The sequence below is a fragment of the Curtobacterium sp. MCPF17_001 genome (assembly GCF_003234615.1).
GTDB lineage: Bacteria > Actinomycetota > Actinomycetes > Actinomycetales > Microbacteriaceae > Curtobacterium.
This window is the reverse complement of record NZ_QKSL01000021.1, coordinates 1-42,417: the sequence shown is the minus strand read 5'-3', so window position 1 is coordinate 42,417 and position 42,417 is coordinate 1. Positions and strand designations below refer to the sequence as shown.

Sequence of the window (42,417 nt, the reverse complement as noted above, 5' to 3'; positions counted from 1 at the left end):
TCGCACGACGTGCCGTCCGCGCGACGCCGAGGTCGCACGATGTGCCGCCTCGGGACCGCCGGCGCGGCAGTTCGTGCGACCTCGGCCCCGCCCGGCGCCGCCGGTTCCTGACCCTGCGCCGAGCATCCGGGGCTGACCCTGGCCGCACTGTCCACACGCGATGTATCGTGTCGCAGAAGACGCGACACATCGCGTCTGGACAGGGAGACGTCATGGCGCAGGAGAAGTGGCTCATCGACGAGCCGAAGGTCATCGACACCGGGATCGTCCGCGCATTGCGGATCGGTCTGGTCGGCGGACAGGTGGACGTCGTCACGCACGACGAACCCACCGCCCGCGTGGAGATCCACCAGGTCTCCGGCAAGCCCATCAAGGTCGAGATCGAGGGCGACACCCTCACCGTCGACCACCCGCAGATGCGCTGGGACGACGTCCTCGGGTTCCTCAAGTCCTTCCGTGGCGGTGGCGCCCGTGCCGACGTCAGCATCCTGGTCCCCCGGGACGTGACGGTGAACATCGGCGTGGTCTCGGCCGGCGTCCTGCTCTCCGGTACCGAGCGCGGTGCCACCCTGAACAGCGTCTCCGGGGACGTCGTCGTCGACGGCGTGATCGGTGACGTCGTCGTCAACGCCGTCTCCGGCACGACCACGCTCCGCGACCAGGTCGGCGCCGTCGCGCTCCGCACCGTGTCGGGCGACGTCGTCGCCACCGGCGAGATCCGCCGCTTCACCGCGGACGGGGTGTCCTCGGCGGTCGTCCTCGACCTGCACGGCTCCCCCGACCAGGTGAAGGTGAACACGGTGTCCGGGTCGGTCGACGTCCGTCTCGAGCACGGCACGCCGTACACGAGCACGATCAACACCGCGACCGGCCGGCTGCAGTTCGACGACGCCGAGATCCGCGGCACCCGCGGCTCGTACACGCGGACCGACGGCGAGCTCGCCGGCTCCTACGTCGACATCCGCATCAACTCGGTCTCCGGTGACGTGGCGATCGTGCACGGCCAGGCACCTGCCGCGTCGGACGCGCCGACCGCCCCCGACGGGCCGCCCGAGTCGACGACTCCGACGGCTCCGGCAGCTCCGTCCTTCGACGAGCAGGGCGGGCCCGTCGCATGAGCCCCGTCTTCGCGCACGGCCACCTGCGCCTCTACCTGCTGGTCCTGCTGGCCGACCACCCGATGCACGGGTACGAGGTCATCACCGCGCTCGGCGACCGCTTCGGCGGCACCTACGTGCCGAGCGCCGGAACCGTCTACCCACGCCTGGCGAAGCTGGAGGAGGACGGTCTGATCACCGGCACCTCCGACGGTCGCAAGACCGTCTACGCCATCACCGACGCCGGCCGCGCAGAGCTCGACGCCCGCGCGGACGAGGTCGCGCAGCTCGAGAACGGCGTCACCGACAGCGTCAAGTCCCTCGCCGACGGCGTCCGCGCATCGGTCGGCGCCGCGATGAAGTCGCTCCGTGCGGACCTGGCGGCCGCCGCGGAACCCGCTGGCTCCGGTGGCGCAGCCGGTCCTGAGCCGACCGCCGTGCCGGCAGCGGGTGTCCGGTCGCTCCGGGACGCCGAGATGGCCGTCGCCGTGTTCCGGCAGCAGCTCCGCGCCGACCTCCGTCGTCGCGCCGCACGCGGCACCCTCGACGACGCTGCCGTGCAGAAGCTGCGCGACGGCCTGGAGGCGCTGCGCAAGTCCCTCTGACCGGTGCGGGACGAGGCGGGCGCGATCCGGGCCTCCCGGTCGGCTCGCGCCCAGCGGACGCCCATCCTGTCCGTTCCTTCAGGCTCGGCCCCTGGAACCCCTCGGATCCGCGCAACGTCGCGGATCGGAGGGGTTCGCGGCGTCGCGTTCGATCAGGGCGGAATACCGTTCGGCCCTCCGGTGTTGCGTTCGCCCACCGATTGAGTAAGTTCGTCGCTCGTGACCAACGAGACCCGGTCGTTGAAAGCCCGACTGATCGGCGACCCCCTCCCCTCCGAGAAACTCGAGGGGCAGCTGCTGCCGAAGCACCTGGCGCTCCCGATCTTCGCCAGCGACCCGCTCTCCTCCGTGGCGTACGCTCCCCAGGAACTCCTGATGATCCTGCTGCTCGGCGGCATGGCGTTCCTGACGTTCGCTCCGTGGGTGGCGGCGCTCGTCGTCCTGCTGCTCGTGGTGGTCGTCGCGTCCTACCGGCAGCTCATCAAGGCCTACCCCTCCGGCGGCGGCGACTACGAGGTCGCACACCGGAACCTCGGCGAGCGCGCCGGCCTCGTCGTCGCGAGCGCGCTGCTCGTCGACTACGTGATGACCGTCGCGGTGTCGGTGGCCTCGGGTGTGGACAACATCATCTCCGCGCTGCCGATGCTCAACGAGTTCCGCGTCGAACTCGCGATCCTGTTCGTCGTGCTGCTGGCGGCCGCGAACCTCCGCGGCGTCCGGGAGTCGAGCAAGGCCTTCGCCGTCCCCACCTACCTGTTCGTGGCGAGCGTCTTCGTGATGGTCGTCACCGGGCTGATCCGGGTCGCCGCCGGGAACGCCCCCGTCGCCGAGTCCGCCGCGTACACGGTGCAGAACGTCGAGCACACCACGCAGGCCGCGTTCATCCTGCTGCTCCTCCGCGCCTTCGCGTCCGGCTGTTCGGCGCTGACAGGGGTCGAGGCGATCGCGAACGGCGTGCAGGCGTTCCGCCGCCCGAAGATCAAGAACGCCCAGCAGACCCTCGTGCTCATGGGCGGCATCGCGATCGTCCTGTTCATCGGACTCATCACGCTCGCGCTGGTCTCGCGCGTGCACTACGCCGAGAGCGCCTGCGACCTGCAGGGCTTCGCGGACTGTGCGACCACCCCGCAGCGCTCCCTGATCGCGCAGATCGCGGCCGCGACGTTCGGCAACAACTCGGTGCTGTTCTTCGTCATCCAGGCGACGACCGCGGCGGTGCTGCTGCTCGCGGCGAACACGGCGTTCAACGGCTTCCCGCTGCTCGGCTCGATCCTGGCCCGCGACTCGTACGCCCCGAAGGCCCTGTCGACCCGCGGTGACCGCCTGATCTACTCGAACGGCGTCATCGTCCTCGCGCTCGTCGCCGCCGCGCTGCTCATCGTCTACCGGGCGAACGTCACGAGCCTGATCCAGCTCTACATCATCGGCGTCTTCGTGTCGTTCACGCTCGGGCAGAGCGGCATGGTGAAGCACTGGGTGACCCTGCTCCGCGCCGACCGTGCCGGGACCGCCGACGAGCCGGTGAACCGCGGGCAGGTGCTCCGGAGCCTGACCATCAACTCGATCGGTGCGACCTTCACCTTCGTGGTGCTCGTCATCGTCACGATCACGAAGTTCACCCACGGCGCCTGGCTGGTCTTCGTGATCATGCCCGTGCTGTTCGTGCTGATGCTCGGCGTGAACCGCTACTACCGGGACGTCTCACACGAGATCGAGGCCGACGTCGAGACCGAGTTCGGCGCCACGGGCGACCACGCGATCGTGCTCGTCAACAAGCTGCAGAAGCCGGTCCTCAAGGCCCTCGACTACGCCATCGCCGCGAAGCACGCCGGACTCGAAGCGGTGCACGTCGCGATCGACGACGCCGACGCCGCCCGGCTCCGCGAACAGTGGGCCGAGCACGGCATCGAGGTCCCGCTGGTCATGGTGCCGAGTCCGTACCGCGACATCTCGATGCCGCTGATCAAGTACATCAAGGCGCACCGGCTCGAGCACGGCTCAGAGGTCGTCACCGTCTACACGCCGCTGTTCATCGTCGGCCACTGGTGGGAAGGGATGCTGCACAACCACCGCGGTCGTCGCATCCGCCGCAAGCTGCTGCTCATGCATGGCGTCACCGTCGCGCTGGTCCCGTGGCTGCTGGACTCGTCGGAGCTGCTGTACGGCAAGCGCTCCCGGCCCTTCCCCGGTCAGGACCGACGCGGCGAGCCCGTCCGGCCGCCACTGCGGCGATCCCCGCACGGCGTCTTCCGCTCGGAGGCCGAGGAGGACCGCCTGGTCCGCTCCGCCCAGCGCAACAGCCTGGAGCCGCAGCGGCTCGCGCACCAGCCGTCACCGGCCTCCCGCCGCGCCACCCGCCCGGCCGGCCCCGCCGACGGCGTCGACCCCGCGCTGTGCACCGGCGAGGTCCGGTCCCTGGTCGCCGCCGCGCCGCCGGTCCCCCGTCCGCACGATGACGATGCGTGACGGTGCCCGGTCGTACGATGTGACCCCATGACGACCGCTCCCGAGGCCCTGCGCACCTTCGCGACCTTCGACGGACACGGCGGCAAGGTCTCGAAGCGCGTCGAGGTGCTCGACCACGAGCCTCCCGTGTCGCCGGACGGCCGCTACGACGGACTCGTCGCCGTGCGCGGTGAGCACCCCCTCGGCGCCCTCGACGAGCGTGCCGCAGACGACTCCGCTGAGCTCGCCCGCGGGGTCGCGAGCATCGGCTGGGTCGACCCGGCCACGCTCCGCGACTGGTACCGACCCGACCGGGTCGTGGTGAGCCTCCTGGAAGCCCGACGGTCCGGGCTCGAGCCGGGCGTCTACGCCGACTCACGGGGACGCGGTCGCGTCCGCATCGACGGCCGGGAGGCGCACCTCGCCGCCGATGGTCGGCCCGCGTTCCGCGCACTGGCCGGTCCTGCTGACGCACTGAAGGCCGACGTGCCGCTGCCGATGGACCAGGTGGTCCGGCTCGTCGTCGTGTCGTCCGGCGTGACCGACACGTCGACCGGAGCGTCCGGGGTGGAGATCGTGACGACGCCCGTCACCCCCGTGCTGTCCCCGGGCGAGTACCCGGTGTACGCCGACGACGTCCCCGGCCTGCCGCCGCGTCCGGCGTCCGGACGGGTGCGGGTCACGGCGTCGGTCCTGCTCACCGGGTCGCTGCACCGTGTCGACCGCCTCGACGAGCCCGCGAACACGCTCTGGATCGAGCGGGACGGGCGGGTCGTCCCGGTCGCGGCGAGCGACGTCGGCGGCGATCTGGTCCGGTACACGGCGACGCCCGTCTGAGTCGTCCGGTGCCCGTTGTCCGCTCACGGCCTGCGGGGGACGTGGTGCTGCGCCGTTGGTCGGGGGTGCGGCGTACGGTCCGGGGCATGAGTGATGCAGACCAGAACCAGCCGGAGACCCTCGGCGGAGAACGCCCGGACCCCTCGACCACCGCGAGCAAGGACCCCGAGCAGTGGGTCACCGGCGACGAGCCGATGACCGGCCCGCAGCGCAGCTACCTCGACACCCTCGCCCGTGAAGCCGGCGAGGAGCTGTCGGCCGACCTCACCAAGGCCGAGGCGTCGGAGCACATCGAGCGCCTACAGGAGAAGACCGGACGCGGCGCTTCTTCCTGACAACAGTCGTTGCTGTACGGCGGTCCGCAGTTCTGCGGACCGCCGTCGTGCATCCCACGGACGGACGGCTGGCAGTCGCCGCGGGCCGCGGGGGCCGGTCGAGGCCTGGTCGTCGGGGCCGAGTGTGGTGAACCGACCAGCGGAGGTCAGCCTCCGACGCGTCGCCGCGCCGGACCAGCGTCGTCCTCGGCCAGGACCGCAAGGACCTGGCGGGCGATACGACGGCCGGCGCGGTTCGCCCCGATCGTCGACGCCTGTGGCCCGTACCCGGCGAGGAACAGCCGCGGCTCGGCGTCGGACCGACCGTCCTCGACGACGACCCCGCCCGCCTCGGTCCGGAGGTGCAGCGGCGCGAGGTGCCGCAGGTCGGCGCGGAACCCGGTCGCCCAGATCACCGCGTCGGCGTGGACGTGCTCGCCGGAGGCCGTCCGGACGCCGTCCGCGTCGAGCCTCGTGAACATCGGCTCAGCTTCGAGCAACCCCCTGGTGATCCCGCGCCGGATCCGCGGTGACACCGGCAACCCGGTCCCGCTGACGATGCTCGGCAGTGTCCGGCCGGCCCGGGCAGCGCGGCCCTGGTCCTCGACCGCCGCCACGGCCGCGCCGACCGCCAGGGCCGGGTCCTCCGACCAGACGACCGGCCGGCGCGTGAACCACCGCGCCGACCGGGCGACGCCGTCGAGCTCGAGCAGGAACCCGATCGCACTGGTCCCGCCGCCGACGACCACGACGTCCTGCCCGGCGAAGTCCGACGCGTCGCGGTAGCCCGTCGTGTCGAGCTGTCGGCCGCGGAACCGGTCGCGGCCGGGGACCCACGGCACGAACGGGGTGCCCCACGTCCCGGAGGCGTTGACGACCACCTCGGCCCGGATCACCCCCGCAACGCCCTGTTCGTCACGGGTCTCGACCACCAGGGCGGCGCCTCCGTCGTCGTGGCGGACCGCCGTGACGGCGAGCGGCCGGCGCACCCGGAGGTCGTGGTGCTCCTCGAAGCGGCGGTAGTACTCGGCGACGACCTCCCGGGCCGGCCGCGTCTGGTCCGCGTCTTCGAAGCGGAGACCCATCTCGTGCATGCCGGGCAGGTCGTGCACCCGGTGGGCGAAGCCGAGCCGCAGGGCGTCCCACCGGAACTGCCACGCGCCTCCCGTCCCCGGAGCGCGGTCCACGACCACCAGGTCGCGGCCCGCGACCAGTCCCGCACGCTGCAGGTACCAGGCGACCGAGAGTCCGGCCTGACCAGCACCGATCACGACGACGCGGACTCGTTCTGCTGCGCGGATCATCACCCTCGATTCTGCTGTGCTCGGGACGCGCCGGGCGAAGTCGGCAACGGGGTACATGGTAAAGTGGCCGACAGATTTCAAACCACGAACCGTCCGTTCTTCCCGGGTGCGCACTCGACGCCCGCCGAGACCGGACACGAGCCGACACAGAGGGGGTCACGCATGGGGCGCGGCCGTCAGAAGGCGAAGCACACCAAGGTCGCCCGGGAGCTGAAGTACTTCAGCCCGGACACCAACTACGGTGCTCTCGAACGCGAACTCTCCGTCGCACAGCAGTCGGACGAGCCCGACTACGTCGACCGGTGGGCCGACGAGTTCGGCGACGAAGGTGACCTCGAGAACCAGACGGACACGAACAAGTCCGCCTGACCTCTCGGTCGACGACGCCGCGCGCCTCCGGGCAGCGCGGCGTTCCTCGTTGTCGGCGCGCCGCCGAGGGCGGGGCGGCGCCGGGCGGGGCCGAGGTCGCACGAACTGCCGCGCCGGCGGTCCCGAGGCGGCACATCGTGCGACCTCGGCGTCGCGCGGACGGCACGTCGTGCGACCTCGAGTGCGGACGGACCTCGGCCGAACCGCGGCCGGTGCGACCGACCGCAGGGCGCCGGACAGCCGGGCAGGGTCGGACCGCAGGGCGCCGGACAGCCGGGCAGTGTCGGACCGCAGGGCGCCGGACAGCCGGGCGCCGCTCGGCGACCCGCAGGCCTCAGCTGGCGTAGGACCCGACGAGCCGCACGGCCCCGCCATCGACGCCCTTCGCACCCTGCTCGAACCCGGTCAGGTCGCGCGTGCCGATCGACACCGTGCCGACCGCCCACGCGGGCAGCCCGGCAGACCGGAGCGTCGCGGTGATCCCGTCGACCGACGCCGCCGAGACGACCGCGAACATGCCGATGCCCAGGTTCCAGGTGCCCTCGGTGTCCTCGATCGCCGTGCCGGCCAGGTCCGCGAGCACACGGAACACCGGGAGCGGCTGCCAGGTGGAACGCTCGACCTCGACCCACGAACCGACGGGCAGCACGCGCGCCAGGTTGGCCGCGATGCCGCCACCGGTGACGTGCGACAGCGAGTGCACGTCGCCCGGGTGCCCGTCGATCAGCTCGAGGAGCGGGGTCGTGTAGAGGCGGGTGGGCTCGAGCAGGGCCTCGCCGACCAGGCCGCCGAGCTCCGGCAGCGTGTCTGTGTAGCCGATGCCCCGCTGGCCCAGGATGTGCCGCACGAGTGAGTAGCCGTTGGAGTGCAGCCCCGAGGACTCGATGGCGATGACCACGTCGCCGTCCTGCACCAGGTGCGCGCCGAGCTGCGAGCCGGCTTCGACCGCGCCGACTGCGGCACCGGCGACGTCGTAGTCGTCCGGTCCGAGCAGACCCGGGTGTTCCGCGGTCTCGCCGCCGACGAGGGCGGTGCCGGTGGCCGCGCAGCCGCGGGCGATGCCGGCGACGATGTCGGCGATGCGGTTCGGGACGACCCGGCCGCAGGCGATGTAGTCCGTCATGAACAGCGGCGTCGCGCCGACCACGACGATGTCGTCGACGACCATGCCGACGAGGTCGAGCCCGATCGTGTCGTGCTTGTCGATCGCCTGCGCGATCGCGACCTTCGTGCCGACGCCGTCGGTGGAGGTGGCCAGGAGCGGCCGCTCGTAGTCCTTCAGGAACGAGACGTCGTACAGACCGGCGAAGCCGCCGACCCCGCCCAGGACGGACGCGTTGTGCGTCGCCGACACGGCGGACTTCATGAGCTCGACGGCCAGGTCACCGGCAGCGGTGTCGACGCCGGCCTCGGCGTAGGGGTTGGGCATACGTCGTCCTCCGCGGGGCATGGCAGACTTGTTCGGTACCACCCGATCCTACGGTCTGGAGCACTCCGCGCATGTGCGGCATCGTCGGCCTCGTCAATCAGGGGCCAGCAAACCAATCCATCTACGACGCACTGCTCCTGCTGCAACACCGGGGACAGGACTCCACGGGCATCGCCACGGTCGACGGTCACGTGCACCACATGCACAAGACCCGCGGTCACGTGCGCGAGGGGTTCCGCACCCGTGACATGCGTGCACTCCTCGGGACGATGGGCCTCGGCCACGTCCGGTACGCCACACGCGGAGCCGCCGCGAACGAGGAAGAGGCCCAGCCGTTCTACGTGAACGCGCCGTACGGCATCGTCCTCGTGCACAACGGCAACCTGACGAACACGCGGGAACTCACCCGCGAGCTGTTCGACATCGACCGTCGGCACCTCAACACGACCTCGGACACCGAACTGCTCGTGAACGTGCTGGCGCACGAGCTGCAGGGCCAGGTCCGTGGCACCCACCTGGACCCCGGGCAGGTGTTCGACGCGGTCGAGCGCGTGCACGAGCGGGTCGAGGGGTCGTACGCCACGATCGCGACGATCGCGGGTCACGGCCTGCTGGCGTTCCGCGACCCGTACGGCATCCGGCCGCTCATCCTCGGCCACAGGTTCGACGACGCCGGCAAGAGCGAGTGGGTCGTCGCGTCCGAGTCCCTGGTGCTGGAGTCCGGCGGCTACGACATCGTCCGCGACGTCGCCCCAGGCGAGGCCGTCTTCATCGAGATGGACGGCACGATGCACGCCCGGCAGTGTGCGAAGGACCCGCGCCTGGTCCCGTGCTCGTTCGAGTACGTCTACCTGGCCCGTCCGGACTCCGTGATGAACGGCATCTCCGTCTACGACGCCCGTCTGCGCCTGGGCAACCGCCTGGCGGACACGATCGAGCAGTACGCCCCGACCGGTGACATCGACGTCGTGATGCCGATCCCGGACTCCAGTCGGCCCGCAGCGATGCAGGTCGCGCAGAAGCTCGGCATCGAGTACCGCGAGGGCTTCTACAAGAACCGCTACGTCGGCCGGACGTTCATCATGCCGGGGCAGGCGGAGCGCAAGCGATCGGTCCGCCAGAAGCTCAACGCGATGTCGTCCGAGTTCAAGGGCAAGAACATCCTGATCGTCGACGACTCCATCGTGCGCGGCACGACGAGCCGCGAGATCGTCGAGATGGCGCGGGCCGCCGGCGCGAACGAGGTCACCTTCACGAGCGCCGCGCCGCCTGTCCGGTTCCCGCACGTGTACGGCATCAACATGCCGACCCGCGCCGAGCTGATCGCCCACGACCGGAAGATCCCCGAGATCAACCGCGTCCTGGGCAGCGATCACCTGATCTACCAGGAGATCGGCGACATGCGCGACGCGATCATCGAGGGCTCCGACGTCACGGACCTCGAGATGAGCTGCTTCACCGGCGAGTACGTGACCGGCTCGGTGTCGCCGGAGTACCTCGCCTGGGTCGAGGCGAACCAGCTCAGCTGACGCCGCTGCGGACGTCCGCACGGAACGGACTGGAGGCCCGTCACCACCTGGTGACGGGCCTCCAGTCCGTTCTCGGGTCGCGTCTGCGACCGCAGCCTCAGCGCTCCGGCTGTGCCTGGTCGTCGGGGGCCGGATCGGTCGCGGTCGGGACGTCCGGGGCGTCGTGCTCCTCGAGCTCGCCGTCGACGGGCTCGGGTGCCGGGTCGACCGCCACGCGCTCGGCCGTCAGCCGGGCTGCACGGCGGGACGAGACCTGGTCGAGCACGACGGCGATGACGGCGCCGACGAGCATGCCGATCGAGATGCCGTACAGGCTGAAGTAGCCGACGAGCCCCGCGAAGCCGGTGGTCTCCTGCTGGTTCCCCCGGTCGATGCTCATCGTGAGCGCGACGACGACCACCGTCACCAAGAAGCCGAGGACGGCCCCGCCGAGGATGAAGACGCTGAAGCGGGGGGCGCGCCGGATGGTGACCTGGTCCGGGCTGGTCACCGCGTTGGGCGCCGGCACCGGGCGCTCATCGGGTCGATCGGTGTTGCTCACGTCCCCATTGTCCCCCACCTTGGGAGGAGCCACGCCCGGCAGTTCGTCCGCTGGACGCGAGATGATGGTCCACTACCGAGCAGTATCGAGGACGGAGGTGCGCGATGATCGACGGGACCGCGTCGAGCGACCGCCGTCCGACGACCGTCCCCGCCCGCCTGTCCTGGCCCGTGATGACCCGGCACGAAGAGGACCGGGCCGTCGCCGTCGTCGGGGAACACCGCTGGAGCGTCGCCCTGGTCGGGACCGCCGGGCTCGGCAAGACCACCGTCGCGGCCCGGGTCACCGACCGGGTCGCCGCGCAGGAGCGTGACGCGGACCCGCTCGTCGTGCCCATCACCGCGGTCGCCTCCGGGTCGTCGATGCCCTTCGGCGCGGTGTCCGACCGTTTCGGGGACGTCCTGGGCGACGACCTGACCGAACCCGTCCCCGCCGAGGCGCGCCTTCGTGACGCGGCCGAGGCGGAGGGCCGGGACCTGCTCCTGCGGGTCGACGACGCCGACCTGCTCGACACGCTCTCGGCCCGCTACGTCGCCTGGCTCGTCCGTGACCAGCACGCGCGGCTCGTCCTGACCTGCCGGGACTTCACCGCACTCGCCGAACCCCTGCGTGCGCTCTGGCAGGACGACCTGCTCGAGCGCATCGACCTGGAACCGCTCGACCTGGCCGAGACCGCGTCCCTCGTCGAGTCCGCCCTCGGGGCTCCGCTCGAACCGGCATCGGTGGAGCAGGTGCACCGCGCGACGCAGGGCAACCCGCTGTACCTGCGCGAGGTCGTCCGGGCCGGTCTGTCCTCCGGCGCGCTGGAGCACACCGCCCTCAGCTGGTACTGGCGCGGCCGGGTGACGGCATCGGTGAGCCTCGCCGACATGTACAGCACCGAGCTCGGGGCACTGCCGGGAGACCTGCGTGACGTCGTGGAGATCGTCGCCCTGGCCGAACCGATCCCGCTGTCCCGGCTGATCGCCCTGGCGGACGGGCGCGACCTCGACCGCACGGTGGGGCTCGGCTTCGTCCGGATCGACTCGACCGACACCGGCAGTCCGGTCGCACGGTCCTCGCACCCGCTGGTCGGTGAGGTCGTCCGCGCCCTGGTGCCCGTGGCCCGACGCACCGCCCTGTTCGCCCGGGCGAACGCGTTCCGCACCGACCGTCCCGAGGGAGCGCCGCCGGCAGCCCGGCTCCGCTCGACCCTCTGGGCGCTGGAGTGTGGCATCGTGCCGCCGGTGGACCAACTGCTCGACGCCGCCCGGGTCGCCGGTGGCCTGCAGGAGCACGAGAGCGCCATCGCCCTGACGACCGCGGCCCTCAGCGCGGGCCCCGACGCCGGCCTCACCCCGACCGACCGGGTGCGGACCCACTGCCTGCGGTCCCTGGCCCACGGGTACAGCAGCGGGCGCGAGGCCGGCCGGCTCGACGCCGAAGCGGCCTGGGGTCTGGTGACCTCCGGGGTGGCGGTCGACGACGTCGCCGTGGTCGAGGCGTGCGAGACCCTCGCGAACCTCCGGCAGTTCCACGACGACGACACCGCCGCGGCCGTGGCGCTGACCGAGGTCGCGATGCAGTTCGTGGACCCGGAGACCGTCGAACAACTGCGCGTCCTGCGCCTGTCGCACCTGGGCTGGGGAGGCGACTTCGCCGAGGTCCGCGAGGAGATCGAGCGCACCGGCGTCCTGCACGCGCCCACGATCCCGCGGTCCTTCCTGCCGATCGCGGCGTGCGCCGTGGCCGCCCTGGGCACCGGCGGGCGACTCGACGACGCCCTGCGGCTGGCGCAGGCGAGTCTCGCCACGGCCGCGGTGCACCTCGAGGACTCGCCGTGGAGCGTCGGCGAGATCGTCTCGGTCATGCACCAGGTGCAGGTCTGGCGCGGCGACATCGCCGAGATGGTGACCCAGGTGCCGGTCAGCCGGTCGGACCCGTTCCTCAAGTACGACTTCACCCTGGAGCTGTTCGGCATCGGCAACCAGGCCCTCGGACAGCGCCGGTGGTCCGACGCGGTCACCGCGTTCACGGCCGCCTGCGAGCGGTACGCGGTCGACGACCCGGGCGGGTTCGCCGCCTACGCCTGGTCGCGCCTGGCGATGTCGCAGGCGTACGCGGGCATGACCGACGCCGCCGCCGAGTCCGTCGAGCGGGCGCGGACCACTCCCCTGCGGGCCATGCGGATCCTCGGCGCCCAGATCGAGATGACGATCGCCTGGTCCGAGGCGCTGCTCGGCAACCCGGCCGGGCTGTACCGCGCGGACGAGCTCATCGCCCGTGGCACCGCGTCGGGCGCCTGGACGCACGTGCTCTACGGCCAGGCCCTGCACTACGTGATGGACATCGCGGCCGGTCGGGACACCACGGCGTCGCTCGACCGCCTGCAGGACGCCGCGGGCCGCGTCGACGGACCCCTCGCGAACGCGATCACCCAGTACGCCGACGCGCTGCGCTCGGGCGACCGCGGGTGGATCGCCAGCGCCCAGGCGGACCTCGCCGCGTGCGGGATGGCGGTGACGGCCGGTCGACGGACGCAGCCGCTGACGAAGCGCGAGTACGAGGTCGCCCAGCTCGCGGCGCAGGGGTTCTCGAACCGACGGATCGCGGAGCACCTCGGACTGTCGGTGCGGACGATCGACGCCCACATGTCGCGGGTGTTCTCGAAGTGGGACCTGCGTGCGCGGTCCGAGCTCGCCGAGATGGTCTGAGCCGACGGCTGTCCGCCGCGGGACGTGCGCGTGTGTGCGAGACGCCCCCGTGTTCGCGAGACACCCCGGTGTGCGTGAGACGCCTCCTGATCCTGCGGCGTCTCGCGCGGTCGGCGGCGTTTCGCCCGGTCGGCGGCGTACCGGGGCGACAGGCGCCGACGCGGTCGCCGCCACCGTCACCGTCACCGTCACCGTCACCGTCACCGTCCGGAGGATTCCGCCCGCGTCCGGGCGCGACGGATCGACCGCAAGAAGTTGCGGGTTGCAGCACGACTCGCCGTCCTCGTTGACACAGTGCGCCTGGTTTCGCGTAGCGTTGCGTACGTCGCCGGGTTCGGACCCGTTCGGGTCGGGTCCGAATCCCGGCGGCTTCAGCAAGGCTAGAGAAGCAGGTACACGGTCCACATCGGTAGGACCTACCTAATTCCCGCCGGTACCGGCCAGACGCGGCCCGTGTCTCCGCCTTCCGGCTGATGTGCTCGCGTCCCGCTGCCCGCCAGGCTCGACGGGTGCCGTTCACCATCAGCCACGCGGTCGTCGCGCTGCCGTTCCGCCGCTCCGCCCTGCCCGTCGCGGCGGTCGCGGTCGGCTCGATGGCCCCCGACGCCGTGCTCTTCGTGCCCGCGCTGCCGCCGTACGGCTTCACGCACTCGTGGCTCGGTGTCGTCACGATCGACCTCGTGGTGTCGCTGGTCGTGCTCGCCGCGTGGTGGTACCTCGTCCGGCCCGCGTGGACCCCGGTCCTGCCGTCCCGGTACCGCGCGCAGCTACCCGGCTGGGACCGGCCCGAGCGGGTCCCGCCGTCGCGGGTCCCGCTCGTCGTGGTCGCCTGCGTGCTCGGGAGCGTGACGCACATCGTCTGGGACGCCCTCTCGCACCCGCACGGCTGGGTCGTCCTGCACGTGTCGGCGCTCCGGTCGGAGGTCGGCGGCCACCCGGTGTACTCCCTCGTCCAGGACGCCTCGAGTGCGGGCGGCCTGCTCCTGCTCCTCGTCCTGCTCCTGCGGTGGGCGCGCCACGCGCGGACCGCGACCGACGTGGCGGGCGCGGGGCGGGCCTCCAGGCCGGTCAGCGCACCGGTCGCACCGGACCACACCGGACGGGAGGCCCGCATCACCCCCGTCGTCGCCCTCGCCGCCGTCCTGCTGGTCGCGCTGGTCACCGCGGGGTCGGGCCTCGGCCGCGGCGGTGGCGTCGGGACGGTCGTCGTCCGCGAGGCGTTCGTCCTGCCGCCGACGGTCGCGGTGACGCTGGCCGCCGGGGCGCTCGTGCTGCTGCTGGTCCGGAGGGCGCGGGCAGCGGAACCGTCAGGGCAGGCGGACCGGCAGGAACGCGGCGAGGTCCGCCCGTGACCCGGAGGCACTGACGCGGCGCGCGCTGTCCGGGTCGTCCCAGCGCAGCCGACCGGTGGCGAGCGCGAGCCAGGTCGTCGGGTCGGTCTCGACGACGTTCGGCGGGGTGCCACGGGTGTGTCGGGGGCCGGGCACGGCCTGCACGGCGGCGAACGGCGGGACCCGGACCTCGACGCTGTTGCCGGGCACGTCCTCGGCCAGGCGCTGCAGGGTCCAGCGGACGGCGGTCGCGACCGAGGTGCGGTCCGTCGCACCGGCGGTCACGGCGTCCAGGGCAGCCCGGCCGACGGCGTCTTCGATCGTCCTCGGCGGCATCTCCACAGGCTAGCCGGTGCACTGCGGGCGGCGAGTCGGGCTCGGTAGGGTGATCGGGTGCGAATCCTCGTCCTCGGTTCCGGTGCCCGCGAGCACGCGATCATCACGGCTCTCCTGGCGGAGAACGCCGCGTCCCCGGGCGGCGGCCACGTCATCACCGCCGCACCCGGCAACGCCGGCATCGCCGCCGACGTCGAGACGGTGTCGCTCGACCCGTCGAACGGCGCCCTCGTCGCGGAGTACGCGTTCGAGAACGACGTCGACCTGGTCGTCGTCGGCCCCGAGGCCCCGCTCATCGCCGGTGTCGCCGACCCGCTGCGCACCCGCGGCATCCCGGTCTTCGGTCCGGGCAAGGCCGCCGCGCAGCTCGAGGGCTCGAAGGCGTTCGCCAAGCGGATCATGGCCGAGGCCGGGGTCCCGACCGGGCGCCCCGTGTACGCCGGCACGGTGGCACAAGCCGCGGCGGCGCTCGACGACCTCGGAGCCCCGTACGTCGTGAAGGCCGACGGGCTGGCAGCCGGCAAGGGCGTCCTGGTGACCGAGGACCGGCAGGCGGCGCTCGACCACGCGACCTACTGGTTGCAGCACGGTCACGTCGTGGTGGAGGAGTTCCTCGACGGCGAAGAGGTGTCGCTGTTCTTCCTCAGCGACGGGCACGACGTCCGGCCGCTCTCTCCTGCACAGGACTACAAGCGCCTGGGCGACGGCGACCTGGGACCGAACACCGGTGGCATGGGCGCGTACTCGCCGCTGCCGTGGCTCGACGAGCGCTGGGGCTCCGAGCAGGCCTTCGTGGACGAGGTCTCCGAGCTCGTCGCACTGCCGACCGTCCGCCAGCTCGAGCACGAGGGCACGCCGTTCGTCGGGCTGCTCTACTGCGGGCTCATCGTGACCGAGCAGGGTGTCCGCGTCATCGAGTTCAACGCCCGGTTCGGCGACCCGGAGACCCAGGTCGTCCTCCCCCGCCTGGCGACCCCGCTGAGCGGCCTGCTGCTGGCAGCGGCGACCGGGCAGCTCGACAGCACCCCGCGGCCGGAGTTCCGCGACCAGGTAGCGGTCACCGTCGTCCTGGCGAGCGAGGGCTACCCGGAGAACCCGGTCACCGGTCGGGTCATCACCGGGGTCGACGACGCGAACGCCCGCGACGGTGTCGCGGTCCTGCATGCGGCGACCGGAACCCTCGACGGGGACCTCGTCGCCACCGGCGGACGCGTCCTGAGCGTCGTCGCGACCGGGTCAGACTTCGCGCAGGCCCGCGACCGCGCGTACGCGGGGCTGCACGACATCACCCTGCCCGGCGGCCAGTTCCGCACTGACATCGCCACGAAGGTCGTCCGATGAGCACCGCACCCGTCGTCGAGGGCTGGCGTCACGTCTCGTCCGGCAAGGTCCGCGAACTCTACGTCCCGGCCGACACCGCCGACGTCGCCGGAGCCACCGAGCTGCTGCTGCTGGCCTCGGACCGGGTCAGCGCGTACGACTTCGCACTCGAACCGCCGATCCCCGGCAAGGGCGAACTGCTGACGCGGCTGTCCCGCTTCTGGTTCGGCCAGCTGCGCGACGTCCCGAACCACCTGCTCACGCCGAGCGGGACCACGACCCCGGTGCCCGCCGACGTCGAAGCCCGCTCCATGCACGTCATGCCCCTCCGGATGTTCCCGATCGAGTGCGTGGTCCGCGGGTACCTGGTGGGCAGCGGCTGGGCCGAGTACCAGGAGTCCGGCAGCGTCTGCGGTGTCGAACTGCCCGCCGGCCTGTCGAACGGGGACCGCCTGCCCGAACCGATCTACACCCCGGCGTACAAGGCGCCGCAGGGCGAGCACGACGAGAACATCTCCTTCGAGCGCACTGAGGAACTGGTCGGGCCGGCCGACGCCGCCGCCCTCCGGGACCTGTCGCTCGCGGTGTACTCCGACGCGGCGGCGATCGCCCTGCAGCGCGGGGTCGTCATCGCGGACACGAAGTTCGAGTTCGGCCGCGATGCCGACGGCCTCATCCGCATCGCGGACGAGGTCCTGACCAGCGACTCCAGCCGCTACTGGGACGCCGCCGCGTACGAGTCCGGCAACCGCACCGACTCCTTCGACAAGCAGATCGTGCGCGACTGGCTCAGCGCGCACTGGGACCGCACGGGCACGCCGCCGGTGCTGCCGGACGAGGTCGTCCAGCGGACGGCTGCGCGCTACCGGGAGCTGATCGAGCGCCTCGGGGCCTGACGGCCGCGGGGCCTCGGCACCGCGAGACATCGGGGCCGCGGGACCTCGGGGCCGCCTGCCCGGCGTCTGGCGCGGGTCAGGCGTCGCGGGAGACCACGACGACGGTCAGGTCGTCACCCGGGTCGTGCTCGATCGCGCGCCCACGGACGCCGGCCAGGAACGTGCCGAGGTCCGGCGACTTCCGGTAGAGCGCCCCGAGTCGGGACAGCGAGGCCAGGGTCGAGTCCCACAGTTCGAGTGCCCCGTCGCTGACCAGCAAGAGGGAGTCACCGGGTTCCAGGACGAGTTCCCCGACGGCACGGTCGATCCCGACGGGGTGCAGGCCGATCGGCAGGTCGACGGAGCGCAGGACGGTCTCGGTGCCGTCGGCGTGCAGGTGCAGCACGAGGCCGTGCCCGGCGTCGACGAAGTCGAGCCTGCCGGTGGTGGTGTCGAGTCGGCCGTGGAACAGCGTGGCGAACGCCTCGGCCGCGCTGAGGTCGGGCGACACCTGCTCCTCGAGCGCTGCGACCGCGGTCGCGGGGACCTCGTTGGTCCGGGCGAGCAGCGCCCCGCGCATGCCGGCGGCGAGGAGTCCGGCCGCCATGCCCTTGCCCATCACGTCCGCGACCGTCACGTCGACGGTGTCCCCGGCGACGCGCCACTCGTGGAAGTCACCGGACACGATGCCGTGCGGGATGGACGTGCCCCCGATGGTCCACCCGGGCAGGTCGACGGTCCGCGGCTGCAGGCCGGACAGCACGGTACGGAGCCGGTCGTCGTCCAGGCCGGTCGCGAGTTCCCGCTCCGCCCAGACGGCGAGTTCCTGCAGCAGGACGACGTCGTCGGCGGTGAGTGTCCGCGGCTCCGGGTCGATGAGGCAGAGGGTGCCGACCTTGGTGGCGTCGGCACCGACGTGCAGCGGCACCCCGGCGTAGAAGCGGACGTTCGGGTCGTCGTTCACCATCGGCAGGTCCGAGAACCGCAGGTCGTCGCGGGCGTCCGCCACGACGACGGGACCGTCCTGGTGCAGGGTCCGACCGCAGAAGGTGTCCTGGAGCGGCGTCGACCCGGGGAACACGGCGTCCGACTGCTGCGACTTGTGGAAGAGCAGGTCGTCGCCCGCCAGGTTGAGGAAGGACCCGGCGACGCCGAAGGCCTCTCGGGCGATCCGGGTGATGCGTTCGAAGCGCTCCTCGGGCCCGCCCTGCACGACGTCCAGGGCAGCCAGGAGGGCAGCACGACGAGCGGTCTCGGGAGCGAGGGCCTGATCCGCCTGCTGCTCCACGTGCTCGATGCTCATGCCTCCACGGTAACGCGGATACCGGACACCGCCCGCGTGCTGTTCCCAGAACGCATGCCCCCAGTGGACGGGCCACCCGGGCGTCCCGCGTAGCCTGGATCCGTGTTCCGCCGTGTCGCCCCCGCCCTCGCCCTGGTCTGTGGCGCGACCCTGGCCCTCACCGGCTGCGGCGCGGAGAACCCCACCGGGCAGGTGTCCGTCACGGTGTCGAAGAACGCCGCCGACCACCCGTACCAGGTGAAGGTGTTCCTGCCGAACGGCGAGCCCTCGTCGCACCAGCAGGTCTACCCGGGCGACACCGCGGACTTCGCGGGCGTGCCCCTCGGCGAGGTCACCGTCCGGGCGGGCGACCTCTGCCCGCAGCGCGCAGAGGTCCGAGCCGACCGGGTCGCGAAGGTGACGCTGACGACCGTCGGTTGCTGAGCCTCCCGTCCGGACGCCGGCGTCTCCGCCAGACGGCCCCCTCAACTGCTGAGACGCCGCCGAAGTGCTGAGACGCCGCCGGATCTGGCGGCGTCTCGCGCCTTCCGGGGCGTCTCGCCCCGCCGCTCGCGCCCCGACGGTCAGTGCGGGTCGGGGACCGCGTCCCACTCCGCGCCGTAGCGCGACAGCACCGACCACCGGTCCGCCGGCCAGGTGATGACGAAGGCGCGTCCGACCACGTCGTCCATCGGGACGTTGCCGTGGATCCGTGAGTCCGCCGAGTTGTAGCGGTTGTCGCCCATCACCCAGATCCGCCCCTCCGGCACTGTGATCGAGAAGTCCTCGCCCGACACCCGTTTCACGTCCTCCGGCAGCCGCACGTACGGCTCGTCGACGGCGTGCCCGTTCACGGACAGCCGGCCCTGTGCGTCACAGCACTCCACCCGGTCCCCCGGCAGGCCGATCACCCGCTTGATGAGGTCCTCACCCTGTCCCGGGCTGAGCCACGCGTTCGGGTCGCGGAAGACCACGACGTCACCGCGCTCCAGTGGCATCACCCCGGGCACGAGTTCGTTCACCAGCACCCGGTCGCCGACCAGGAGCGTGTTCTCCATCGACTCCGACGGGATGTAGAACGAGCGGACCAGGTACGCCTTCACCAGGAACGACGCGAGCAGGGCCGCCACCACGATGATCACCAGGTCGCGGAGGAACCGCCTGGTCGACCTGCGACGCTCGTCGGCTGCGCCTTCGATCGGTGTGTCACTGCTCAATGTGTCGCCACGACCTTCACGAGTGAGATCGCGAGCGCGACCGCGGCGAGCACGATCCCGCCCCACAGGCCCAGGAACGACGGCTGCTTGCCGCTGAACCGCTGGAGGAACACCCCGACCAGGCCGATGCGCGCGACCAGGATGACGACCGCCGCGATCTGCGCCCACTCCGCCGGCAGCCACCCGAGCCACGCGGCCGCGTAGAGCACGGCCGGGATCAGACCGGAGGTCGCGATCGGGTTCGCGTTCCGCGTGATGACGGCGACGGTCTCGCGACGGGCGTCCTCGTCACCGGTGGCGCCGATGGAATGCGCCACCAGGTGCGCGAGCACGTGCGCCAGGTACGTCAGGACCGCGGTCGCGAGCACCGTCAGGACCGCGGAGCCGTGCTGGATCTGCTCCGGCGAGACGGCGATCGCGACGGCGAGGACGGTGATGTTGCCGTAGATGTACGACGACATGCGGTCGCGGACGTGCTCGACCGGCAGGTCCTGGGGTCGCGGGCGGCGACCTCGGCGTTCAGGGGGCATCGGTCCATCTTGGCCCGTCCCGGCCCGGTCCGGCTGACGAGCAACCGGATGCGATGCCAAGGTGGTCAGGACCGCGCACCGCCGCACGGTCGGGATGGAGGCCCGCATGACGAACCGCAGACCACTCGCCCTGGTGACCGGGGTCGGCCGACGAGCCGGGATCGGAGCCGCGATCGCGACGCGTCTGGCCGCCGACGGGTGGGACCTCGCGATCAGCTGGTGGGGGCCGTACGACGAGCGGGTGCACGGGGGCGCCGACCCGGACGGCGTGGACGCGGTCGTCGCGGAGTGTGTGGCGACGGGAGCTGCCGTGACGCGCCTCCCGGTCGACCTGGCCGACCCGGAGCAGGCGGCCGCACTCGTCGGCCGCGCCGAGGCCGAAGCGGGCGTGCCGGTGACGGCCGTCGTGATGTCGCATTGCGAGTCGGTGGACTCGGACTTCGCGACGACCACCGTCGAGTCGTTCGACAAGCACCTGGCCGTGAACGTCCGCGCCCCGTTCCTCATCGTGCAGGCGTACGCGCGGCGACTCCGCGAGGGGGCCGACGCGCCGCTCGATCGGCGTCGGGTGATCGCGCTGACGAGTGACCACGTCGGGTTCAACCTGCCCTACGGCACGAGCAAGGGCGCGCTCGACCGGTTGATCGTGGGGGCTGCGATCGAGCTCGGGGACGTGCGGGTGAGTGCGAACACCATCAACCCGGGGCCGAACGACACGGGGTGGATGACGGACGAGATCCGGCAGGCCGCGGTCGACCAGACCCCGCTCGGACGGCCGTCGATGCCCACCGACACCGCGGCGCTCGTCGGGTTCCTGTGTGGGCCGGACGGCGGATGGGTGAACGGGCAGCTGCTCAAGACGGACGGTGGGTTCAGCGCGAAGTGACAGGCGCTGTGCCGGGGGCACCGACCCGGAGTCGTTGACGTGTCACCGAACGGGGCGCAGACTGGAGGGATGAACTCGCAGGACCTCCTCGCCGCGGACACCGGGATGGGCGCCGTGACGCTCCGGGTCGCCGACCTCGACGCCATGACGGCCTTCTACCGGGACGGCGTGCGGCTGACGGTGCTCGTGCAGGAGGGGGCGCGGGTCGTGCTCGGGCGGCCCGTACCGGGTGGCGGCAGTGTGCCAGCTGGCGGCGCGCTCGCCGTGCCGGTCGTCGTGCTCGAGCACGAGCCCGCACTCCGGCAGGCGAGTCCCGGGCAGGCCGGACTGTTCCACACGGCCGTGGTGTTCGACGACCGAGCGGACCTCGCCGCCGCCCTGTACTCCGTCGCCACGCGGTACCCGCAGTCGTTCACCGGCAGCGCCGACCACCTCGTCAGCAACGCCTTCTACTTCACGGACCCCGAGGGCAACGGCGTCGAGCTGTACTGGGACCGCGACCGCACCGAGTGGTCGTGGACGCACGGCTCGATCGACATGGACACCGTGTACATCGACCCGAACGCGTTCCTGCAGGAGCACCTCACCGCCGAGGCGCTCGAGCACGCCGACACCCGGCCCGGCCGCGTCGGCCACGTGCACCTGTCGGTCGGCGACGTGGCCTCGGCGAAGGCGTTCTACGTCGACACCCTCGGTTTCGCGACCACCGCGGCGATGGGCAGCCAGGCGCTGTTCGTCAGCGCCGGCGGGTACCACCACCACATGGCGATGAACACGTGGAACTCCCGAGGGGCGGGCCGGCGGCAGCAGGCGCTCGGACTCGGGCTCGTCCGGATCGAGGTCCCCGCCGCCGACGACCTGGGCGCACTGACCGCGCGGATGCGGGACGCCGGGGTGCAGACCGCGGACGACGGGCGGACGGTCGCGTTCGAGGACCCGTGGGCCAACCGCATCGAGGTGACCACAGCCGGGCGCGGGTGACGTGGCGGGCGTGCGCCGCGCCTCCCGGGCGTGCAGCCTTGCTGCGGCGAGCTGAGGTGACCTGCGGTGCGGTGCGGTGCCGCCGTCTGCGGGGTGCTCGCATCAGCGGGTGCGGAAGTAGCGGTGCAACGCTCGCTCCCGGATGAGGGGGACCGCGGCCGCGCCGCCCGCGACCGCACCGACGAGCCCGAGCCCGCAGAGGACCGCGCCACCCGCGACGATCGGCAGCCTGTCAGCGACCGGGAGGCCCCGCACCAGTACGACGGACACGGCGAGCGCCAGGGCGGTTCCGACCACACCCCACGCGAGGTGCTGGACCGCGATGCCGAGTGCCTGCGCTGCCGTGCTGACGCCGACGTGCCGGTCGGAGGCGATCGACAGGCGCCGACGGAGGATCGCCGCGCCCCCGACGACCAGTCCGAGTCCGAGTGCGGCTCCCTCGAGTACGCCCGGCGTCGGGAGCTCGCTCGGGGCGAACGCCGTTCCGGACCGCGGGTTGAGCTGGCCGAGGGTCGACCGCTCGCCCTCCTCGGAACCGGTCGCCGGCAGCAGCGTCCGCCGCACGCTCGCGAGGGCTGTCTCGTCCTCCGGCCAGATCGTCGCCCAGCAGGCGTCGAAGGGTGCGTCGTCGACAGCGGTCGGCGCCAGGACCGCGTACGCCAGGTCGGGGTCCCGGCCGTCGTCCGGGTACGAGTAGACGCCCGCGACGGGGACCGGCCCGTCCGGCGTCACGATCTGCTCGCCCGGATGGACGCCCAGCTCGTCGGCCACCTCGGGCGCGACGACGACACCCGGACCGCCGGTCGTCCCGGTGACGCTGAAGAGCGAGGTCGCCCCGCTCGTCACCTCGTAGGTCGGGATCGAGGTCCCCGGGAGCGCTGCGACCACCATGCCGTCGTCGAGCCGGCGGAGCGCCCCGGCCGCCAGGACGTCCGGCTCGTCCGCGAGCGCCGCGCACGCGCGACCGTCGATCCGTCCCGCCGCAGTGAACACCTGCGTCGCCGCCCCGGACACCACCCACTGGGCGGCAGCACGGACGTCCCCGGCGACGGTCTGGGTCCGGAGGCCGACGACACCGCCGATCAACACCGCGAGCACGACCGCGCACGCCACCGCGGAGCCCGCGCCGGTCGCCAGGTCGCGCCAGGCCTCGCGCAGTACCTCGGTCACGCGCATGGGGTGCCGGGTCCTCGCGGGGACGGTGCGAGGACTCACCGGAACGCACCGAGGTCCAGGACCTCGCCGCATGCAGACCGTGTGGCGTCGTCGTGCGTCGCGACGACGACGGTCGTGCCGGCGGCTGCGAGTTCGGCGATCACGCCGTTGACCTCTGCCGCGGTCGTCCGGTCGAGCTGGGCGGTCGGTTCGTCGACGAGCATCAGGGTCGGCGCCGCGGCCACACCCCGGGCGAGCATCAGCCGTTGCGCCTCGCCGCCGGACAGCTCACGGAAACGCGCTGTCGCTCGGGGCGCCAGGCCGAAGCGCTCGAGGATCGTCCGTGCCCGCTGCTCCGCTGCCCGCCGGCGCATCCCGTGAGCGAGCAGCGGCAGGGTCACGTGGTCGAGGGCCGTGCGCCGAGCAACACCGTGGGGGTTCTGGAACACCCAGAGCACGGCCGCGTCGTCGGGTAGCTCCACGCGTCCGGACGTCGGGGTGGTCATCCGCGCGAGGATCGCGAGCAGGGTCGACTTGCCGGAGCCGCTCGGGCCGATGAGCGCCGTCACCGTGCCGTCGTCGAAGGTCCGGTCGACGTCGTGGAACAGCCCGGTCCCGTTCGGCCACCGGTGCCCGACTCCGCGGAGGCTCACCGGCATGACCGACCGGTGTCCGGGACAACGCGGACGCGATCGAGCGGTGTCGGGACGGCCGTCGCGGGGCCGGCGGTCGCGGGTTCGGCGGTCGCGGGGTCGGCCGTCGTGGGGTCGGCGGTCGCGGGGTCGGCGGTCGCGGGGTCGGCGGTCCCGCCCGGGTCGACGCGGATGAACGACTGCCCGAGCTCCGAGCCGACCACCTCGACCCGGACCGGATCGCCGGGCACCGGCTGGACGCACGCATGGTGGTCCCGAACATCCCAGAGCGCATTCGGGGGCACGACGCGGACCTCGAGCGGCTCGGCGAGCACCCACGACGCCGGCAGCGTCGGCACGCCGTCCGCAGAAGCAACGGTGGCGGCGTACTCCGGCAGGGCACCGATCTGCGTCAGTGCGTCCGGGTCCGTCACCACACCGTTGTCGTCGACGGCCGTGCGCAACTGCCCGACGGCGATCTCGCGTGCGCCAGCCACGGCCTCCGACGGGAGCTGCTCGATCCGGGCACCCCGCAGCTCCGCGGGCAGTTCGACGAGTGTGCCGTCGGCTTCGACCGGCGCCCCGACCACGGCGGTGCACGTCCGGACCGTCGCCTCGGCCGCCGGGATCCAGGCGAACGCCGAGCGCTCGATCGTGTCGTCCGGTACCGCCGCCCGGGGGACGTCGTGGGACAGGAGGAACGACCTCGTCGCCCGGAGCGTCCCCGGTCCGACGATGCCGTCGACCGCGATCGTCGAGCCGAGTCGGGCGAGTTCCTGTTGGAGACCGCGGACGTCCTCTCCCCGGTCGTCGCGCGTGAGGTCCCGGAACAGCGGCGTCCTGCTCGCGAACGCGATGACCGGCACGTCGTCGACCCGGGCGATCTCCGTGCCGCTGCGAAGAACCCCGCCCGTCGAACACGACGAGGACGTGACGATGCCGGTCCGGCTCGTCACCACCGATCGGGGCGCACCGGTGTCGAGCGCGAGTTGCACCTGGTGCTCGTCGGAGTCCGTCCGCTCGGTGACCGCCACGGTCTGGACCGGAGACGCCGTCCGCAGTGCCGCGGGTGGGTCGGTCGGGAGCGCCACGACCGCACCGACCGCGGCGGCGGCCGCGACGAGCAGGCTGCCGAGGCCGATGAGTGAGCCGGACACGGCTGCGCTGCGTCGCCCGCTCATCCCTGCCGCCAGAGGCTGAGCGGGTCGAGCCGACACTGCACGGCAGCAGGGTCGTAGTCGTCGAACGAGAACATGCCGGTGTCGTTCTCCGACCGCCACTTCCGCTCGGTGTAGTCCTTCCCGACGAGCCCGGACTTCTGCAGACACGCGACGGTGATCTTCGCTTCGTCCTGCTTCTCCGGGTTCCGCCGAGTCGCCGTGTGGAGGTAGGTGATGCTGTGGTCCCACTTGTCCAGGCAAGCGAGCCGCGTCTTCTCGAGCGCGGCGTCCACGCTCTTGGTGAGCTCACTTCCGTTCGAGGCGGTCACCTCGTACGTGTCTTCCTCGGACCACTCGAGGTCGAATCCGCCGTCACGCATGCAGATCTGCATGCGGCGATGTGAGTCGCTGAGCTCTGCGGCGGTGACCACACCGTCCGCGAGCACCGTCCGCTCGTAGGGAGAACCCTCTTGTCGTGCCTGCGCGAACTCCGCGATCCACGGACCCTCCGGCCCTGTCGCGGGGACATCGTCACGGTCGTCGGTTCGACCGGAGGCACAGCCAGCAAGAGCACCTGCGGCGACGATCACGGTGAGCAAACGAACCAATGTCGACAGCGAAGACAAGCCATGCGCCGATCAGGCTCGGACCATCCCGTACTGCGTGACGTTGGCGTAACAGAGCTTCTCGAACGACCAGGAATTGGCGCCGACGGCGTCGCCGAACTTCTTCTTGCTGTTGTTGATGATGTTGAAGTGCGCAGCTCTCCCACACCCGGTGTAGTTCTTGCCCTTGGTCTGAGTGATCTGACCCCAGCACGCCGCAGCTGTCGCCTCCGTTGCCGATGCTGCGTCGAGCGCGATGCCTCCGCTGACGACGATGCCGACGAGTGCGGTGCTGATGAGCAACTTCTTCATGATGATTCTTCCTCCCGGTCCGACAAGCCTCGTGGCGTGCCGTGCAATCTGAAATACTCAACGTAGAGTACTGCGGCTCAAGGGGGCAACCCCTTTCACTGCGCCGCCCGCTCACCCCTCCTGCAACAGGCCGAGCGGGTCGAGCCGACACTGCGTCGCCTCCGGTGACCACTCCACGAAGGAGTAGTCGTCGTCCTCGCGCTCGGTCCGCCAGCGCTGCTCGGTGTAGTCCCGGCCGACGACTCCTGCGCGTCGCAGACACGCCACCTGGAGCGCAGCCTCATCCCGGTGCTCCGGGTTCCGTCGGATCGCGTCGAACAGCCTCGAGATGTCGTGGTCGAACCTCCGCGAGCAGCCCCGCAGGTACGACATCACCTGTTCGATGCCCTCCCTCTGACCGTGCAACGGATCGATGTCCGCCGCGCCGTCGCGGTGTTCCTCATACCGGTATCCGTGCTCCCGCATGCACACCTTCGTCCGCGCTCGGGCGTCTGCGCGTTCATCGGCTGTGATCACACCGTCGGCGAGCATGCCGATCTGGTACGGGCTCACCGCAGCATCAGCGAACTCCTCCGCCCACGGCCCTGCGGCCGCGAACCTCGAGGGATCCATCCGCCCCGGAGTCGGCTCGCCGCGGTCCAGAGGAGCCTGAGCACAGCCGCTCAGAATCAGGGCGCACATCGCCACCAGGGCGCACGACCGCGGCGTCACGGTTCCCGCCAGAGCCCGAGCGGATCGAGCTGGCACTGCTGCGCACGCTTGTCGTACTCGTCGAACGAGAAGACTCCGGTGTCGCCCTCGGCTCGCCACTTCCGCTCGGTGTAGTCCTTCCCGACCAGGCCGACTCTTCGCAGACACGCAACGGCGATCTCTGCCTCGTCCTGCTTCTCCGGGTTCCGACGAGTCTCCTCGAAGAGCATCGTCACGTGTTCGTCGTACCGCTCCTCGCACGCGCGGAGGACCGGATCCGACCGCTTGAAGAAGTCATCCGGGTACTTGCCGTCACGGGACGAGAGCTCGAAGCCGCCGTCCGGGTCGTACTCGATGTCCAGGCCGGACTCGCGCAGGCACTGCCGAACGTGGTGATGCGCGTCCTCGAGCTCCGCCGCCGTGACCTCGCCGTCACTGAGGATCGCCGCTTCGTACGGCGAGACCCCCTGCCGGAGTGCTTCGCGGAACTCGTCCGCCCACGGCCCACCAGCAGTCAGCGAGGCAACGGCGGAAGCAGTGGTCACGCGCGGATCCTCGGTCCGGGCACAACCCGGGAGGCCGAGCGAGACCACGGCCGCGCACGCGATGGCCGTCGCAACGCGGCCGTGCTCTCGACGTCGCATCTACCTGGCCGTCATCCCGTAGGAGACGACGTTCACCCAGCAGGCGTTCTGGGTGGAGTACCTGCCCCGCGTCACCCACGCTCCGTACTTCGACTTCGCGTTCTTGATCGCGTCCCAGTGACGCGCAGACGAGCAGGTGTTGTTCTTGCCCTTCCAGATGCTGACCGAGCCGTAGCAGGCCGCCGCCTCTGCCCGGGGTGCGGTCGCGGCGTCGAGCGCCAGGGTGCCGCTGAGGAGCGTGCCGACGACTGCTGCGCCGAGGACCAACTTCGTGATCATCCGAGTTCCTTCCCTCGCCACGAGCTCTCTCGTGGACGGCGCCACGGTAGGACTACCCGACTCCGGAATGCCAGTTGTCGGTATCCGGAATACCGACTTCGTCGGCACGCTCGGCGGTTCCCGGGCAGGATGGTCGGATGAGCGAAGACATCCGGTGGGAGGTGGTCGAGGAGAGCGCACTGACGCTCACCGACCACGAGGCGATCGCGGCGATGCTGGCGCAGGCCTTCCCGAGCTGGTCGCACTGGTACGTCGGCGGTCGGAGCTGGGCCGGCATGCAGCCCGAGCGTCGGGTGCTCGGGCGCGACCAGGACGGCGTCGTCCTGGCGCACGTCGGCGTCCGGCGCATGTTCGTCACGGTCGGTGGTGAGGACGTCCTGGTCGGCGACACCGGCCTGGTCGGTGTCTCACCACGCCTGCAGGGCTCCGGGGTGGGTCGCGAGCTGATGGAGCGCGCGCACGACGTGCTCGACGGGCTCCGCGTGCCGTACGGCTTCCTCGGTGCCGGCGAGGACCGGATCCCCTTCTACGCCCACATGGGCTGGCACGAGTTCCCCGAGGCGGTGGGCACCTTCAGCGCCTTCACCGCGGACGGTGCCGGGGTCGTGGAGACCGAGCAGGGCGGCTGGATGGTCCGTCCGGTGACTGCCCGCCTCGAGGACTGGCCGGAGGGTCCGATCCTCCTCAACGGCCAGCAGGTCTGAACCACCCGACCTGACGCACCCGACCGCGGTCGCCGAGCGGTCAGGAACGGTCGCACCGGGCCTCCCGGAACAACGATTCCTGACCACTCGGCGGAACTGAGCGGGGCGTCTCGACCGGTCGGCGCGCCGCGCACGGGCAGCAGGCGAGCCGCCGAACACAGACGGGAGGCCCGGTGCGAGTTCGACTCGCACCGCGCCTCCCGTCTGTGTCCTGGCTGCTACGCCTCGACGGCGACCTTCTCCGGGTCCTCGTTCGAGCCGGGCGCGCTCGGCACCACGGCTGCGCGCACGCGCGCACCGAGATCGGGGTCGACGCTCGTCCAGTAGGCGAACACCCGCTCACGGAGGTCGTCACGCGTCACCTTGGAGACGTGCCCCGCGATGTTGCCGACGAGACGCGCACGTGCGGCGTCGTCGAGGACCTCACGGTAGAGCGTGCCCGCCTGGCCGAAGTCGTCGTCCTCGGGGTGCAGGGTCGCCGCGGAACGCTGTAGCGCTCCGTCGGACTCCCAGCCCGGGGCGTCGTCGGTCGCGTTCGGGTCGGCGTGGGCACCGCCGAGCGAGTTCGGTGCGTACACCGGGACTTCGGACTTCTGGAAGTCGAAGCGCATGGCGCCGTCCTTCGAGTACGAGTGCACCTCGTTCTTCGGGGCGTTGACGGGCAGCTGCGCGTGGTTCGTGCCGACGCGGTAGCGGTGGGCATCCGCGTAGCTGAAGATGCGCGCGAGGAGCATCTTGTCGGGGCTCGCCGCGATGCCGGGCACGAAGTTCGAGGGGGCGAAGGTCGCCTGCTCGATCTGTGCGAAGTAGTTCTCCGGGTTGCGGTTGAGCTCCATCGTGCCGACCTCGATGAGCGGGTAGTCCGCGTGCGGCCACACCTTCGTCAGGTCGAACGGGTTGAAGCGGTAGCTCGCGGCGTCCTCGTACGGCATGACCTGCACCTTGAGGGTCCAGCGCGGGTTGTCCCCACGCTCGATGGCCTCGTACAGGTCGCGGATGTGGAAGTCCGCGTCCTCGCCGGCGATGCGGTCGGCGTCCTCCTGCGTCAGGGTCGCGTGGCCCTGCTCGGTCAGGAAGTGGTACTTCACCCAGAAGCGCTCGCCCTCGGCGTTGATCCACTGGTAGGTGTGCGACCCGAAGCCGTCCATGTGGCGCCACGACGACGGCAGGCCGCGGTCACCCATGAGCCACGTGACCTGGTGGGCCGACTCAGGCGAGAGGGTCCAGAAGTCCCACTGCATGTCGTGGTTCCGGAGGTGGCTGCCCGGCAGGCGCTTCTGCGAGCGGATGAAGTCGGGGAACTTGATGCCGTCGCGGATGAAGAACACGGGGGTGTTGTTGCCGACGAGGTCGTAGTTGCCCTCGCTCGTGTAGAACTTCAGCGCGAAGCCGCGGGGGTCACGCCAGGTGTCGGGCGAGCCCTGCTCACCGGCGACGCTCGAGAAGCGGGCGAGCATCTCGGTCGTCTGGCCGGGCTGGAGGAACGCGGCCCGCGTGTACTGCGAGACGTCGTTGGTGACGGTGAAGGTACCGAACGCCCCGCCGCCCTTGGCGTGCACGACGCGCTCCGGGACGCGCTCCCGGTTGAACTGGGCGAGCTTCTCGACCAGGTAATGGTCGTGCAGCGCGATGGGGCCGTCGGCCCCCACTCCCATGGAGTGCTGATCGCTGGAGACCGGGGCCCCGCTGTTGGTCGTGGTGGTGGGCGTGTTCTGGTCGGACACGGTTCCTCCTCAGGTGGAACGTAGGTTCGGTCAGGATGGCTCGGGTCGGTTCGCAGCGACGGCGTCGGTCTCGACACCGCTCTGCTCGGCTGCCGCACACTGCGCGCAGATGCCCCAGTAGGTGACCTCTGCGGTGGTGACGGCGAAGCCGTGGGTCTCGGACGGCGTCAGGCACGGCGCGTGGCCGACCGCGCAGTCCACGTCACCGATCGCGCCGCACATGGTGCAGACGATGTGGTGGTGGTTGTCGCCGGTCCGCCGTTCGTAGCGGGCGGGGCTGCCGGCCGGCTCGATGCGACGGACGAGTCCGGCGCCGGTCAGTGCGGCGAGGACGCCGTAGACCGCCTGGTGACTGGTCGTCGGGAGTTCGGCGGCGAGCGCCGTGACCAGGTCGTCAGCGGTGGTGTGCGGGTGCGTCTCGATCGCCCGGAGGGCGGCGAGGCGCGGCGCGGTGACGCGGAGGCCGGCTCCACGGAGGAGTTCGGTGTCGTCGACCATGCGGAGCCCTTCTCTTGCAGGATTCAAGACAACGCTTACTGTACACGGCGGGAGCGGTCCACCGGGCGACACATGCCCCTCCCGGAATGCAATGTGTCACGATCCTGTCGCGATCGGCTGGACCCGACCTGGGAGGGGTGGAACGACCGGTAGCGTCCAGCCATGTCCATGCAGCAGGCCGACGCGTCGGCGAACACCGCTCAGGACGCCCGGGGGACCATCGCGCAGCGAGACCTGGTCGTCGACCTCATCCGGACGGCCTGTGTCGTCCTGGTCGTCATCGTGCACGTCACGATGGTCGGCGTCGGCTCCGACTCCTCGGGCCTCCGGGTGACGAGCCCGCTGCAGGAACTGCCCTGGTACGTGGCGGCGACCTGGATCGGCCAGGTCATGCCCCTCTTCTTCGTCGTCGGCGGCTTCGCGAGCGCCGTCGGCTGGCGCAGCACCGTTGCCCGGGGTGGCGGCGCCCGGGACTGGGTCGCGACCCGGCTCGTGCGGCTCTACCGTCCGGCGGTGCCGCTGTTCGCGGTGCTCGCGGTCGGGCTCGGCATCGCGACCGTCCTCGGCACGCCCGCGGACCTGCTGAGTGAGTTGGCGTTCGGGATCGGGTCGCCGCTCTGGTTCCTCGCCGCGTACGGCATCACGCAGTGCTGCGTGCCGCTGATGGCTCGGCTGCATGCCACCGCCCCGTGGCGCACGCTGGCGGTCCTGCTCCTGCTGGCCACGGTGGTCGACGCGGTCCGGCTCGCCAGCGGAGTCGCCGAGATCGGCCTGCTCAACCTCGGCCCGGTGTGGCTCTTCGCCCAGCAGCTCGGGTTCCTCTGGGCGGACGGCTGGTTCGCCCGGCGCTCGAAGCTCCTTCTGGCGGGTGTCGCGGTCGCCGCCTACGCGGTCCTCGTGCCGATCACCTCGGTCGGGCTCTGGTCTCCGGACATGCTGCAGGACCTCAACCCGCCGATGCTGCCGCTGGCCCTGCTCGCCGTCGGTCAGGCCTGCCTGGTGCAGCTCGTGCACGCTCCCCTGACGCGGCTGATGCACAGCCGACCCGCACAGGCCGTCGTGTTCCTGCTCGGCCGCGACGGCATGACGATCTACCTGTGGCACCTGCCGCTCTTCATCCTGCTCAACGGCGTCGGGCTGCTCGTCGGGCTGCCGTTCCCGGACCCGGGTTCGCGCACCTGGTGGGCCACGCGGGTGATCGCGGTGGTCGTCCTGCTCGCCGCCACTCTCGGCATCGCCCGGGCCGTGCGGCGCTTCGACCGTCCACTCCCCCGCCTCGTGCCCGGCGCCGACCGCCCCGCCTGGCCGGTCCTCGCGGTCGCGGCACTCTGCACGATCGGCCCGGCGTTCGCCGTCATGCAGCTGCACCTCTCGTTCCCACTCGCGCTCCTCGGCGCGGTCGCGATCCCGGTCGGGACGTGGCTGCTGAGCAAGACCGTCGCGGCGCGAGGCGTGCGGACCATGTAGGGATCCTCATCTGGCGGAGCCGGGTCGGGCCTCCCGGCCGGAGGAAGATGACTCCCGCAGCGCGACCACCGGGAGGCACACCACGCCGTCACCCTCCGAGTTCTGGAACACCTGGCACGTCGACCCCCTGGCGGTGGTGCTCCTCGTCGTCGCCGCCGTCGCGTACGGCGCCGGACTCGTCGTGGCCCGGCGACGGGGCGTCCGTTGGCCCTGGTGGCGGACCCTGGCGTTCGTCGCCGCGCTGGCCCTGTTCGCGGTCGTGCAGTTCGGGATCGTCGGCGAGTACGACCGGCAGCTGCGGTGGGCCTTCGTCCTGCGGATCGCCGTCCTCTTCTTCGCGGTCCCCACGTTCGCCGCGCTGTCCGGCCCATTCGCGTTGCTGCGGACGGGAGGCCCGACCCGCCTCGCCGAGACCGCCGACGCCGTCCTGCGCTCACGTCCGGCGCGGCTCCTCGGCAACGCGATCGTCTCGCCACTGGTGGCCCTCGCGCTGTTCTGCGTGATGCTCACTCCGCTGGCGGCCGTGCTCCGCCAGTCCCTGGTCAGCAGCGAGGGGATCACCGTCCTCGTACCCGTCCTCGGCTTCGGGTTGCTCGCGCCGCTGTCCGAGGTCGGGGTGCTCCGCTCCTCCGCCTTCGCCACCGCAGAGTTCCTGCTGGCGTTCGTGGAGCTCGTGCTCGACGCGGTGCCGGCGGTCGTGATGCGGGTCAGCGACCACGTGCTGGACGGAGCCGGGAGCGTGGCGTTGCACGTGCCCTGGGCGCCGTCGCCGCTGCGGGACCAGCACCTGGCGGGCGACCTGCTGTGGTTCATCGCCGAGGTGGCGGACGTCCCCGTGCTCATCGCCCTCTTCATCCGGTGGCAACGCTCCGACCGCCGCGAGGCCCGCGAGGTCGACGACTTGACGGACGAGCAGATGGACGCGCTGACACGGGAGCACCTGCAGCGACGGTCCTGAGGGCGCGCGGCTCGCGGCCGGGCCTGAGGGGCGCGGGGCGCGGGTCTGGTCGGGTCGGCGGGTCGGGTCGGCGGGAGGTCGGGTCGGGTCGGTTGGGTCGGCGAGGTTCGGCCGCCTGGCGCGAGCGGGCGGAACACCAGGGTCTGAGCGCTCCGAGCCGCGCAGATCTGACCGTTCGATCCGCGCCGGGCGTCCGCTGCGCGCGAGCGGGCGGAATCCCCCGGCCCGACGACCGCGCGGAGCGCGGATCCGCCCGCTCGCCGAAGCGCGCCCGCTCGGCTGCCGCCCCCGCCGGCGAGCGGGCGGAACACCAGCGCCCTGCGCGGTCCGGAGACGCGCTTCCGCCCACTCACCGACGTGCGTCCGTCCCGCCGCCGCCCCGACCCGCGAGCGGGCGGAATGCCTCGGCCCCGCCCGGTCCGGAGACGCGCTTCCGCCCGCTCACCGACGTCCGCCCGTCCCGTCGCCGCCCCGACCCGCGAGCGGGCGGAATCTCCGAGTGTCGCGAGCACAAGTGCGCGGAACCGCCCGCTCGACGCGGGGCGGGCCTCTCGGCTGACCGGGAAGTGCGCGCGACGCGGCGAACGGGCGGAATCCTCCGGCGCGGGCGACCCGGGAGGCGCGTTTCCGCCCGCTCGCCGCCCTGCGCCCGCCTCGGCGCCGGCTCACGGGCCGCGCACCCCGCGAGCGGGCGGAAGACCCTGGTGCGGCGGACGCCAGCGGTGCACTTCCGCCCGCTCGGCGACCACGCTGGCCGACCGACCGGGACACCCGGAAACGAAGGAGCCCCGGCCCCTCGTGGGAGGGACCGGGGCTCCGGTGGTGCGGGACGCCGGGCTACGCCCCGACGTGCTTGCCCGGGTGCTGCCCGGCGGCGAGCTCGTCAGCGGCGGTCGCGGGTGCGGCGGCCGAGGCGTGGGCACCGACGTGCTCCCGCTCGCCGCCGGCCTGCGCCGCGCCGGGCTGCGCCGCGTCGGCGGACCCGTCGGGCTGCGTGGCGACCGAGCCGGTCTGCTTCCAGGCGACGGTCTGCTTCGGCTTCGCCAGGAACAGGGCCGCGACGATCGCCGCGATGAGCACGACGGCCGGCAGGACGAGCGACTGCCCCATGGCTCGCGAGAACGGCTCGAGCAGGAACCCGGGCAGCGACCCGGTCTGCGCGACACCAGCGCCGGAACCACCGGACTGCTGCGGGAACTCGGCGGTGATCCGGGCCTCCATCAGGGCGGCGATGCCGGCGGAACCGAGCACGGCACCGATCTGACGGGTGGTGTTGTAGACGCCCGAGCCGGCACCGGCCAGACGCGGCGGCAGGTTGCGCGTGGCGGAGACCGACAGCGGTCCCCACATGCAGGCGTTGGCCAGGCCGAGCAGCGCGCTCGGCAGGAGCACCCAGCCCCAGTCGGCGTTCGCGGCGATCAACGCGCCGAACCAGAACAGCCCGCCGGAGAAGCAGGCGAGCCCGAAGGACGCCACCCAGCGCGGGTTCCAGACGTTGAGCTTCTTGCCGACGACCGGCGCGAGGCCGGCCGAGATGACCGCCTGCGGCACGAGGAGCAGCGCCGCCTGCGTCGGCGAGAAGCGCAGGACGTCCTGCGCCCACAGCATGATCGGCAGCGCGAAGGACGAAATCGCGACGCCGACCGCGGTGATCGCGATGTTCGCCAGGGTGAAGTTGCGGTCCTTGAACAGGCCGAGCGGCAACAGCGGCTCGCCCTTCTGCACGCCCTGCCAGACGACGAACGCGGCGAGCACGACGATGCCGGCGATGATCAGCGACCAGACCGAGATCGGGCCGGTGATGGTGCCCCAGTCGTAGGTCTCGCCCTCCTGGATGCCGAAGACGAGCAGGAACAGCCCGACTGCGGACAGCACGATGCCCAGGTAGTCGAAGCGGTGTCCGTGGCGCTCGAAGGACGGGACGAACTTCTGTGCGAGGACGAACGCGACGATGCCGACGGGGACGTTGACGAAGAAGATCCACTCCCAGCCGAAGCCGTCGACGAGCAGCCCGCCGACGATCGGGCCGACGAGCGAGGCCACACCGGCGACCGCACCCCAGAGGCCCATGGCTGCGCCACGGTTCTGCGGCGGGAAGATGCGGGTGATGACGGACATCGTCTGCGGGGTCATCATCGCGGCGCCGAGGCCCTGCACCACGCGGGCGAGGATCAGCATCTCGATCGAGCCGGCGAGACCGCACCAGAGGCTGGCGAGCGTGAATACGACGAGCCCGACCTGGTAGAGCACCTTCGGCCCGAAGCGGTCACCGAGACGGCCGGTGATGAGCAGCGGCACGGCGTACGCCAGCAGGTAGGCGCTGGTCACCCAGATGACGGCGTTGATGTCGGCGTCGAGCGCCTTCGCGATGGTCGGCGTCGCGACCGAGACGATCGTCGAGTCGACGAGGATCATGAAGAAGCCGACGACGAGCGCCCAGAGCGCTGGCCACGGCTTCTTGCCGTGCTCCAGGTCGGCGGCGGTTGATGCGGATGTCATCGAGTGGTGTCCTTGCTGTTCTGTGTGGGTTCTGCGGGGACGGCCGGACCGTCCCAGGGGATGTCGCCGCGCTCCACGCGGTCAGCGATGGCGGTGAGCCACTCGAGTTGCGCGGTGAGCATCGCACGGACGTACGACACGTCGAGCCAGTAGCGCTCGGCGAGGCCCTTGGCCTGGAGGCCCGTGGCGGTCTCGTCGTACCCGTCGCGTCGGGCGTCCAGCGCGTGGATGCGAGCGCGGAGCGCACTGACCACGTCCTCGACGGGCAGGTTGTCCATGTGGGACACCGCCAGTCCGAACTGCGGGTACTCGTCGGCCGGTTCGGCGACCATGCGTCGGAGGCCCTCCTCGAGCGCCGCGCGCCCGGCGTCGGTGATCGAGTAGGTGGTCCGTTCGGGCCGGTTGCCCGCGCGGTCGGTGCCGACGACCTCGGCGTACCCGAGGTCCGCGAGGCGGCCGACCTGGTGGTACAGCGTCCCGGGACGCACCTTGACGTTCCGGTCCTCGCGACGCTGCAGCATCGTCTGGAACATCTCGTAGGGGTGCATCGGTGCCTCGGCGAGCAGGCCGAGTGCCGCGAACGCCAGTGGCGTCAGGTCGGTCACGTGGTCTCCGGTGTTCGAGAGCGGGGGTGTTCGAGAGCGACGGGTGTTCGATCCCGATTGTTCGACATCGAATAGTACGTCTCCGATCGTCCGTCCACAACCGCTCCGGCTGCCCCCGCGGGCCACCTAGACTGGTGACATCCCCACCCGACCCCTGTGCTGGAGTGAACACGTGCCAACGATCGTCGTCGAGGTCATGCCGAAGGCCGAGATCCTCGACCCCCAGGGCAAGGCGGTGGGCAACGCCCTCGCCCGCCTCGGCAAGAACGACCTGACCAACGTCCGCATCGGCAAGCGATTCGAGGTGTCGGTCGACGGCCCCGTCGACGACGCGAAGCTCGCCGAAGTCCGTGAGATCGCGGTCGACGTCTTCTCGAACGCAGTCATCGAGGACGTCGTCTCCGTGAGTGTCGTCGAGTGACCGCGATGCGCATCGGGGTCATCACCTTCCCCGGCTCGCTCGACGACCGCGACGCCCAGCGCGCAGTGCGCCTCGCCGGAGCCGAGCCGGTCGCGCTCTGGCACGGTGACCACGACCTCCAGGGTGTCGACGCGATCGTCCTGCCGGGCGGGTTCTCGTACGGCGACTACCTCCGTGCGGGCGCGATCGCGGCGAAGGCCCCGATCATGGCCGAGGTCATCGACGTCGCCGGCAAGGGCATGCCCGTGCTCGGCATCTGCAACGGCTTCCAGATGCTCGCCGAGGCCCGACTGGTCCCCGGTGCGCACACCCGGAACGCCCACCAGCAGTTCATCCGCCGCGACCAGGTGCTCCGCGTCGAGAACGCCGACACCGCCTGGACCTCCGGGTTCGACGCGCAGCAGGAGATCACCATCCCGCTGAAGAACGCCGACGGCCGGTTCGTCGCCGACGCGGACGAGATCAAACGCATCGAGGACAACGGCCAGGTCGTGTTCCGCTACGTCGGCGTCAACCCGAACGGGTCGATCGACGACATCGCCGGTGTCTCGAACGAGCGCGGCAACGTCGTCGGCCTGATGCCGCACCCCGAGCACGCGACGGAGCCCGGGTTCGGCCCGGACACCCGCGCGGCCATGGCCTCCGGCACGGACGGCCTGACCTTCTTCACCTCCGTGATCGAGCGCGCGCTCGTCAAGTGACCGCGACTCCAGCGCCCGCGACTCCAGTGACAGGGAACGACAACACCGTGACCACGCCCGTCCGCCCGAAGCCCGACACCGTCCAGGACGCCGCCGAGACGCCCGACAAGGAACAGCCCTACGCGGCACTCGGGCTGAAGGCCGACGAGTACGCGAAGATCCGCGAGATCCTCGGTCGCCGCCCCACCTCGGGCGAGCTCGCCATGTACTCCGTCATGTGGTCCGAGCACTGCTCCTACAAGTCGAGCAAGAACTACCTCCGGCAGTTCGGCAAGAAGGTCACGCCGGAGATGACCAAGAACCTGATGGTCGGCATGGGCGAGAACGCCGGTGTCGTCGACGTCGGTGACGGCTGGGCGGTGACCTTCAAGGTCGAGTCGCACAACCACCCCTCCTACGTCGAGCCGTACCAGGGCGCGGCCACGGGTGTCGGCGGCATCGTGCGCGACATCATCTCGATGGGTGCCCGTCCGGTCGCGGTGATGGACCAGCTCCGCTTCGGCGCGATCGACCACGAGGACACCGCACGCGTGGTGCACGGGGTCGTCGGCGGCATCTCGTTCTACGGCAACTGCCTTGGCCTGCCGAACATCGGCGGCGAGACCTACTTCGACCCGGTGTACCAGGGCAACCCGCTGGTCAACGCCCTGGCGGTCGGTGTGCTGCGGCACGAGGACCTGCACCTGGCGAACGCGTCCGGCGCGGGCAACAAGGTCGTGCTCTTCGGTGCCCGCACCGGTGGCGACGGCATCGGCGGCGCATCGATCCTGGCGTCCGACACCTTCACCGAGGGCGGCCCGACCAAGCGTCCGGCGGTCCAGGTGGGCGACCCGTTCGCCGAGAAGGTCCTCATCGAGTGCTGCCTCGAGCTCTTCCAGAAGGAGCTCGTCGAGGGCATCCAGGACCTCGGCGCCGCGGGCATCTCCTGCGCGACGAGCGAGCTCGCGAGCAACGGTGACGGCGGGATGCACATCTCCCTCGACGACGTCCTGCTGCGCGACCCGTCGCTCACGGCAGAGGAGATCCTCATGTCGGAGAGTCAGGAGCGGATGATGGCGGTCGTCCGCCCCGACAAGCTCGACGCCTTCCTCGAGGTCGTCGGCAAGTGGGAGGTCGAGACCAGCGTGCTGGGCGAGGTCACCGGCACCGGTCGTCTCGTCATCGACTGGCAGGGCCAGGAGATCGTCAACGTCGACCCGCGCACGGTCGCGGTCGACGGCCCGGTGTACGACCGTCCGGTCAAGTACCCGACCTGGATCGACGCGCTCCAGGCCGACGGCGCCGAGTCGCTCGACCGTCCAGAGACCGGCCCCGCCCTCAAGGCGCAGTTCCTGCAGCTGCTCGGGTCGCCGAACCTCTCCGACAAGCGCTGGGTCACGAACCAGTACGACACGTACGTCCTCGGCAACACCGCGCTGTCCTTCCCCGACGACGGCGGCATGATCCGCGTCGACGAGGAGACCGGCCTCGGTGTCGCGATCGCCACGGACGCCAACGGCCGCTACTGCCAGCTCGACCCGAAGCAGGGCGCCCGCCTGGCGCTGGCCGAGGCGTACCGGAACGTCGCCGTCACCGGCGCCGTCCCCGCGGCGGTCACCGACTGCCTGAACTTCGGCTCGCCGGAGAACCCCGAGGTCATGTGGCAGTTCTCCGAGGCCGTCGAGGGCCTGGCGGACGGCTGCATGGAGCTCGGCATCCCGGTGACCGGCGGCAACGTCTCGTTCTACAACCAGACCGGTGACACCCCGATCCACCCGACGCCCGTCGTCGGTGTGCTCGGCGTGATCGACGACGTCGCCAAGCGCATCCCCTCGGGGTGGCAGGACGACGGCCACAACATCTACCTGCTCGGCACCACGAGCCTCGAGCTCGACGGTTCGGCCTGGGCCGGCACCGTGCACGACCACCTCGGTGGACGTCCGCCGCGGGTCGACCTGGCGCGCGAGAAGGCCCTGGCGGAGCTCATCGCCGCCGCGGCCGACGAGCAGCTGCTGACGAGCGCACACGACCTGGCGGACGGCGGCCTCGGCCAGACCCTCGCCGAGTCGGTGCTCCGCTTCGGCCTCGGTGCCCGTGTCGTGCTGGACGAGCTCGAGTCCCGCGACGGCGTCGACACCGCGACCGCGCTGTTCTCCGAGTCGACCGGCCGCGTCATCGTGACCGTCCGACGCGAGGACGACGTCCGCTTCCAGGGCCTCTGCACGGGCCGGGGCTACCCGGTGCTGCGCATCGGTGTGACCGACGCCGCGTCGGGCTCGCTCGAGGTCCAGGGTGCGTTCGAGGCGACGATCGACGAGCTCCGTGGCGCCCACGGCGCGACCCTGCCGACGCACTTCGGTGCCGTCATCCAGGAGAACGTCACCGAGGGCTACGTCGGTCGCGGGCCGCTCGACGACCACGGGTCCTTCTCGCCGCGCACGGACTCCTGACCCGGTGCCGATCGTCACGCTGCCCTTCCAGGAACTGGTCGACGGCTTCGGCCCGGTCCCGGACGGCATCGAGTTGGACGTCTGGGACGTCGAGGCTCCGCACGAACGGGCCGACGAGGTCGCCATCGCCTTCCTGCCGTTCTACTTCGGCGGACGGCACCGGTGGCAGTTCGTGCACGACCTGCCGAACCTCGAGCTGCTGCAGCTGCCGAGCGCCGGGTACGAGTGGGCGACCCCGCACGTGCCCGGTCATGCTCATCTGGCGAACGGCCGAGGGATCCACGACGACGAGACGGCCGAGCTCGCCGTCGGGTTGGCGCTGACCTCGCTCCGTGAGATCGCCGCGTTCCAGTTCGACCGCGCCGAGCAGCGGTGGGACTCGAGGGAGACCCGTTCGCTCGCCGATCGCCGCGTCACCGTCGTCGGCTACGGCGCCATCGGGTCCGCGATCGCGACCCGGTTCGAGGCGTTCCGCACCCGGGTCACCGTCGTCGCCCGGACCGCGCGGCAGCAGGACGGCCGGCAGGTGCACGCCTTCGGCGAGCTGCCGGAGCTCGCGCGCACCACGGACGTGCTCGTGCTCATCGCGCCGCTCACCGACGAAACCGAGGGGCTGGTGGACGCGCACCTCCTCGCGGCGCTGCCCGACGGCGCCCTCGTGGTGAACGTCGCGCGTGGCAAGGTCGTCGACACCGACGCACTGGTCGCGGAACTCCGCTCGGGCCGGATCTCGGCGGCGCTCGACGTCACCGACCCCGAACCCCTGCCTGCCGACCACGCCCTCTGGACGACGCCGAACACCGTGCTCACGCCGCACGTCGGCGGCAACACGGACCTCAGCGTCCCGCGGTCGCTCGACCTGATCCGACGCCAGGTCGCGGCGCTGGCCGAGGGACGGCCGTTCGAGAACGTCATCGACCTGCCGGTCCCCCAGGGCTGACGGCCCCAGGGCTGACAGCTGCAGGGCTCACAGCTGCAGCGCTGACAGCCGCAGCGCCCCCAGCCCCCGGCCGCGCTACCCCAACGGGATGACGCACGTCGGGCTGCCGACGGCGATCTGCCCGACGGCCTCCCCCGGCACGCCGTCGTCCCCGACCGGCAGCACCGCCACCGCGTCCGAGTTCTGGTTCGCGACGAGCAGGTACCCGGGAACCCGGGCGAAGTGGCGGGGCCAGGCTCCCCCGGCCGACGCTGCCCCGACGATCCGGAGCCCGTCGTCGGCCGTGTCGAGCACCACGATCTGGTCGCGGCCACGGACGGCGACGGTGACCAGGCCGCGCTCGTCGACCTCGATGTGGCTGAGGAGTGACGGGACACCGGGTCCGTCGAACACCGGGGTGGCGCAAACCTCCCGGAACGACCCGGACTCGTCACGGCGGAGGCGGTACACCCGTCCGTCGAGCTCCCCGGCGACGACCAGGTCGCCGCCCAGCGCGCCGCCGACCGAACCGGAGACCGGACCGGAGACCCAGGCCATGTGCCGCGGTCCGGCACCCGGGGTGACGTGGTGCACGCGGAGCGGCTCGATCGACACCGATCCGGCATCGGCGCTGATCCGGAACTCGTGCAGGGCGTCGCCGCCCAGGTCGGCGACCAGCACGGTGCCGTCCGGTGTGGCGATGGACTGGTGGGCGTGTGGGCCCTCCTGGCGCTCCTCGTCGGGGCCGGTCGCGTCGGGCAGGACCTCGGTCGCGAGTGCCGCGTCGGGCAGCGCGGCGGACACTCCGGCACCCTGGCCGCCGACACCGTGCACGAGGCCGCCAGCAGCAGCTCCGCCGGACCCGCCCCCGCCGGGGACGGCGTAGGCCTCCGCCGCCTCGAGCGAGACCGCGGTCACCGTCCCGGAGACGTAGTTCGTGACGACGAGCGCTCCCGAGGGGTCGACCCGCACGTGGCAGGGTGCATCCCCGCCGGCGGGAGCGTCCCACAGGTGCTCCAGAGCGGAGCCCGCGCGGCGGAACGCGTGGACGCCGCCGTCGACCGTTTCGGAGACGGCGTACACCCGGTCACCGTCGACGGCGAGGAACGACGGATCGTCGAGCACCGCGACCGTCGACACGACGTCACCGTCGACGATGGAGATGCCGGTCGCGTTCCCGCCTCCGGTCGCCGTGTACGAACCGATCAGCAGGTGCAGCGGGGGCAGGGTCACAGTTCACCGACGGCGATGCGCTCGTGGTGGTGGATGACCTCCGCCACGATGAAGTTGAGGAACTTCTCGGCGAAGGCCGGGTCGAGGTGGGACTCGGCGGCGAGGGCCCGCAGCCGTGCGACCTGGATCTGCTCGCGCGAGGGGTCGGCCGCCGGCATGCCCGCCGCGGCCTTGAGGTACCCGACCCGCTGCGTGTACTTGAACCGCTCCGCGAGCATGTGGATCACGGCAGCGTCGATGTTGTCGATGCTCTGCCGGATGCTCTGCAGCTCGGCCACGGCGTCGTCGTCGGTCGTCCCTCGGGCCTCGTTCATGGTCAGAGCCTACTGATCGAGGTCGTTCCCGACGAGATGTGACCGCGGGGCCGTCCCGTTGCTGGGAGGATGGTCCTCATGACGGTTCTGCTGGCGATCTCCGGTGTCTTCGCGGTCCTGGCGGGCCTGGTGCACGCGTACATCTTCTTCCTCGAGTCCCTCGCGTGGACGAGCCCTCGGGTCCGACGCATCTTCAGCATCTCGAGCGACGCCGAGGCGCAGGCGACCCGCTCCCTCGCCTTCAACCAGGGCTTCTACAACCTGTTCCTGGCGATCGGCGCGGTCCTCGGTGTCGTGCTGGTGCTCGCTGGCAACGGTGCGACCGGCTGGACGCTCGTCGTCTTCTCGTGCGCGAGCATGCTCGGTGCCGCCGTCGTCCTCGCGGGCACCGGCCGCAAGTACCTGCGCTCCGCGTCGATGCAGGGCGCGTTCCCGCTGCTCGCGCTCCTGTTCGCGTTCGTGGGCTCGTCCTTCGGGTCCTGACCCGCGCCTCCCGTCCGGCACGCGCGCAGCGCCCGGCCTGGAGGCCCGCCCCACCCCCGCAGGG

43 protein-coding genes are annotated in these 42,417 nt (G+C 71.6%); 22 read left to right on the top strand and 21 right to left on the bottom strand.

The window, feature by feature from the left end; all coding sequences use genetic code 11:
• Positions 1-212: 212 nt before the first annotated feature.
• From DEJ24_RS15340 to DEJ24_RS15320, 5 genes are all read left to right on the top strand, one after another.
• Positions 213-1,118: a DUF4097 family beta strand repeat-containing protein gene (locus tag DEJ24_RS15340; RefSeq protein WP_111079354.1), complete on the top strand. Its 906-nt coding sequence runs from the start codon at positions 213-215 to the stop codon at positions 1,116-1,118.
• On the top strand, positions 1,115-1,702 hold the full coding sequence (locus DEJ24_RS15335) for a PadR family transcriptional regulator (protein WP_111079353.1): 588 nt from the start codon (positions 1,115-1,117) through the stop codon (positions 1,700-1,702). The genes DEJ24_RS15340 and DEJ24_RS15335 overlap by 4 nt, the downstream gene beginning before the upstream one ends.
• 219 nt (positions 1,703-1,921) lie before the next feature.
• Entirely contained in the window at positions 1,922-4,168 is a 2,247-nt protein-coding gene (locus DEJ24_RS15330) for an APC family permease (protein ID WP_258374846.1), read from the top strand.
• 27 nt (positions 4,169-4,195) lie between these two features.
• Complete coding sequence (locus DEJ24_RS15325; protein ID WP_111079352.1) at positions 4,196-4,984, top strand: hypothetical protein; 789 nt, start codon at positions 4,196-4,198, stop codon at positions 4,982-4,984.
• An 86-nt stretch (positions 4,985-5,070) separates the two neighbouring features.
• Positions 5,071-5,319, top strand: coding sequence for a DUF3072 domain-containing protein (locus DEJ24_RS15320; protein ID WP_111074916.1), 249 nt, complete (start codon positions 5,071-5,073; stop codon positions 5,317-5,319).
• Positions 5,320-5,465: 146 nt separating this feature from the next.
• Here the strand turns inward: DEJ24_RS15320 and DEJ24_RS15315 are convergent, their stop codons facing one another.
• Positions 5,466-6,602: an NAD(P)-binding domain-containing protein gene (locus tag DEJ24_RS15315; protein WP_111079351.1), complete on the bottom strand. Its 1,137-nt coding sequence runs from the start codon at positions 6,600-6,602 to the stop codon at positions 5,466-5,468.
• Between the two features lie 162 nt (positions 6,603-6,764).
• Here DEJ24_RS15315 and DEJ24_RS15310 point away from each other — a divergent pair, with 162 nt between their 5' ends.
• Positions 6,765-6,971, top strand: a complete 207-nt coding sequence (locus DEJ24_RS15310; protein ID WP_110904067.1) for a DUF3073 domain-containing protein — start codon at positions 6,765-6,767, stop codon at positions 6,969-6,971.
• Between the two features lie 334 nt (positions 6,972-7,305).
• Here the strand turns inward: DEJ24_RS15310 and purM are convergent, their stop codons facing one another.
• Entirely contained in the window at positions 7,306-8,400 is a 1,095-nt protein-coding gene (purM, locus tag DEJ24_RS15305) for a phosphoribosylformylglycinamidine cyclo-ligase (RefSeq protein ID WP_111079350.1), read from the bottom strand.
• Positions 8,401-8,471: 71 nt separating this feature from the next.
• On the opposite strand from purM, the gene purF reads away from it, so the two are divergent.
• Entirely contained in the window at positions 8,472-9,929 is a 1,458-nt protein-coding gene (purF, locus tag DEJ24_RS15300; RefSeq protein ID WP_110904065.1) for an amidophosphoribosyltransferase, read from the top strand.
• Positions 9,930-10,026: 97 nt separating this feature from the next.
• Here the strand turns inward: purF and DEJ24_RS15295 are convergent, their stop codons facing one another.
• Positions 10,027-10,470 carry a hypothetical protein gene (locus DEJ24_RS15295; RefSeq protein WP_146245996.1) on the bottom strand — a complete coding sequence of 148 codons (444 nt, stop codon included), beginning with the start codon at positions 10,468-10,470 and terminating at the stop codon, positions 10,027-10,029.
• A 104-nt stretch (positions 10,471-10,574) separates the two neighbouring features.
• Between DEJ24_RS15295 and DEJ24_RS15290 the strand changes: the two genes are divergently transcribed.
• The gene (locus DEJ24_RS15290) at positions 10,575-13,163 is read left to right on the top strand and encodes a LuxR C-terminal-related transcriptional regulator (protein WP_111079348.1); all 2,589 of its coding nucleotides are present in this window, start codon (positions 10,575-10,577) and stop codon (positions 13,161-13,163) included.
• A 509-nt stretch (positions 13,164-13,672) separates the two neighbouring features.
• Positions 13,673-14,515 (top strand): DUF4184 family protein, encoded by an 843-nt coding sequence (locus DEJ24_RS15285; protein ID WP_181432923.1) that lies wholly within the window; start codon positions 13,673-13,675, stop codon positions 14,513-14,515.
• Here the strand turns inward: DEJ24_RS15285 and DEJ24_RS15280 are convergent.
• Positions 14,471-14,830, bottom strand: coding sequence for a sterol carrier family protein (locus tag DEJ24_RS15280; protein ID WP_111079359.1), 360 nt, complete (start codon positions 14,828-14,830; stop codon positions 14,471-14,473). The two genes, DEJ24_RS15285 and DEJ24_RS15280, sit on opposite strands and share 45 nt — an antisense overlap.
• Before the next feature lie 57 nt (positions 14,831-14,887).
• Here DEJ24_RS15280 and purD point away from each other — a divergent pair, with 57 nt between their 5' ends.
• Positions 14,888-16,171, top strand: coding sequence for a phosphoribosylamine--glycine ligase (gene purD, locus DEJ24_RS15275; protein ID WP_111079346.1), 1,284 nt, complete (start codon positions 14,888-14,890; stop codon positions 16,169-16,171).
• On the top strand, positions 16,168-17,046 hold the full coding sequence (locus tag DEJ24_RS15270) for a phosphoribosylaminoimidazolesuccinocarboxamide synthase (RefSeq protein WP_111079345.1): 879 nt from the start codon (positions 16,168-16,170) through the stop codon (positions 17,044-17,046). The genes purD and DEJ24_RS15270 overlap by 4 nt, the downstream gene beginning before the upstream one ends.
• A 76-nt stretch (positions 17,047-17,122) precedes the next feature.
• Here DEJ24_RS15270 and DEJ24_RS15265 read toward each other — a convergent pair whose 3' ends face one another.
• A complete protein-coding gene (locus DEJ24_RS15265; protein ID WP_111079344.1) occupies positions 17,123-18,328 on the bottom strand; it encodes a PP2C family protein-serine/threonine phosphatase in 1,206 nt (401 codons plus the stop codon).
• Between the two features lie 102 nt (positions 18,329-18,430).
• On the opposite strand from DEJ24_RS15265, the gene DEJ24_RS15260 reads away from it, so the two are divergent.
• Positions 18,431-18,751 carry a hypothetical protein gene (locus DEJ24_RS15260; protein ID WP_111079343.1) on the top strand — a complete coding sequence of 107 codons (321 nt, stop codon included), beginning with the start codon at positions 18,431-18,433 and terminating at the stop codon, positions 18,749-18,751.
• A gap of 140 nt (positions 18,752-18,891) precedes the next feature.
• Here DEJ24_RS15260 and lepB read toward each other — a convergent pair whose 3' ends face one another.
• Both lepB and DEJ24_RS15250 read right to left on the bottom strand, forming a co-directional pair.
• Positions 18,892-19,524 carry a signal peptidase I gene (lepB, locus tag DEJ24_RS15255; protein ID WP_258374645.1) on the bottom strand — a complete coding sequence of 211 codons (633 nt, stop codon included), beginning with the start codon at positions 19,522-19,524 and terminating at the stop codon, positions 18,892-18,894.
• On the bottom strand, positions 19,521-20,054 hold the full coding sequence (locus DEJ24_RS15250) for a hypothetical protein (RefSeq protein WP_111079342.1): 534 nt from the start codon (positions 20,052-20,054) through the stop codon (positions 19,521-19,523). The genes lepB and DEJ24_RS15250 overlap by 4 nt, the downstream gene beginning before the upstream one ends.
• Positions 20,055-20,160: 106 nt before the next feature.
• On the opposite strand from DEJ24_RS15250, the gene DEJ24_RS15245 reads away from it, so the two are divergent.
• Positions 20,161-20,940, top strand: coding sequence for an SDR family oxidoreductase (locus DEJ24_RS15245; RefSeq protein WP_111079357.1), 780 nt, complete (start codon positions 20,161-20,163; stop codon positions 20,938-20,940).
• A 69-nt stretch (positions 20,941-21,009) separates the two neighbouring features.
• Positions 21,010-21,921 (top strand): VOC family protein, encoded by a 912-nt coding sequence (locus DEJ24_RS15240; RefSeq protein WP_111079341.1) that lies wholly within the window; start codon positions 21,010-21,012, stop codon positions 21,919-21,921.
• 102 nt (positions 21,922-22,023) lie between these two features.
• Here the strand turns inward: DEJ24_RS15240 and DEJ24_RS15235 are convergent, their stop codons facing one another.
• The 8 genes from DEJ24_RS15235 to DEJ24_RS15200 all read right to left on the bottom strand — a co-directional run bounded on the left by DEJ24_RS15235 (position 22,024) and on the right by DEJ24_RS15200 (position 27,398).
• Positions 22,024-23,097 carry a hypothetical protein gene (locus DEJ24_RS15235; RefSeq protein ID WP_111079340.1) on the bottom strand — a complete coding sequence of 358 codons (1,074 nt, stop codon included), beginning with the start codon at positions 23,095-23,097 and terminating at the stop codon, positions 22,024-22,026.
• Positions 23,098-23,132: 35 nt separating this feature from the next.
• Positions 23,133-23,735 carry an ABC transporter ATP-binding protein gene (locus tag DEJ24_RS15230; protein WP_111079339.1) on the bottom strand — a complete coding sequence of 201 codons (603 nt, stop codon included), beginning with the start codon at positions 23,733-23,735 and terminating at the stop codon, positions 23,133-23,135.
• On the bottom strand, positions 23,726-24,889 hold the full coding sequence (locus tag DEJ24_RS15225; RefSeq protein WP_111079338.1) for a peptidoglycan-binding protein: 1,164 nt from the start codon (positions 24,887-24,889) through the stop codon (positions 23,726-23,728). Before DEJ24_RS15225 ends, DEJ24_RS15230 begins: the two co-directional genes overlap by 10 nt.
• The gene (locus DEJ24_RS15220; protein ID WP_111079337.1) at positions 24,886-25,314 is read right to left on the bottom strand and encodes a hypothetical protein; all 429 of its coding nucleotides are present in this window, start codon (positions 25,312-25,314) and stop codon (positions 24,886-24,888) included. Before DEJ24_RS15220 ends, DEJ24_RS15225 begins: the two co-directional genes overlap by 4 nt.
• Positions 25,315-25,506: 192 nt before the next feature.
• Positions 25,507-25,785: a hypothetical protein gene (locus tag DEJ24_RS15215; RefSeq protein ID WP_111079336.1), complete on the bottom strand. Its 279-nt coding sequence runs from the start codon at positions 25,783-25,785 to the stop codon at positions 25,507-25,509.
• Between the two features lie 111 nt (positions 25,786-25,896).
• Entirely contained in the window at positions 25,897-26,316 is a 420-nt protein-coding gene (locus DEJ24_RS15210) for a hypothetical protein (RefSeq protein WP_146244582.1), read from the bottom strand.
• Between the two features lie 176 nt (positions 26,317-26,492).
• Positions 26,493-27,020, bottom strand: coding sequence for a hypothetical protein (locus tag DEJ24_RS15205; RefSeq protein ID WP_146242607.1), 528 nt, complete (start codon positions 27,018-27,020; stop codon positions 26,493-26,495).
• A 99-nt stretch (positions 27,021-27,119) separates the two neighbouring features.
• On the bottom strand, positions 27,120-27,398 hold the full coding sequence (locus DEJ24_RS15200; protein ID WP_111079333.1) for a hypothetical protein: 279 nt from the start codon (positions 27,396-27,398) through the stop codon (positions 27,120-27,122).
• A 137-nt stretch (positions 27,399-27,535) separates the two neighbouring features.
• Between DEJ24_RS15200 and DEJ24_RS15195 the strand changes: the two genes are divergently transcribed.
• Positions 27,536-28,102 (top strand): GNAT family N-acetyltransferase, encoded by a 567-nt coding sequence (locus DEJ24_RS15195; protein WP_111079332.1) that lies wholly within the window; start codon positions 27,536-27,538, stop codon positions 28,100-28,102.
• Between the two features lie 218 nt (positions 28,103-28,320).
• Here DEJ24_RS15195 and DEJ24_RS15190 read toward each other — a convergent pair whose 3' ends face one another.
• Positions 28,321-29,826: a catalase gene (locus tag DEJ24_RS15190; protein ID WP_111079331.1), complete on the bottom strand. Its 1,506-nt coding sequence runs from the start codon at positions 29,824-29,826 to the stop codon at positions 28,321-28,323.
• A gap of 30 nt (positions 29,827-29,856) precedes the next feature.
• Positions 29,857-30,324: a Fur family transcriptional regulator gene (locus DEJ24_RS15185; protein ID WP_110904045.1), complete on the bottom strand. Its 468-nt coding sequence runs from the start codon at positions 30,322-30,324 to the stop codon at positions 29,857-29,859.
• A 162-nt stretch (positions 30,325-30,486) separates the two neighbouring features.
• Here DEJ24_RS15185 and DEJ24_RS15180 point away from each other — a divergent pair, with 162 nt between their 5' ends.
• Together DEJ24_RS15180 and DEJ24_RS15175 are read left to right on the top strand one after the other, a co-directional pair.
• Positions 30,487-31,791, top strand: coding sequence for an acyltransferase (locus tag DEJ24_RS15180; RefSeq protein WP_111079330.1), 1,305 nt, complete (start codon positions 30,487-30,489; stop codon positions 31,789-31,791).
• 133 nt (positions 31,792-31,924) lie between these two features.
• Positions 31,925-32,749, top strand: a complete 825-nt coding sequence (locus tag DEJ24_RS15175) for a cytochrome c oxidase assembly protein (RefSeq protein ID WP_258374844.1) — start codon at positions 31,925-31,927, stop codon at positions 32,747-32,749.
• An 837-nt stretch (positions 32,750-33,586) separates the two neighbouring features.
• Here DEJ24_RS15175 and DEJ24_RS15170 read toward each other — a convergent pair.
• Together DEJ24_RS15170 and DEJ24_RS15165 are read right to left on the bottom strand one after the other, a co-directional pair.
• Positions 33,587-35,221: a DHA2 family efflux MFS transporter permease subunit gene (locus tag DEJ24_RS15170; protein WP_375334715.1), complete on the bottom strand. Its 1,635-nt coding sequence runs from the start codon at positions 35,219-35,221 to the stop codon at positions 33,587-33,589.
• 23 nt (positions 35,222-35,244) lie between these two features.
• On the bottom strand, positions 35,245-35,853 hold the full coding sequence (locus DEJ24_RS15165) for a PadR family transcriptional regulator (protein ID WP_258374644.1): 609 nt from the start codon (positions 35,851-35,853) through the stop codon (positions 35,245-35,247).
• 172 nt (positions 35,854-36,025) lie between these two features.
• On the opposite strand from DEJ24_RS15165, the gene purS reads away from it, so the two are divergent.
• Genes purS through DEJ24_RS15145 form a run of 4 tightly spaced genes read left to right on the top strand, consistent with a single transcriptional unit; the run spans position 36,026 to position 40,344 of the window.
• Positions 36,026-36,274 (top strand): phosphoribosylformylglycinamidine synthase subunit PurS, encoded by a 249-nt coding sequence (gene purS, locus DEJ24_RS15160; protein ID WP_110823495.1) that lies wholly within the window; start codon positions 36,026-36,028, stop codon positions 36,272-36,274.
• 5 nt (positions 36,275-36,279) lie between these two features.
• Complete coding sequence (gene purQ, locus DEJ24_RS15155; protein WP_111074887.1) at positions 36,280-36,975, top strand: phosphoribosylformylglycinamidine synthase subunit PurQ; 696 nt, start codon at positions 36,280-36,282, stop codon at positions 36,973-36,975.
• A gap of 47 nt (positions 36,976-37,022) precedes the next feature.
• The gene (gene purL / locus DEJ24_RS15150) at positions 37,023-39,404 is read left to right on the top strand and encodes a phosphoribosylformylglycinamidine synthase subunit PurL (RefSeq protein ID WP_258374643.1); all 2,382 of its coding nucleotides are present in this window, start codon (positions 37,023-37,025) and stop codon (positions 39,402-39,404) included.
• A 4-nt stretch (positions 39,405-39,408) separates the two neighbouring features.
• Positions 39,409-40,344 carry a 2-hydroxyacid dehydrogenase gene (locus DEJ24_RS15145; RefSeq protein ID WP_111079327.1) on the top strand — a complete coding sequence of 312 codons (936 nt, stop codon included), beginning with the start codon at positions 39,409-39,411 and terminating at the stop codon, positions 40,342-40,344.
• A 75-nt stretch (positions 40,345-40,419) separates the two neighbouring features.
• Here DEJ24_RS15145 and DEJ24_RS15140 read toward each other — a convergent pair whose 3' ends face one another.
• Both DEJ24_RS15140 and DEJ24_RS15135 read right to left on the bottom strand, forming a co-directional pair.
• Positions 40,420-41,556 carry a beta-propeller fold lactonase family protein gene (locus tag DEJ24_RS15140; protein ID WP_111079326.1) on the bottom strand — a complete coding sequence of 379 codons (1,137 nt, stop codon included), beginning with the start codon at positions 41,554-41,556 and terminating at the stop codon, positions 40,420-40,422.
• A complete protein-coding gene (locus tag DEJ24_RS15135) occupies positions 41,553-41,870 on the bottom strand; it encodes a chorismate mutase (protein WP_110904041.1) in 318 nt (105 codons plus the stop codon). Before DEJ24_RS15135 ends, DEJ24_RS15140 begins: the two co-directional genes overlap by 4 nt.
• A 78-nt stretch (positions 41,871-41,948) precedes the next feature.
• Between DEJ24_RS15135 and DEJ24_RS15130 the strand changes: the two genes are divergently transcribed.
• A complete protein-coding gene (locus DEJ24_RS15130) occupies positions 41,949-42,353 on the top strand; it encodes a DUF1304 domain-containing protein (RefSeq protein ID WP_258366485.1) in 405 nt (134 codons plus the stop codon).
• The last annotated feature ends 64 nt before the right edge of the window (positions 42,354-42,417 follow it).

What these genes read in the sequence shown, in the direction of transcription:
- DEJ24_RS15280 (WP_111079359.1), bottom strand. Translation starts at nt 14,830, where the DNA reads ATGCCGCCGAGGACGATCGAAGACGCCGTCGGCCGGGCTGCCCTGGAC.
- DEJ24_RS15185 (WP_110904045.1), bottom strand. Translation starts at nt 30,324, where the DNA reads ATGGTCGACGACACCGAACTCCTCCGTGGAGCCGGCCTCCGCGTCACC.
- DEJ24_RS15340 (WP_111079354.1), top strand. Translation starts at nt 213, where the DNA reads ATGGCGCAGGAGAAGTGGCTCATCGACGAGCCGAAGGTCATCGACACC.
- DEJ24_RS15215 (WP_111079336.1), bottom strand. Translation starts at nt 25,785, where the DNA reads ATGAAGAAGTTGCTCATCAGCACCGCACTCGTCGGCATCGTCGTCAGC.
- DEJ24_RS15310 (WP_110904067.1), top strand. Translation starts at nt 6,765, where the DNA reads ATGGGGCGCGGCCGTCAGAAGGCGAAGCACACCAAGGTCGCCCGGGAG.
- purM (WP_111079350.1), bottom strand. Translation starts at nt 8,400, where the DNA reads ATGCCCAACCCCTACGCCGAGGCCGGCGTCGACACCGCTGCCGGTGAC.
- DEJ24_RS15315 (WP_111079351.1), bottom strand. Translation starts at nt 6,602, where the DNA reads ATGATCCGCGCAGCAGAACGAGTCCGCGTCGTCGTGATCGGTGCTGGT.
- DEJ24_RS15270 (WP_111079345.1), top strand. Translation starts at nt 16,168, where the DNA reads ATGAGCACCGCACCCGTCGTCGAGGGCTGGCGTCACGTCTCGTCCGGC.
- DEJ24_RS15265 (WP_111079344.1), bottom strand. Translation starts at nt 18,328, where the DNA reads ATGAGCATCGAGCACGTGGAGCAGCAGGCGGATCAGGCCCTCGCTCCC.
- DEJ24_RS15320 (WP_111074916.1), top strand. Translation starts at nt 5,071, where the DNA reads ATGAGTGATGCAGACCAGAACCAGCCGGAGACCCTCGGCGGAGAACGC.
- DEJ24_RS15290 (WP_111079348.1), top strand. Translation starts at nt 10,575, where the DNA reads ATGATCGACGGGACCGCGTCGAGCGACCGCCGTCCGACGACCGTCCCC.
- DEJ24_RS15135 (WP_110904041.1), bottom strand. Translation starts at nt 41,870, where the DNA reads ATGAACGAGGCCCGAGGGACGACCGACGACGACGCCGTGGCCGAGCTG.
- DEJ24_RS15250 (WP_111079342.1), bottom strand. Translation starts at nt 20,054, where the DNA reads ATGCCCCCTGAACGCCGAGGTCGCCGCCCGCGACCCCAGGACCTGCCG.
- DEJ24_RS15335 (WP_111079353.1), top strand. Translation starts at nt 1,115, where the DNA reads ATGAGCCCCGTCTTCGCGCACGGCCACCTGCGCCTCTACCTGCTGGTC.
- DEJ24_RS15200 (WP_111079333.1), bottom strand. Translation starts at nt 27,398, where the DNA reads ATGATCACGAAGTTGGTCCTCGGCGCAGCAGTCGTCGGCACGCTCCTC.
- DEJ24_RS15195 (WP_111079332.1), top strand. Translation starts at nt 27,536, where the DNA reads ATGAGCGAAGACATCCGGTGGGAGGTGGTCGAGGAGAGCGCACTGACG.
- DEJ24_RS15245 (WP_111079357.1), top strand. Translation starts at nt 20,161, where the DNA reads ATGACGAACCGCAGACCACTCGCCCTGGTGACCGGGGTCGGCCGACGA.
- DEJ24_RS15235 (WP_111079340.1), bottom strand. Translation starts at nt 23,097, where the DNA reads ATGCGCGTGACCGAGGTACTGCGCGAGGCCTGGCGCGACCTGGCGACC.
- DEJ24_RS15180 (WP_111079330.1), top strand. Translation starts at nt 30,487, where the DNA reads ATGTCCATGCAGCAGGCCGACGCGTCGGCGAACACCGCTCAGGACGCC.
- purQ (WP_111074887.1), top strand. Translation starts at nt 36,280, where the DNA reads ATGCGCATCGGGGTCATCACCTTCCCCGGCTCGCTCGACGACCGCGAC.
- DEJ24_RS15130 (WP_258366485.1), top strand. Translation starts at nt 41,949, where the DNA reads ATGACGGTTCTGCTGGCGATCTCCGGTGTCTTCGCGGTCCTGGCGGGC.
- DEJ24_RS15225 (WP_111079338.1), bottom strand. Translation starts at nt 24,889, where the DNA reads ATGAGCGGGCGACGCAGCGCAGCCGTGTCCGGCTCACTCATCGGCCTC.
- DEJ24_RS15210 (WP_146244582.1), bottom strand. Translation starts at nt 26,316, where the DNA reads ATGCTCGCCGACGGTGTGATCACAGCCGATGAACGCGCAGACGCCCGA.
- purF (WP_110904065.1), top strand. Translation starts at nt 8,472, where the DNA reads ATGTGCGGCATCGTCGGCCTCGTCAATCAGGGGCCAGCAAACCAATCC.
- DEJ24_RS15240 (WP_111079341.1), top strand. Translation starts at nt 21,010, where the DNA reads ATGAACTCGCAGGACCTCCTCGCCGCGGACACCGGGATGGGCGCCGTG.
- DEJ24_RS15230 (WP_111079339.1), bottom strand. Translation starts at nt 23,735, where the DNA reads ATGCCGGTGAGCCTCCGCGGAGTCGGGCACCGGTGGCCGAACGGGACC.
- DEJ24_RS15325 (WP_111079352.1), top strand. Translation starts at nt 4,196, where the DNA reads ATGACGACCGCTCCCGAGGCCCTGCGCACCTTCGCGACCTTCGACGGA.